Genomic DNA, 57671 nt, shown 5'->3' with positions numbered 1-57671 from the left:
GTGTCTGGCATTTTGGTAGCGGCTGCAAGCATGCGGGCTGGACCACTGTCGGTGTTGAACTCAAGGATGCCGAAGACCACGGGCGGCGCGGTATGGTGCTGCTCAAGCGTGATCAATATGAGATTCTCGATGACTGGCACGTCATGGGCATGCGGGGTACGTCCAGCAACAGCGTTGCCGCGCGGGAGGAGGTTTTCGTCCCGCAACACCGTTTCCTCGACATGGCTGACTTGGGTCCGCGCATGGACGCACTGCGTGGCAAGTACGAGGGCGTGGCCTACCGCATGGATATGCGAGGTCTGATGCTCGTCACGCACTTGACGGTGATGGCGGTCGTGCATGGCATGGCGCGCGGCGCGCTTGAGTGCTTCATGGAGCAGACGCAACGGTTACAGCCGTTTAACCTGCCGTATCCCACGGTGGCTGATATGCCATCGGCACAGATGGTGGCGGCCAAGGCCGATGCACTGATCAGCGCGGCGCAGGCGATGATTCATCGCTATGCCGAGGTGGTGGACCGCGCGGGCATCGAGGGCACGGCGATACCGGCGGAGACCGAGGCGCAAATGACGATGCACACGGTCTATGGCGCCAAGATGTGTGATGACGCGGTCGGGATGATCCAGTTGTGCCTTGGCTCGTCCACCGCGCGCGATAGTAATCCTATCCAACGCTTCGTACGCGACATCCGCGTTGCGAATCTGCACGGCGCGACGCGGGTGGATCCGCTCAGCGAGATTCACGGTCGGCATCTGCTCGGTCGTCCGCCGTTCGGCATGTTCGCTGGTGGGTTGCCTGACGTGGCCGGCCCCAAGGACGCGAAAGGACCGCCACCGGCGCGGTGATCGCCAGGACAAGACACGGCGCGGGTACGCCGGGCATCACCCAGTACCCCTATAAAACTTTAAGAAATTCGGAGACAAGCATGGACATCATCCACGATGGTGCCGCGGCACAGGATCGTCCCACCACGGCCGACATGCTGCAACACGATACGCGTTACCGATGGCGCCTGCTTTGCGCGCTCTGGATCATCATCGTCTGCGCCGTCGCATTACCCAGCGTGGGCGCGAGCGTCGTCAACACGCATATGGCCGAAGCACTGCATTTCGATCGTACCGTCATCGGCGTCGGCTTCGGCCTGTTCGTGTTGACGATGGGGGTACCCGGTCCCATCGTTGCGGCGGCCATTCGCCGCTTTGGTGTCAAGCGCGTTCTCCTGGCAGGCTGCAGCCTGCTGGCCGTCGGCAGCTTCGTCATGGCGACGAGCGTGACGCGTAGCTGGCAATTTCCGCTTGCTTTCGGTCTGGTCGTGGGGGCTGGCTGCGCCTGTGCCGGCGTATTGCCCGCACAGGCCTCCGTGGCGCGATGGTTCCCCGACAAACGCGCGTTGGCGGCGTCGATCGTGCTGTCCGCTATCGACATCGGTGGCATGGTTGCGCCACCCGCGCTCGACAAACTCATTGCCCTGAACGGGGGCGATTGGCGTGCGGGATGGTTTGCGATGACCGCTACGGCACTTATCGCGCTGATCATCACCACCTTGGTGATCCGGCCCGATGGCGCGCGGGAAGCCGACCCCCTGGCTACCGGCGTGCATGACATGCCGGTGCCTCTGCGTGATGACGAGGCGGAATGGACGTTCCGTGGTGCGCTGCGGACCCGGGCGTACTGGATGATCATGATCTTCACTTGCGTGGCCGGCTTCGACTGGATGTTGATGATGGCCCACGGCGTGATCCACCTGCACGACAGCGGATATTCATCGTCAGCATCCGCCTTCGCGGTGGCGCTCATGGTGGCCGCCTCACTGACCGGCAACGTGCTTGCCGGCGTGCTCGGGGATCGCATCTCGGCCCGGTATATCGGCGCGGCGGCGATGTTTTTGCTGACGATCGGACTGGGTGCGGCGATGCATCCGCATGGGGATGCGGGTCTATGGTATTTCGCCGTGCCGGTGGGGCTTGGCTATGGTGCGTCCCAAGTCTGTCTGATGGCCCTGCTCGCGAAGTATTTCGGGGCGCGTGCGTTCCCGCAGGTGTTTGGCCTGATGCTCGCCGTCGGTACGGCTTCGGCGGCGTTGTTGGTGGGGGCGGGAGGGGCGGTGTTCGATAAGACAGGCAGTTATTCGCCCGTGTTTGTTCTGTGCATCGCGCTGTCGGTGCTTGCCACCATCGCGGTAGGCCTGGCCGCGCAACCCGAACCGAAACGCCAGGTCTGATAACGCCGCGCCGGGCATCTTCCAATGCTTTGACTACTCCTAAAACAACGCTACGCGAAGTCCATAATCATAATGAAATTCGTCAATAACGTCCTCGCGACAAAGGTACTGTTGCTCGCCGCCGTTACGGCCAACGCGCAATCGAACGCGCTCACCCAGGGCGGGGATGCCAGTACATCCGATCCGGCTACCAGGGCAACCCAGTTGGTCAAGACGCCGGCTGCGCCGGTTGCTGCCGCCAGCGCGACGGGAGTCGCCAACGGTCATGGCGGCACTACGGCGCAAGGCACGCAGTATGCCCAGAATGTGGTCACGCCGGACACGACGCCGAATATTGGCATGCCGCTTCCCTCGGGAGGGCATGGTGATGCACCGGGGCTACGGCAGGGGCCGCTCGCCGGGTTCGGCGACTGGCTCGGCAAGTACGGTGTCGACCTCGGTTTGCTCCTCACCAACGGCTATTTCAATAACCCGTCGACCGGCGTTTCGCCGGGTAAGTCGGCCAACTATGGCTCGCTTTTCATGTCTGCGACGATCGACCTGGATAAGCTGATCGGTATCCCCGATACCCAGATCAACTTTGTCGAGGCCTGGAACCGACCGGCGCACAATACCAAGACCTACCTGTTTCAAACGGGTTCGGCATTCACTGCCTTCCCGGTACAGTCGGAAAGTAGCGATCTTGTCAAGTTCACGTTGTCGCATGACTTGTTCGACAAGCGCTTGCACATCGAGTATGGGCGCATGAATACGAACGACAACTTCATGGTGCCCACGATGTGCAGCGGCTGCGTTGTCTCGACGCCCGCCATCACGCTCGACGCACCCGGGGTGACAAAGTCGGTCTGGGGTGCACGCGTTGCCTGGCAATTGACGCAGTACACGAAGCTGGGGCTCGGCGTCATTGAGGACAACTCCGACAACTGGACCACGACGAGCGGCTGGAACTGGACCACCAGAACGCGCGCGGGCCTGATCGGCATCGCCAACGTCACGCACGATACGGATTTCAAGGACAGCCGCTTCCCGACGAAATACGAGGTCGGCGTATATCACAAGACCACACCGTACACCGATTCACTGTACAACACGGACGGCACGAGCCAGGCGCTCAATCCAACCGGCACGCCGCTCAAGCATACCAGTGGCACGTGGGGCTTCTATGGGCAGGGGCGGAAAGTGTTCTGGCGCGACAGCGACTCGAAGGGGCCGGTGCCGCGCAACCTCGCGGCTTACGGCGGGGCGTTCATCACCCCCGGCCCGGGTCAGGCCTATCCGATCGAAGCATACAGCGGCATCGAATATGGCGGGTTTCTGAAGAACAATCCGGTGGCGTTGGTCGGTACGACGGTGCGCTACATCCGTCTGAGCAGCGAGCGGGCGCTGTACGAGCAACAAGCACGGTATGCCTTCACTAGCATGCTCAACGGCGCAACCGGCGGGGCGGTCCCCGTGGTCAACAACAGCGTGGCGCGCAATACCTTCACGTTCGACGTGCATGCGCAGTTCGGCATCGTGCCCGGCATGCTGGTCCAGGGCTTCGCGCAATATTTTCTGCATCCCAACACGGCCGTGCTGGCCAGCGTTTCACAAGCGCAGACGCGCAGCGGCTGGATGGTCGGTGCATTTCTCGTAATCGATATCGGTCGCCTCACCGGTCTGTCGAAAATGTGAACGCGGCACGCCATTTCTTAAATCCTAACCTACAGGTACGTCATTTATGAGCGTGAATTCCTCGCCAGAGCCTACGCTGGAGCAAAAGAACCGTCAGGTCGTCTTCGACTTCTTCCGGCATGTGCTCGAGGCCCGCAATCCGGCGGCCGTAAGGCAGTTCGTCACCGACGACTACAAGCAGCACTGCAACCATATCCCAAACGGCCCGGATGGTCTGGAGCAGTACCTGCGCGGCCTGTTCGGGGATGCGCCGCCGCTGCCGGTTCAGGACGAGATGAGGTTCCCGCCGGCAATATTCGTGGCCGAGGGCGATCTCGTAGTCATTGCCGGCTACGCCCCACAACCGGAACCGGACGCGCCCGGCACGATGTACGACTATTACGTCTTCGATGCTTTCCGGCTACGCGATGGCAAGCTGTGCGAGCACTGGAACAGTATTAACAAGATCGCGCCGCCTCGGCATCCCGAGTCCGCCTGATAGCAGGTTTTCACGTACGCCATGCGAAAGCATGGCGCCGTCGTTTTCTTCCACGCCTTATATCATGACCATCTTGATCGACCCCATTATTTTTTCACGGCCATTTACCGAGGCCCACACGGCCAACAGGTTCACCGACGAGCCAGTGTCAGACGATGCCCTGCACATGCTCTACGAGGCTGCCAAGTTCGGGCCGACATCGATGAACTGCCAGCCGATGCGATTGATCTTTGTCCGCGGCGCGGAGGCCAAGGCCCGTCTGTGTGCCGTACTCGCACCAGGGAACGTGGAGAAGACCATGGCCGCGCCGGTGACCGTCATTGTCGCGATGGACAAGCAGTTCCACGAGCAGATGGCAAGCCAATTCCCCGCCATGCCGAACGCCGCGGGCATGTTTGCGGCCAACCCCGCGCTGGCGGAGGAGACCGCGCTACGCAACGCCACGCTACAAGGTGCCTATCTGATGATCGCCGCACGCCTCGCTGGCTTCTCCGTCGGGCCAATGAGCGGATTCGACCGCGCCGGCGTGGACGCGGCTTTTTTCGCCGGCACCGAGTGGCGCGCCAACTTCCTGTTCAATCTGGGCGTTGCCGATCCCGCCGGTTTCCGCCCGCGTGGACCGCGCCTGTCCTTCGATGAGGTCGCGCGTATCGTATAACGCACGGCGAGACGCATGTCGCCAACGCCATGGTCGGCAAGGTGCATCGCGCAGCGGCCTGCCAGCGCCGGCTTGCGTGGCGGTTGGCTTTATTGGGCCGGCAGGGCGGTGGACTGGAAGTGCAGCAGGCGCCAATCGCCATCGGTGAGGCGCCAGAGCGTGTGGATGTAACTGCGCGTGGCGATGTGCTTGGATTCATCAGCGTGCAGCGTGGCATGCATCGTCTGGATCATGGCGATACTGGTGAGGTGACCGTCCTCGGTCACCCGTTCGATTTGACGTTCGATGCGAACGACGCGCAGCGTTTTCGCGAAAAATTCCAGAACGTCAGCCTTGCCTTGAACCAGGCCCGTCGAGTGAACATAGATCAACGTGTCGTCGAACAGATCAGCCAGCGCGGACAACTGGCCTTGCGCGAGAAGTGCGACACGGCGGTCCTCCGCGGCCATGGCTGGACCGGGACGCAGGGCGGCGGTCGTCATCATACTTCCAGCGCTTGCCGTACGGGAGACGCAGCCAAGTGTTGCCACGTCTTCATCAGGTCATCCACGACGCTTGCCGCATCGCCTTGGCCGAATACATAAAAGTCCGGACGCACGAGAACCGTGTTACCGCCCAATTCCGTGAACCAGCGCGCGTATGTGCCGTCGATGTCCTGCGCCGCACAGTGCTCGCCGACTCCGATCACGATGGCCCCGATATCGCTCAGGAACTGACGCTGTGCTTCGCTCAATGCATTCGACGGATCGTGTTCATGGCCGATCAGGGCGAAGCCCGATCCCACGATATCGTCGAAACGGCCGATTTTGCCCTGATAGGCAACGCGCCCTTGCACGCCAAGCAGACCGGTGTGGTCGTCGCCCTCGCGAATGAACGGCGAATCTCCCAAGCGCGGCGCCGGCCAGCGCTGCTCGCTTCGGCCGGTATCGTTGCGCAATTGCTGATCCCGTTCCTCTGCTTGACGGGGATCGAGCACACAAATAATCTTGCCCAGCATCACGGCAAACGCGACAAATACCGTTGCGTGTTCCTTCCGTTCGGCCCCATAGCTGTCCAATAGTCCGTCCGGCGCCTGGTCACGCAGAACGGCGTCAAGCCGCCACGTAAGCGCCGAGACGTCGCGCAGGCCCGCGCAAAGTCCTTGCGCTGCAAAGGGCGGCGTGAGATGCGCTGCATCGCCGGCAATCATCATTCTGCCGCGTCGCCATGTCTGCGCGACGGCAGCGCCGAACGTATAGACGGCGTGTCGTTCAAGAATCGCATTGGAGGGTGTCCAACCCCAGCGTTCCAGAAGCGGCCATACGGCTTGCGCATTGTTGAAGTCTTCCTTGCGTTCACTCTCGAGCATCATGAATTCGAAGCGACGGCGGCCGGGTCCGCCCGGCACCGCCGTGGTGGGCCGCTGAGGGTCGCATATCTGGATGACATCCGCGTTCCATTGTGACGGGTCGCGCGGTTGCAGGTCGACGACGAGCCAGTCCGCGGCAAAGCCGATGCGCTCTAATGACGAGCCCATTGCCTGTCGGACAAAGCTACCCGCGCCGTCGCATCCCACGACGTAACGCGCCGCGACATAGGTTGGTTCGCCGCCATTGTCGCCCGTCACGTGCGTTTCGAGGACGACGCGGTCAAGATGCTCCACGACGCCGGTGACAGTGACATTGTGATGCACCGTTACCTGCTCGCCATACCCCTCATGGATTTTCTTGTCGAGCAGCCGTTCGAGGTCCGGTTGGCTGAACGCGCAGCGGCTCGGCCAACCGGAGGCGACCACTTCATTGAGCGCCGGGAAGGCCTTCAATACTTCGCCGTCGCCGTTGCGCCATTCGTACCGCTCGCTCAGGCACGTCGCGGCCTCGAATTCCTCCATGACGCGAAGTGACTGCAGCATGCGCATTGCTTCGTGATCCAGACACACGGCGCGCGGCAGTCCATACAAAGTCGACCAACGCTCGACCACGACGACGCGATGTCCGCACTGCGCGAGCTTGAGCGCCAGCGCTTGCCCCACTGGCCCGTAGCCTACGATGGCGACGTCTGCCATATCCACCTGGCTTGGCGAGAGGCCGTCATCGCGATGTTGTGAGATGGATGCCACTGTCTTTCTCCAATAGGTCTTCATAAATGTGGCGAAGACAATGTCAGGTCCTCGCCATCAATGTGTCAAGGCAAGGTGTTCACCACGTGTTCTTCGATGGCGTTCGAACGATGCGGCTCGCGTACCCCGATCGCAACGATCGCTGCACCGAACACGGTGGCGATAAGGGCAATGACCGGAATCACCGTGATACCCATCTGGTGCGCGAGGGCCCCGGCCATGGCCGGGGACAGTGCGCCGCCGACAATCTCTCCGACACCGACCACCACGCCGGTGGCTGACGCTGCCAGCGGTGCGGGAACGGAAGCGCTCGTGAGGGGGCCGACCGTGATCGCAATGGCACCGGCGTTCATGAAAGTAATAATGAACAGGATGGCGAAAAGCTTGAGCGGTTCGGCGCCGATTGATGGCAGAACCCATAGCGCGACCACTTCCACGATCAGTGCAATCAGCAACAGCGGTTTGCGTCCGAATTTGTCGGAGAGCGCGGGAATGATGACCATGCCGACGAGACTGCCCACGCCCTGGCCGCTTAGCACCAGGCCCATCTGGTCCAGGCTTAATTTGATGTGGTCCGTCAGGTAATTGGGCATGAAGGCCGACAACGTAATGAGGCAGGTCAGATAGCACAGCATGGTCGCCGTGTTGATCAATACCGCGCGGTGGGTCAGAACGCTGCGCCATTGTGTGGGCGCCTCGCGCGGCAAGGGCGCCGCTCGCGGCGCGTTGCGCAGCACGCGGGCCATGACGAACGCGAGCAAAAGCCCGGGCACCGCGACCGCCGCGAACACGTAGTGCCAACTCGGCATTACCTTGAGCAAGCCTACGGCGATGACGGGCCCGAGACCCAGGCCGACGAGGGGTTGCGCCATTTGTTGCAGACCGACGTTGAGTCCGATCCGCTCAGGTTTGGACGCATTGACCGTGGCGACGATGCTGGCGGGCAGATAGGCACCTTCCGCCAGTCCCATGACCGAACGAATTACCAGCAGGCTCACGAGGCCGGTCGCAAATCCCGTCGTCGCCACCAGCAGCGAAAAAATGACCATGGCCGGCACCAGCACGCGTGCGGGTCCCAATCGATCCGTGATCCGGCCGCTAACGATCGATGCGAATCCCCAGGTCAGCGCAAGCGCCGCCGAGATCATGCCCAGGTCCTGGTAATCGAGCCCGAGTTCCTTCTGCATTACCGGGAACAGCGGATTGATGATAAAGCGATCGAGTCCGACCATTCCCAGGCCTAGTGCCAGCACGCCAACGGCCTTGAACTCATAAGCCGAATCGGGAGTGGCGGGAAGATGCTGTTGCATTACAGGTCTCCTGTGTTGGGCAGGCTAGCGCTTCCGCACCTGATCCGGCCCTGCAAGATGATTCTTATTGTTCGTCAGCGAATCGCGGGCAAGATTGAGCCCTGCCGCACGTCGCGCAGCATGTCAATGGCTTTACATAGAAGGGTGCGGCTGCACCCTGCGGGATCAGTGCTCCCGCATCATGGATTGTGCTTTTTGCGGCCGCCGCGACGTTGTACGTCACCCGGTGTTTCGCCTTCGTTGAAGACCGCCTTCAGAATGATCCCCGTGGTCGCCCAGAAATGCTCGCCAAGCAGTTGTGTCGCGCGATCGGCGTCCCGGGCCATCGCCGCATCCATCAGCTCACGATGTTCGGTCATGGCGTCCCGGTTTGCTCCGGAGGTGTGTTGCTCAGCCAGATTGCGATAGCGCTCCGACTGATCGTAGAGCAAGCGGCACAGGCGGAGCGTCCACGGCGATACGCATCCCACCAACAGCGCTTCGTGGAACTGCCGATGCACGGATGCCCACGCTTCATGCAGATCCGGCGAACTGGGCGTCGGCGTCCTTTGCAGACGGTGAAACGCGGAGAGCACATTCGATTCCCACTCTACGCCACCACGCACGAGGGCCTGACGCAGGCCGGCACATTCCACTTGGACGCGCGTTTCGGTGAGATCCACAAGATCTTCACGCGAGACCGGCGTCACGCAAAAACCGCGCTGATCCTCGGAGTCCACGAGGCCATCGGTCACAAGGCGTGACAGTGCTTCCCGAATGGCCGTGGCACCAATCTCATAGCGCTCACTGAGCGCCTGGATCCGCAGTCGTTCCGCCGGGCGCAGCAGTCCAGAAAGGATATCTCCGCGCAAACGTTCGACCGCAAGCGACGTCAGGCTCTTGCCGTTCGGAGATGACACGGTGTTTTGCATGAGATGAATGATTCCAAGGTGATGAAGCGTAGGCTGATTCTCGCCTTGATCATGCATGTTGGTCAAGATTATGGAATTTCCTATGTTTTATCGATTTTATTTAGAATAATATGTGAACACGGATTTCATGGATTTGTTCGGGTGTCCGACGTCATGTCGAGGTACACCGGTCGGATGACAAAAGAAGGAGACGCTTTCGTGATTACAGTGCAAGACATTGCCTTCGTGCGGTATCAGGTCACGGACCTCGATCGCATGGAGCGTTTTCTGCTCGATTTTGGTCTGCATCGCGCCGCTCGCACGGAAAGGGCGCTCTATATGCGTGCCGCCGGTCCCGCGCATCACGTGCATATCAGTGAACTTGGGGATAGCAACCAGACGGTTGGCTTCGGACTGTATGCCCGCGATGCGGCGGACCTGGAGCGTCTCGCGTCACATCTCGGCCTGCAGGTGGAAGATAACCCGGAACCCGGTGGTGGCCGTCGCGTGCGGATGCACGATCCGAGTGGGTTCCTGGTGGACGTATTACATGGGGGGGCGCAGCACGCGCCGTTGCCGCTGCGTGAGTCGGTCGCCGTGAACTTCGGGGGGGCGCCCCAACGCCTGGGCAAGCCGGTGCGTCTGAAGCCGCGTCCTAGCGGCGTCATGCGGCTTGGACACATCGCCATTCAAGTCAGCGATTTCGCGGCATCCCATGCTTTCTATCGCGATGTTCTGGGCTTGCGTGCGTCGGACACCTACTGGGCCGGCACTCAACAGAACACGATCGCGGCGTTCATGCACTGCGGACTGGGCGATGAGTGGACAGACCATCACACGGTGGCGGTGATTGCCGCTCAGGACGGGCGCTCCCGGTTCGACCATGCCGCCTTCGAAGTACTGGATATCGACGACGTCATGCTGGGTGGTGAGTACCTGAAGTCGTGCGGCTATCAACATTCCTGGGGCGTGGGCCGGCACGTTCAGGGTAGCCAGATCTTTGATTACTGGCGTGACCCTTTTGGAAACAAGATAGAGCATTGGACGGATGGCGATCTCGTCAACGACAACATGCCCGTGGGGCATGCCCCGATGTCGCCAGACGAGCTACGTCAATGGGCTCCCCCCATGACGCCAGAATTTTTTGAATGAACCCTACATCAAAACGCATTCCGCAGGAGCGCTTAGTATGAAACTTGCCCGCTACACCCTCGCCGGCGTCACGACCATCGGCGTCATCGACGGCGACCGCGTCATTCCACTGACGGCGCTCGACGCTTCCGCACCCGCCTCGATCCGCGAAGTGCTTGCAGCTGGCCCGGCGCTGCTAGCGCGTCTCGAACAGGCGCTTTCCGACGCGTCGGGTGGCGTATCGCTTAAGGACGTGAAGCTTGAAGCGCCGATTCCTGATGCCCAGAAATACCTGGCCATCGGCATGAACTATCACGATCATGCGGAGGAAGCGGCGCGAGCGGGCATACAGGTGCCGACCAACCAATTGTGGTTCAACAAGCAGGTCACCTGCATTACCGGCCCGTTCGATCCGATATACAAGCCGAAAGTGTCCAGCAAGATGGATTACGAGGCCGAGTTGGGCGTCGTCATCGGTAAACGTTGCCGCTATGTGAGCGTCGAGGATGCTGCAAGCGTGGTCGGCGGCTACTTTGTGGCGAACGACGTGACCGCGCGCGACTGGCAGTTCAAAAGCCCCACCTTCACGCTGGGCAAGTCGTTCGACACGCATGGCCCGATCGGACCATGGATCACGACCGCCGATGAGATTGCCGATCCGCACGCCCTGGAAATGAAGCTCTGGGTAAACGGAGATTTGCGCCAGAGCGCGAGCACTGGCGGCATGATCTATAACATTTGGCAGCAGATTCACGAGCTTTCCCAAGTCATGACGCTCCAGCCCGGCGATCTGATCGCGACAGGCACTTGCGCGAACGTGGGCATTGCGCTCGGCAAGTTCCTTGAGCCCGGTGACGTTGTACGGGTCGAAATCGAACGACTAGGCCATATCGAGAACGCGGTCGCAGCCGAAATTGCCTGAACGGCCGATGAGGCATGGCCTATAAAAATCAGGGGACACGAGACATGGTGTACGAAGTCAATTTGTTGGTCGGCGGAAAGGCCGTGCCGGCTGCGGGCGGTAAATCCTTTGAGCGTCGCAATCCACTTTCCGGAGAGACGGTAACGCAGGCGGCCGCGGCCGGTGTCGAGGACGCCACGCTGGCAGTCGAGGCCGCCGGAACGGCGTTTCCCGCGTGGTCCACACTCGGGCCGGGCGCCCGACGCAAACTCCTGACGGCGGCGGCTGACGCGCTGGAAGCGAAACTTCCGCAGTTCGTCGAGTCAATGACTGCCGAGACCGGCGCGAGTGCCGCATGGGCCGGTTTCAACGTGGAGGTCGCGACTGGCTTCCTGCGCGAAGCAGCGGCGCTCACGACCCAGGTAAATGGCGAGGTGATCCCATCAGACTTGCCGGGTTCGCTCGCGTTGTCGGTGCGGAAGCCGGCCGGTGTGGTGCTCGGCATGGCGCCCTGGAACGCGCCAGTGATTCTTGGGGTGCGTGCGATTGCAGCCCCGCTCGCATGTGGCAACACGGTGGTGCTCAAGGGTTCGGAGCTCTGCCCACGCACGCATTGGCTTATCGCCGATGCGTTCCGGGACGCCGGTTTTCCGGCCGGTGTCGTCAATTTTGTCAGCCACGCGCCCGACGCGGCGGCGGCGGTCGTGGAGACGATGATTGGCCATCCCGCCGTGCGCCGGGTGAATTTCACGGGTTCGACGCGCGTGGGGCACGTCATTGCGCTCACGTGCGCCAAGTACTTAAAGCCGGTGGTGCTCGAACTCGGTGGCAAGGCGCCACTTGTCGTGCTCGATGATGCGGATATCGACGCCGCAGTGAACGGCGCGGCATTCGGCGCATTCGCCAACTCGGGACAGATTTGCATGTCGACCGAACGGATCATCGTCGACGAAACGATCGCCGATGCATTCGTGGCACGGCTCGCGGCGAAGGCCGGTGCACTGCCGGTAGGTGATCCGCGTGGCCAGGTGCCGGTGGTGTTGGGTTCGGTGGTGGACGTCAGCACCGTCGAACGCTGCAATGCCTTTATCGACGACGCGCTGGCGAAAGGCGCGACGCTGCTGTGCGGAGGCAAATCCACGAACACGCTGATGCCGGCAACACTGCTCGATCATGTCACCCCCGCAATGCGAATTTACAGCGAGGAATCGTTTGGTCCCGTGAAGCCTATTGTGCGCGTACGGGGCGTCGAAGAGGCAATCGCCTGCGCCAATGACAACGAGTATGGCTTGTCGGCGGCGGTATTCGGCCGCGACGCGGCCCGCGCCTTCGAAGTGGCGAGGCGCATCGAGTCAGGCATCTGCCATATCAACGGACCGACGGTGCACGATGAAGCGCAGATGCCGTTCGGCGGTGTGAAGGCAAGCGGCATGGGGCGTTTTGGCGGTCAAGCAGGTGTGCATGAATTCACTGATCTGCGTTGGATCACGTTGCAGACCACGCCGCGCCACTACCCGTTCTGACCCATCAATCAAACATAAGGAGTTATACGATGACCATAGAATTCAAGCCAGGCGTACGCTATCGCATGCCTGCCGTGTTCGGTCCGGCGCCAGGGCCCCGTCAAAAGGCGGACGGCACGCCATGGACGCTCGAGGAATCGGGAACGATGAATGCACGATGGATGACGGTAAGCTACCGTACGAATCGCGCGCAACTGGAACGCATTCTGCCGCCGGGCTTCGCGCTACGCGGTGAGCCTGAAGTACATGTCTCGCTTGCCCAGTTCAGCGATCTGTATTGGCTGGCTGGTAGAGGGTACGGCATTCTGATGGTCGAAGTGCCGGCCGTCTATACCGGTAAGGACGAAACGATTGACGGTTCGTTCTGCCCTGTCTTATGGGAAGGTCGTCCAGATGCGATCATGACCGGGCGCGAGGAGTTGGGATTTCCAAAATTGTTTGCTGATATGCCCGATTTGCGTGTCGACCTCAAGACCGGTCTGGCGGGCGGGGACGCATCATGGTTCGACTTCAAATTTTTTGAGATGCAGATTGAAGGGCTGACTGAGGCGGGCGGTGAAAAGAAGTTACCTGGACCCGGCGGCGCGGCGCTTTTCTACAAGTACATGCCGCGCACCGGAAGCTACGGAAGTGGTGGCTGCGATGTCGCCTACACAACCACGTCGCAGCCATTGCCGCAAGCAGCCGGTGATGTGTCACCAATCAAGTTTAACGACGCGAACTTTAAACGCTGGAAGGGCGAGAGCGGTGTCGTGAAATGGAACCGGGCAACCTTCGCGCAGTTGCCCACGACGTTTCATATCGTCAATGGAGTTGCGGATCTGGAGATTCTCGACTATCTGAGCGTTGAGATGGTCGAGTTCAGTGGTCCGGGTATTGCCGTGTCGGCCAATGTACTGCGTGCAGTCGAGCCGGCCCGCTGACGCGGGAGTTTGCAAAGCGTGCCAATGCGCCAGGGTTGGGGGTGAAACAAGGCGTATGGCACGGTGCGTACGAAAAATGTCGTTGTAAAGGTAGTCGAAAATACTAATAAAATGGAGACGGAAATGAAGCGATTCGTTGGAATATGTTTAGGTATACTTATGTGTTCGACAGCGTACGCACAAAGCAATGTCACGCTTTACGGTCTGATCGACGGAGGCATTTCATACGTATCGAATCAGGGGGGGCATTCGGTTACGAAATTCGATGACGGGATCTATACGCCAAGCATGTTCGGCCTGACGGGGAACGAGGATCTGGGCGGCGGAACCAGCGCTATCTTCAACCTGCAGAGTCAATTCCAGTTAGGTACGGGAAGCGTGCTTCAGCAAGGGATTTTCGGCCGCAATGCGTATGTTGGGTTGAAAAGCAGTCGCTTCGGACAGTTGACGTTGGGTAACGTATACGACTTCATGTCTGCGTCGTTGCTGGACAAGGGAAACAATCCCAGCGCGCTTACCGGTGGGTTGTACAGCTTCGCCGCCGGACCCTTTCAAAAACTCGGTATCCCGCAAAACTCCACGGGTTGGTTCGACTGGAGCAGGGCGAGCGGTATCCAGATGAACAGTTCCATAAAATACGAGTCACCCGTCTTTGCAGGTTTCTCCTTTGGTGCATTGTATGCGCCGGGGGGTGTTTCGGGATCGTTTGGCGCGAATTCAGGCATGAGTTTCGGTGCGAACTATGTGGCAGGGCCGTTCGGACTCGGCGCTGCTTACACGGAGAAGAAATATGCCGGATCGTCTGGCGGATCGCCTCAGATTCCCATCAGGAATTGGGGAGTCGGCACGCATTATGTACTTGGCCCGGTCTATCTGGTCGCAGACCTTGTAACTGTTCGAAACGCATTGTCCGGTGCAACGGCATGGGCCGCCCAGGCTGGGGCCAGTTGGCATCTTACCCCAGCGTTTTCGCTCGGGGCTAGCTATATGTACATGAAAGGAAACGAGGTGCTTGATGGCAACCACGCGCATCAGGTGAGTACAATTGCGAACTACTCGCTGTCCAAGCGAACGACGGTATACGTCGAGGGCATCTATCAGCGTGCCAACTCTGGCGCACAAGCGGCGATCAATGGCATCATGGATACGTCAGGCTCGTCGAGCAATGCATCTCAAGCCATTGCGCGCGTGGGCGTTCACACCATGTTTTGAAAGCAAACCGCGCCACGGTCGATGTAAGATAGATTGTTGGCGCACCAGCGTTTGCGTTAATCCAGTACGTTAGTGCGCCGGTATTCTTTTGGCGTGAGCCCCATGTGCCGCTTGAAGTGTCGGCTGAAATACGCCGGATCCTGAAAACCCAGCTCGTATGCGATGGACGAAATGCTTGACGGCACGTAGGTAAGCTTACGACAGGCCTCAAGCATCAGCCGCTGCTGTATCAGATCAAAGGCGGACTGGCCGCACAGTTTTACGCACAGCCGATGCAGGCGACTGGATGTCACATGGAGCTTCGCGGCATAAACGCCAACTTGCCATTGTTCCTTGAAGTGTTCTTCCACGAGTGCACGGAAGCGGCTAAACAGTTCGAACTCCCCGTTCCCCGAAAGCGCGGCGGAACGGTGATCGGCCTCCAGCCGAACCAGATGCAGCAACACGCTACGCGCCAGCCATTCAAGCATCAGAGTATGGCCGGTGCGCGGCCATGCCGATTCCTCGATCAAGAGGCGCAAAAGAGATTCCAGTCGCAGGCACAGGTCCGGGACGCGCGTCAGGTCGATTGCCATCGGCCGCAGGAAAAGCGGCGAGAAAAGACTGCTATGGTCGTTTCCGTCGCCCAGTGAAAATATCACCGGTGGGTCGACCGTCAGCACGAAGCCAACCGCATCTTTCGAAAAGTCAAAGCCGTGCACCACCGACGGGTGAATGGTGATGACGACGGGCCCGTCGCGCTCCCAGACATCCTCTTCCATTTGTGCCGTAACACGGCCTGACATTAAAAAAAGTACCTGAAACAGGTTGGCATGGGTATGCGGCAGGATGTGCCAGTCGTGTATCCGGCTGCGGGTCTCGATCAATTCGATATGCACGGACTCGGCGCCATCTGGCCGGGCAATCTCGCCATAAAGGGAGAATTGCGGTATCTCGCCGATGCTGGTTTTGTTTCTACCCACGATCATGTCTCCTCCGTTCCGGAGAATCTGTTATTTTTAGGATGTGAAAATAGTACAAGTATTTTTCGGAATCATCCATTTCTAATTCGAAACCGCACGTCTACCATGGGTCCAAGTAAGGGGATATCCCGTAAATAAGGAGACGTGGCAATGCAAACCCAAGTAGCGATCATTGGCGCCGGTCCCGCCGGCCTTCTTCTTTCGCATCTGCTGCACTTGAACGGCATCGAATCCGTCGTACTGGAAAACCGCAGTCGCGAGGAGATCGAGGCCACCATCCGCGCGGGTGTGCTGGAGCAAGGTACGATGGATATCCTCACCGAAACCGGGGTGGGCGAGCGCATGAAGGCGGAAGGCGCCCTGCATCGCGGTGTCGAACTCTCTTTTGGTGGACGTCGCCATCGTATCGCGCTATCCGAACTGACTGGCAAGGCCATTACGGTTTACGCGCAGCATGAGGTAATCAAGGATCTTGTCGCAGCGCGCCTGGCGGCGCAGGCCCGAATCTTATTCAACGTCAGCGACGTGGCGCCGGTGGGAATCGAAACGGACAGGCCGTCAGTCTGCTTTACCGATCAAGGGGAAAAGTACCAGCTGCATGCCGATTTCGTCGTTGGCTGCGATGGCTTTCATGGTGTTTCGCGTCCCGCGATCCCCAGTGCCGTGCGCGAAGACTACCAGCGCGTTTATCCGTTTGGTTGGTTCGGTATTCTTGTGGAGTCGGCCCCGTCTTCCGAAGAACTGATTTATGCGCAGCATGAAAGAGGATTCTCGTTGGTCAGCACGCGCTCCCCTACGGTGCAGCGCTTGTATTTCCAGTGTGACCCGAAAGACAATACCGACAATTGGTCGGATGATCGCATCTGGAACGAGCTTCATACGCGATTGGAGAACGCCGATGGGTGGCAGGTGAAAGAGGGGAAGATCTTTCAAAAGGGCATTATCGGCATGCGTAGTTTCGTTTCGTCATCCATGCAGTATGGTCGTTTGTTCTTGGCAGGAGACGCGGCGCATATCGTCCCGCCGACGGGCGCCAAGGGTATGAACCTCGCGGTGGGGGACGTCAAGCTGCTTTCACAAGCCATTGAGGCGTTTTACAAGGAATCTCGTAGCGATCTTCTGGATTCTTATACCGCCACCGCCTTGAAACGTATCTGGCGTGCCGAATATTTCTCGTGGTGGATGACAAGTATGCTCCACACTTTCTCGGACGCCTCGCCGTTCCAGCAGCAGATACAACGTGCGGAGCTTGAAAACGTCGTGAACTCCCGGGCTTTGTCGACGGCACTCGCTGAGAACTACGTAGGCGCATTTTGACCGCCATGCGAACGCGCCGTTAGTAAAGCGAAGGTCAACGCCGGTTACATAAATTCTGCCAACGCGCCTGCGGCGGCGAACACATCAACCGTCTCTTTTGCGTGTTGGGGAATCTCCGCGCGGACTTCAGCGAGGTTTTCGGAAAGCAAGGCGCGAATAATCATCGGCGAGACGACGGCTTCATGAATACGGACAGCAAGTAACTGTGCATGTTGCTTTGCCGCCTGACGCGTGCCTTCCGTCTTCGTGCGCTGGCCGTACTCGGCAAGGGTCGTCGCTACCGCATCGATCGTGCGAGCTCGCCCGGCATCATGAGTGAGTTTGGCAAGTGCCGGAAATCGGGGCGCTTCAGCTACCACCATCCTGATCAGACCGATGACTTCATCGCTGATCAGTCGTGCCGCGAACAGCTGGGTCATCGCCACCAGTTGCTCCGGGAGCGTTCCCGAACGCTTTTTCTCGTAAGCAAGTTGCAAGCTTTGTTCGCAATTGCGGCGTACGACTTCCGCGAACAACGCGTCCTTGCCGTCATATCGGCTATAAAGCGTTGCCTTGCTTGCGCCGGCTGCCTCGGCAATACGATCCAGTGACGCCCCACCGAATCCACGCTCTATAAACGTTGCTGTTGCGGCATTCAGTATCCGCTCATCCACGTCTCCCGCCATGGCGTTGGGCGGTCGACCTGGCTTGCGAGAAAAAAGCGATTTGGGTAAACCGGTGGTTTCCGGTTTATTGACGATCTTGGGGATACGGCTCACGAAAGCGCCTCACTAGATAATGCGTTCCTGGCACATTATCCCAAATCTCAAAAATAGAACGAAACGGAGTCGTTTTATTGTAGTATACCCTGCCTAGCCTTTTGGAGATTGTGATGGCCGGTAGCGATAGCGCAGACGACAGCGCCTCTCGGTCAGGTCGGGAGAACCCGCCTGCTCCGTCAGATAACGAGCAGGGGCCGCGTGACATGCAGAAGTCATCTGCGCCGATGGGCCCGAAGCATAAGCGCCGGAACGCGCTCCTTGGCGGGGTGTTGCTGATCATTCTCGTGGCGGGATGCCTGGCCTATTGGCTTCACAGTCGTCACTATGAAAGCACCGACGATGCGTTTATCGATAGCAACCAGAGTCAGATTGCTTCGCAGGTGAGCGGGCGCGTGACTGCATTGCTGGTGGCCGACAACCAGCATGTGGACAAAGATCAGCCACTGCTTCGGATAGACAGCCGCGACTTCGAAGTGCGCTTGAAGCAATCTGAGGCACAGGACGCGAATGCCCAAGCGCAGGTCGCGCAAGCGCGTGCCGATTTGGTGTACCAGACGGCCACGCTTTCGCAGCAGGTTGCACAGGTGCGTGTTGCGGAAGCGGATTTGACGCAGGCCAAGCAAGACCTTGCCCGCTATACTGGCACGGATCCCGCTGCAATCACGCGCCAGCAATTAGAGCAAAGCCAGGCAAGTACGAAGAGCGCGCTCGCGCGTCTCGATAGTGCCAAGGATGCCGTGCGGGCTGGCGAGGCGCAGGTCGCGTCTCAGAAAACGAAGATTGATGCAGCGCTCGCGCAGGTCCGTCAATATGACGCCGATGTCGAGAACGCGATGCTGCAGTTGAGCTACACGACAATACGAGCGCCGCAGGCCGGCAAGGTGACAAGGCGTACGGTCAATCTTGGCAACTATGTCACGCCGGGCCAGGCATTGGTCGCTGTCGTTCCCGACGACATGTGGGTGACGGCCAACTTCAAGGAAACCCAGCTGACGCATATGCGCGTGGGGCAGGCCGTTGAGGTACACATTGATGCCTACCCGGAAAGCGTGCTTCATGCACACGTCGATAGCATACAGCGTGGAACGGGTTCGGTATTCAGTACCCTTCCGGCGGAGAATGCCACCGGAAACTACGTAAAAGTCGTGCAACGCGTGCCAGTGAAAATTGTCTTCGACAACGATGATTGGCGTCATCTGCAACTGGCACCGGGACTATCAGTCACGCCGCGCGTGACGGTGAGATAGTCATGGCGACCGATAATACCGCCTTGCCGCGGTCGGCCGCGGGTGACTACAACCCTTGGTTGATCGCCGTCATCGTGTCGATTGCGACCTTCATGGAGGTACTGGACACCACGATCGCCAATGTGGCCCTCAGACATATCGCCGGTGGATTAGGGGCAAGCCAGGATCAAAGTACGTACATCACCACCAGTTACCTGGTGAGTAATGCGATTATCTTGCCAATCAGCGGCTGGCTATCGAACGTGATTGGACGTAAGCGCTTCTATATGATGTGCGTGGTGCTTTTCACGGTCAGCTCTGTTGCGTGTGGATTTGCAACGTCGTTGACGATGATGGTCGTCTTCCGGGTGTTGCAAGGTCTGGGCGGGGGCGGCCTGGCCCCGGTTGAGCAAAGTATTTTCGCGGACACGTTTACGGTCGAGAAGCGTGCGCTGGCGTTCGCGCTCTACGGATTTACCGTTGTCACGGCGCCGGCGATCGGTCCGATGCTCGGGGGATGGATCACCGAGAATTTCTCGTGGCACTGGGTTTTCCTGATCAATTTGCCGGTCGGTTTGTTGTCGTTGGTGTTGACCTGGCTATTCGTCAGCGACAGCAAATTGGTGAAGCAGGAACGACAGGCGTTGCTCGATAAAGGTGTGAAGGTCGATTACCTGGGCTTTTTTCTTATCGCGATTGGCTTCGGTTGCCTGCAGATCGTATTGGATAAGTTCGAGCGTGAAGACGGCTTCTCATCGAACTTCATCTGCACGCTGTCTGCTATTGCAGGCATCGCACTGATCGCCCTCGTTATTCGCGAGTTGACGACCGACCAGCCAATCGTGAACCTTCGCTTATTCAAATCGCGTGCCTTTGCCATCAGTTGTACCGTAATGTTCGCATTCGGTTTCATCATCAACAGTACGACACAGATCCTGCCGCAATTCACGCAGGAATTACTAGGCTATGACGCGACCAACGCCGGTCTGACGCTCGGCCTCGGTGGGCTCATGACGGTCTTCATCATGCCGATTGCCGGTGTCGTCACCGGCCGTGTTTTTCAGCCGAAATGGCTCGTGATGGTATCCCTGGCAGGTACAGGTATCGCGCTGCTCCACACGGCAGGGCTCAATTTGAATATCGGTTTCGAATATGTGTCGTTGTCGCGTCTCTATCAGGTCATCTGGTTGCCTTTCCTCTTTATTCCTTTGTCGACGGTTCAGTTTGTAGGCGTACCGGAAAGCGAAAATAACAATGCGTCGGCGCTGATCAACATGACGCGCAATCTAGGTGGCAGTTTCGGCGTATCGTTGGTGACAACCGAATTGGCGTGGCGGGAGCAATTCCATCATGCGCGGCTCGCTGAACATATCACGCCTTATAACGGTTTTACCGGTTCGCTTCGTTCGATCGCATCAACGGTGGAACAGCAGGCATCTGTCATGAGTTATCTCGATGTCTTCATCGTGCTGGGGGTCATTTCATTGGTGCTGGCGCCCATCTGTTTTTTCTTGCCCAAGCTGCCGAAGGGAGCGCCAATCAATGCGCATTGATTATCGATTGCCATCCCTGTTGATTTCGTCGATTGCTTTGGTCTCCGGATGTACGATGGGCCCGGATTTTCAACGGCCGGCGCTACAGACGCCAGCACAATGGACGGAAACGCCGACACCTTCGGATACAGGGCATGCGGTTGCCGTGCAGGAGCCTGTTGCGCCTGCGTGGTGGAACAGTTTCGGTGATCCGTTACTGACCACGTTGGTCGCGCGTGCCATGAACAGCAACCTCGATATCCAGGCTGCGGCGGCACGCGTGGCGGAGTCTCGCGCGCAATTCAAGCAGGCGCGCGCGAGCGCGTTGCCAACATTGAACGGAAACGCCTCCTATACGCGGGAGTTGCAGAGTGCCGACGGGGTGGTCGGACTGCTTGAGAGTAGCGGCTCATCGGCCGCAACCTCTACGAATGGGCTAGGCGGCCGTGAAAGTGGGGTGCCGACACAAGACGTTACGTCGAGTGGGCTGCCACCGTTCAATCTCTATCAATATGGATTTGACGCGTCATGGGAGCTTGATCTGTGGGGCCGAGTGCGGCGTACCGCGGAGAACGCCAGCGCGACAGCGGAAGCGCAGGAAGAAGCAAGGCACGACGTGATGGTGTCCACGGCTGCGGAAGTCGCACGCGACTATCTTACCCTTCGAAGCACGCAACAGAAACTTGCGCTTGCAAAGCAGAATCTTGCTTACGCGCGGCGCACGGTCCAGCTGACGCGTGAACGGGCGAAACATGGCTTGACGACCGATCTGGATGTCGCAAATGCGGAAAGCCAGGCGGAAACGACAGCTGCGAACCTTCCCCAGTTCGAACAGCAGGAGGCGCAACTGATCAACGCTATCGGGCTATTGCTCGGTGAATATCCTCAAACGCTTGCCGTACAGCTACGCGAACCGGCGGCAATACCGGTCGCGCCACCGCGTGTACCCATTGGCCTACCGTCCGACTTATTACGTCGCAGGCCCGACATACGCGAGTCGGAGGCAAAATTACACGCGGCAACGGCCAGCATCGGTGCCGCGAAGGCCGACTTTTTCCCGAAGATCACGTTGTCGGGTAGCGTTGCCATTCAGGCTACGCAGTTCTCCAATATGGGGAGTTGGGGGGCGCGGAGCTATAGCGCCGGTCCCAGCATATCACTGCCGATTTTCGAGGGAGGCAAGCTACGTGCGACCCTTGCCTTGCGCAATGCGCAGCAGAAGGAGGCGGCAATCACCTATCGGAAAACAGTGCTATCCGCTTTCCAGGAAGTAGATGACGCGTTAACGCAGTTCGGTACGGAGCAGCAGCGCCGCGATAGCCTTGCGGCAAGCGTCGATGCTTCAAAGCGCGCGTTGGATCTCGCGAATCAACGGTATTCGAGAGGGCTGACCACTTACCTCGATGTACTGAGCGCGCAGAAAAACGTCCTTACCTACGAGCAACAGTGGGTCGACAGTACCGCGACGGTTTCCACTGATTTGGTGGCGCTTTATAAAGCATTGGGAGGCGGCTGGGATGTGATGTCTGATTCAGGTGAAGCACGCCTCGCGAACCATGTCCTGGCGGTGACTTCCTCGCGGAATGCAGCGCAGTAACGGCGGGTGATCGGCCCCGAATCAGTGGTAAGACGGTGGCAAACGCGCCTATCGTCGCGCTGCCTGCCGCGGCATCAAACGCCGAGCGCATCCGCTTGGCACCTGCGACGCCCGCCGCCTCCGCCGTTGCGAGACCGTCAAGGACGGCCCTCACGCGCGAATGGAGACTGTTCCAACTCCAGTGTATTGCGCAGAAAATCCAGGAAAAGCTGTACCGGCTTTGGAAGTGTACGTCCCACCAAGGTTTGCAACTCGAGATTACGTGCGTCCAGCGCCTTGTCCCGAATCAATTTGGCCACCAGGTCTCCGCGGCGGCAAGCATTTCTCACCGATACTTCGCCTGACACGGTGATGCCATTTCCCGCACGAACGAAGCTATGCAGGCAAACAATGAAATTGCTGGTGATCGCGGGTTCGACTAGCAGTTGTCGCAGGCTGCAAGCAATGTCGAATAGCTGCCGTACCGTGGTGCTCTGGTCCGGAAGCGCCAGCGGATATTGAATCATCTCGGCCAAATCGATGTAATCCCGGTCCGCAAGCGGATGATCGGGCCGCATCACGGCAAGAACGGGTGCCGGTTGACGATGTTCGACCTTGATTTCTTTTTGGGGTGTCCGACTGAATACGAAGCCGATATCGGCATCTCCTTCAATAATGCGTCGGGACACGTGGACCGGTTCGGTGACGGTGACATCAAATGTTATTCCCGGATAGTGCTTTTGATACTCGGTAATGACGCCCGGCAGGAACTCGATTGCGAAGCCCTCCGAAGACGTGAGGCGAATACTGCCGCCTTTCGCACCTTGTAAATCCGCAATCTGCTGAATAACATGATCCGCATCGAGCGCTGCCTTGAACGCATGCGCGGCCAGTACGTTACCGGCAGCACTTGGCACCATGCCGCGTGGTCGCCGATCGAAGAGACTGGTCTCCAGTACGTTTTCGAGATGCGCGATCTGCCGACTGATTGCGGAGCCGGCAACACCAAGCCGAATCGATGCCTCCGTGATGGAGCCGCAGCGTACGACTTCAACGAAATAGCGCAGCGCGGTTTCCTGTAAGTGATGGACTTTCATTAAACGAGCAAGTCAAAAAAGCGATCAAAACCGATTTCCAGGGTGTCGACACCAAATGGTCGATCGGCGTGGGACAGCGACGTGCATCCGTGCTGTCGTCGACGGTATGCCGTTTCGGCAACGCAAACTTATTTATTTGATATTAGTCGCAAAATAATTCGCTGATAAGCTCGATTTCATGGGATCGGGCACCGGCCCTACGATGGCCGACACGCTGCCCCTGTTGATAAAGGAATACGAGAGATGCAAGCTGCTGCCGTTCCGCTTCGCCTGTTATCCATGCTCCAATCGGTACGACGTCCGTTTTCGTCGATCATGCGCGCCACGTTCACCATTTCGATGCATGACCGGATGTGGCATGGTGTGCTTGTCGCCGCGCTTGCCATTCCGTTGACTGCACCATTGACGGCGCACGCAAGCAAAGCCGATAACACATTGATTTATGCATCAGACAGCGAAGCGGAAAACGTGTCTCCATACCATAACAATGTCCGCGAAGGTGTAATACTTGCGCATATGGCGTGGGACACCTTGATTTATCGAGATCCGAATACCGGTAAATATCTGCCTGATCTGGCCACGGCCTGGAACTGGGAGTCACCCACATCGCTGGTGCTGGATCTTCGCAAGGATGTGGCGTTCCAAAACGGTGATCCATTTACCGCGGATGACGTAGTCTTCACATTCAACTACATCAACTCACCGGATTCGAGAGCCGTCTCGCGGCAGAACACGGATTGGATTAAGACTGCCGAGAAAATCAACGACTACAAAGTACGTCTGGTGTTGAAGGCGCCATTCCCGGCGGCACTTGAATATCTGGCTGGACCGACGCCGATATACCCGGCGGCCTATTTCAAGAAAGTTGGGCTCGAAGGTTATAGCAAGGCGCCGATTGGCACGGGGCCATACACGATTACGCAAGTCACGCCCGGCAAGGGTGTGACGATGGTGATCAACAAGCATTATTTCAAGGGAAGTCCGATCGGCACGCCGCACATCGGCACCGTCAAGTTTCTGGTGATCTCTGATCCGGAAACGCGCGCCGCGCAGTTAATGACGGGTGCAGTGGATTGGATATGGCGCGTGCCCCCCGATCAAGCGGACTCTCTGAAACAAATGCCAAATATCGCCGTGATCGGCGGCGAAACGATGCGCGTCGGGTTCATGTCCATGGATGCGCTAGGCACTTCCACACCCCATTCCCCGTTCAAGGATGTTCGCGTGCGTCAGGCTGTCAATTACGCAATCAACCGAGCCGGCATGGCGAAAGATCTGGTGCGTGGCGGGAGCCAACCGCTTTGGGCAGCCTGTTTCAGAACGCAGTTCGGATGTGATGACTCAGCGGTAACCAAGTACCCGTATGATCCTGCAAAAGCGAAGGCGCTGCTGAAAGATGCCGGTTACCCGAATGGTTTCGAAACCGATCTCTATGCCTATCGCGAGCGCGAATACGCGGAGGCATTAGTGGGTGATTTGCGAAAAGTGGGTATTACCGCGCGCCTGCACTACGTGCAATACGCGACCCTGCGCACTACGCAACGCGACGGCAAGACGCCGTTGACCTTCCAGGCCTGGGGATCGTATTCAATCAATGATGCCTCGGCTTTCGTCGGCAATTGGTTCGAAGGCGGGCCGGACGACGTCGCGAAAGATCCCGAGGTGATTCAATGGCTGAAGACCGCCGACACGTCGAATGATCCAGCCGTACGCAAGGCAAATTACGCGAAGGCATTGAAGCGGATCAGTGACCAGGCATATTGGGTTCCGCTGTTCTCGTATTCGACGAACTATGCCTATAACTCCGCGCTGAATTTCAAAGCCTATCCCGATGAGTTGCCACGTTTCTATGAAGCGAGCTGGAAGTAGGTTGGTGTCATTGCCCTGCCGTCTCATTTATCCCTATCCATGCGTGATGAGCGACGGCGTTCACCCTGTATCAGCGACAAAAGCCGAGCGGTTGCGGCCGGATAATCGGGAGAACGTGTGATGTTTGCCTATCTGTTGCGACGTCTGGCGATCGCGTTGGCCGTTTGTTTCACGGTGTCCGTCGTCAGCTTTACCTTGCTGCATTTGTCCGGCGATCTGGCAACGGCGATTGCGGGGCCCGAGGCGAATGCGGCGACCGTTGATGCGCTTCGGCATCAACTCGGACTGGACAAACCGTTGGTGACGCAATATGTGGAATGGTTGTGGCGGGCGTTGCATCTCGATTTTGGCCGCTCCTTCTATTTTCAGGCCAGTGTGATGTCCTTGATTGCGGCCCGCTTGCCGATCACGCTCCAGTTAGGCGGCAGCGCACTGGCGATGGCCACGCTATTGGCTATCCCGTTGGGTATTCTCGCCGCGATGTATCGCGATACGTGGATCGACCGTCTTGCCTTGTTGATCGCGGTCATTGGCCAAGCCATGCCGAGTTTCTGGTTTGGGCTGACGCTGATTCTATTGTTCGCCGTGGGCTTGCACTGGTTTCCTGTCGCGGGCAACGCCTCGTGGAAAAACTTCGTACTTCCTGCCGTGGCGCTTGGTTATTACGCAACCCCTTCGATGATGCGGTTGACCCGTAACGGCATGCTTGACGTGCTGGGTTCCGACTACATTCGTACTGCCAGGGCCAAAGGCCTCAGTGCCTCCCGGGTGATTTTCAAACACGCATTGCGCAACGCCATCATTCCGGTGGTTGCGCTAGCCGCCGTCGAGCTGGGTTTCATGCTGGGCGGCTCCGTAGTGATCGAGTCGGTGTTTTCTTTGCAAGGTCTGGGGCAGCTTGCCTGGGACGCGATTTCACGAAACGATTTCCCGATCGTCCAGGCGGTCGTCCTGATCATTGCTCTGATTTACATCGGGCTGACTTTTTTTGCGGATGTGATCAATGCGCTGCTTGATCCGCGCTTGCGTAGCTAGGAACGCGAATGACCATGACATCATCCCGCTCCGCTGCACAGTCGTCCTCTCCGGCACCCGTGGTGCAGGCTCCCGCGTCCGGCGGTGCCATGCCATTGCAGATGGACCTGCCATTGGTCCAGCCGCGGCGGCACGGGTTATCTCGCCTTCTAGGCAGGCATGGACTGGTACTCGGTGCGGCCCTTCTGTTCATCATCGTGCTGGCTGCGATACTCGCTCCCTGGATTGCGCCGCATGATCCCTATAACCAGGACCTGGGCACGCGATTGATTCCACCCGTCTGGAACGCGCGTGGTAGTTGGGAGCATGTGTTGGGAACCGACAAACTCGGACGGGACTATCTAAGCCGTCTTTTGTTCGGGGCTCGTGTCTCGCTACTGATCGGCTTGCTGACCGCGCTGATTTCAGGCGCGATCGGTACGACGCTTGGCGTACTCGCCGGCTATTTCGGTGGACGCGTCGACGCGGTGGTGAGTTACATCCTGACAACCCGGCTGGCATTGCCGGTCGTGCTTGTGGCGTTGGCGATGTCGTCATTGATCGGTGGTTCTCTGAAAACCGTGGTGCTGCTGCTGGGCTTTCTTTTATGGGATAGGTTTGCCGTGGTCACCCGCTCGGTCACGCAGCAGTTGCGTAACGCGGAATTCATTGCGGCGGCCAAGGCGCTTGGTGCATCCACGCCTTTTATTCTATTGCGCGAGTTGTTGCCGAACATCACAGGTGCCTTGACCGTTGTAATTACCCTGGAAATGGCTCATGCCATCCTGCTTGAGGCGACGTTGTCGTTCCTGGGGTTGGGTGTTCCGCCGCCCATGCCGTCCTGGGGGCTGATGATCGCGGAAGGGAAGTCATACATGTTCTTCCAACCTTGGATCATCATGATTCCGGGCGTGGCGCTGGCGGTGTTGGTGATGGCGATCAATCTCCTTGGCGATGGGCTGCGCGACCTGAACGCGCCCGATGGCCGCAACTGAACCCGCAGCGAACGGACGACCAATGGAAAAAGAGGCGCGGATATGAGTGCACTACTCGAGGTTCAAGATCTGCGTGTTGATCTGCCCACGCCGAATGGTGTGCTGCACGCGGTGCGGGGAATCGATTTTCATATCGATCGCGGCGAAATGCTGTGCCTTGTCGGCGAGTCGGGGTGTGGTAAATCCATGACGTCACTGGCAATCATGGATTTACTTCCGAGACGAGCGATGCGCACTGCTGGGCAATTGCGTTTCGATTCGATCACATTGCCCGGCTTGTCAGCGAAATCGATGAATGCGTTGCGCGGCGCGCGCATGTCGATGATCTTCCAGGAGCCGATGACCTCACTGAATCCGTCATTTACCCTGGGCGACCAATTATGCGAAACCTTGTTGCAACATCGCAAGGTGAGTCGGACAGTGGCGCGCGACCGGGCCGTCTACTTGCTGGAGCGCACTGGCATACCGCAGGCCGCAGTACGGATGAGGCAGTACCCCCACCAGTTGTCGGGTGGATTGCGCCAGCGCGTGATGATCGCGATGGCGTTGATGTGCGAACCTGATCTGATCATTGCCGACGAGCCAACGACCGCGCTCGACGTCACTGTTCAAGCACAGATTCTCAAGCTGATTCGCGAACTGCAGAAGGAGTTCGGCACCGCGGTCCTGTTCATCACGCATGATTTGGGTGTCGTTGCGCGGATCGCCGACCGCGTTGCCGTGATGTATGCCGGGCAGATCATCGAAACCGCACCCGTGAACGAACTGTTTGCAACGCCTTCCCATCCTTACACACAGGGACTGCTGAACTGTATTCCCGTGCGAGGTAAAACAGCGCCTGGCAGCCATCTTGCGGCGATTTCCGGTACGGTGCCTTCATTGGTAGGAGAAATCACCGGTTGTCCGTTCCGTAACCGCTGTCCGAACGCACATGCAGCGTGCGAGAAAACGCCTCCTGAGTTATCAGTGGGTCCGAATCATCAGGTTCGGTGCGTGCTTGCAAAATCGAGTGGGGTACTACCGGCCGCGATACCATGCTCCAATATGGTAGGGGAGGCCGTCTGATGGTCAGAGCGTCTACCTCGGATTCCTTTGCACAACGGACGAGCGCTTTTTCGAAAGGCGACGGTTCTGTCATGTCGTCGGACAAGCTGGCGTCTCCGATCGCGCTCGAGTTATGCGCGATCAGTCGGGTTTTTCAACTGAATGGTGGTCTCTTCCGCTCACCAATGCCTTTCAAAGCGATAGACAACGTGTCATTACGCGTAATGCGTGGCGAGACGCTGGCCTTGGTGGGTGAATCAGGCTGTGGTAAAAGCACGCTGGCAAAAATCCTGCTAGGACTGCTGCCGCCCACTACGGGAGATGTACTGATCGACGGTAAGCAAATCGATCCGGGCAATCGACTCGCCAACGCACGACGTATCCAACCGGTTTTTCAAGATCCCTATTCGTCATTAAATCCGCGCAAGACTGTCGCCCAACTGGTGGGTTTGCCATTGATGCTGCATGGGGTTGGCGACAGGATGCAGCGCGATGCCGAGGTGCGCCGGATGCTCGAGTTAGTCGGCATGCCGGAACGCACGCACGGCCAATACCCAAATCAGTTGTCAGGCGGGCAGCGGCAACGTGTCGCCATTGCGCGCGCGCTGATCTTGCGCCCCGGTATACTGATCTGCGACGAGCCGACATCGGCGCTCGATGTGTCGGTGCAGGCGCAGATACTGAACCTGCTGCTTGACTTGAAGGCGGAGTTTGGCCTGACCTATCTCTTCATCAGCCACGACCTCGGCGTGGTGGAACATCTGGCGGATCGTGTCGCCGTGATGCACCAGGGAAAGATTGTCGAATTGCAAAGTCGGGAGCTGATTTTTTCCGCACCCGAGCAAGCCTATACGCGACGCCTGCTCGCGTCCGCGCTGACACCTGAACCCGGGTTGGGACTGCCCGACCTGATGTCTGAAGTACTTTCCTGAGCCACCATTACCCTGATCATGAGCCTGCACAATAGCCGAGCGAATGCTATCGAGCGCGTCAGCGCCTACTTTGACGACGGTCGCTTTTACGCGAGTTTGCAAAGACGCGTCGCTGTCAAGACGGAAAGCCAGGACAGCGAGAGCCTATCGATTCTGCTAGGTTATCTGAGAGAGCAACTCGCACCAGCGCTGGAAGCACTTGGTTTTACCTGGACGGTGCTAGAGAATCCGATAGCGGGAAAGAGTCCTTTCCTGATTGCGGAGCGGATAGAGCCGGGCGCGACCTACACCGTCCTGACCTATGGTCACGGGGATGTAGTGCGTGGCTATGATGCGCAATGGCGTACCGGGTTGAGCCCATGGAAGATCGTGGTGGAAGGCGATAAATGGTACGGCCGGGGAACTGCGGACAACAAAGGCCAGCACACAATCAACCTCGTTGCACTGGCGGAGGTCATTGCCGAACGTGGTGGCGTACTGGGCTATAACGTCAAGGCGATATTCGAGATGGGAGAGGAGATCGGCTCTCCGGGCCTGGGCGAAATCTGCGCGGCGAACAAGCAAGTGCTTGCGGCCGACCTGTTTCTTGCATCGGACGGTCCACGTCTCAACGCGACTCGTCCGACATTGTTTCTTGGATCGCGTGGTAATTTTAATTTTGAGATGCGACTGGAATTACGTGATGGGGCGCATCACTCAGGCAACTGGGGCGGCTTGCTGCGCAGTCCTGGCATTCGTCTGGCGAACGCATTGGCCAGCATGGTGAGTCCGACAGGAAAGATTCTTGTCGAGAAACTCCGTCCGTCCGGACTGCCGCAAAGCGTACGTGACGCGCTGAAGGACATTCATGTGGGGGGCGGTCCCACGGATCCGGAAATCGATCCGCAATGGGGTGAACCCGGACTGACGCCGGAGGAGAAGGTATTCGGTTGGAATTCCTTCGATATCATGGCGTTCAAGACCGGTAATCCGGAAGCGCCAGCGAACGCGATCTCCGGGTATGCGTACGCCCATTGCCAGGTGCGCTATGTGGTGGGAAGTGATGGCAGCCAGTTTCTCCAGTATATTCGCGATCATCTGGATTCACTTGGATATTCGGATATCGAATTGAAGATCACTTCGACGATGATGCCGGCAACCCGGCTCGATCCGACCGATCCTTGGGTGAACTGGGGGCTGACGTCGATTGCGAAGACCACCGGTAAGAAGCCTGCGTTGCTGCCGAACCTTGGAGGCTCGTTGCCGAACGAAGTTTTCTCCGACATTCTTGGGCTGCCAACTCTTTGGGTGCCGCATTCCTATCCCGCCTGTTCTCAGCATGCACCGGACGAACATATCCTCGCTAGTACGACACGGGAATCGTTGCAGGTGATGACTGGACTGTTCTGGGATCTGGCCGAACAGGGCGCATCGGTCGTTGCGTCACGCAGCGCGGGACTTTCCGCTGGCTGATAGGCAGAATAAGACCTTAGGGTCGTTGGTGTCCCCAATGTTCGAGCGTGAATCGGCCGACAGTCCCCGATCGGGCATGTCAAAGCACGAAAATCACCTAGCTTGAAACACCGTTCCGAAACGTCATGTCTATGAAGACGTATCCACCGGGCGCAACATGAAATTGGCTATTGTCTCGACCACACAGTCAGCTAACGGAAGTTCCGGATTGCTGTAGGTTGCGATGTTTTCGCTTCTATCGTCTGTGCCAACAGCTTTCAGAACATGATTGGCGTTGACGAGGTATGCAAGTTCCGCTTTTGGATTCGCCTGCTTTAGTCGTTCGGCGTCTTCGCGGCCTACCTGTATATCTCGGAGTCCCTGAACAATGAGCACTGGCTTCGTGATGTTGGTCAATAGTTCAGCCGGGTCGAGCGCAAACTCGCTGATTAGAAAGCGTTGAATCGCTGGCCTGAACAATGGCATCAAAACCGGATCTATCTTGCTCGCATCCACGAATTCTCCAGCGGCAAGCCAATCAAGCACCGACAATGCATTTTTCATAACTGGTGCATTTTCCGGATTTGCCATTAGTTGCGCACGCAGTACATCTCGCAAAGGACGGCCGGGTGTAGCGACCAGAACAATTCCATGGATATCTAGGGTGCTCTGAGCCGCTACCAGACTAACTAATCCACCCTCGCTATGACCTAGCAGCCATACCGATCTGGTTGGGTAATTTTCACCTATCGCCCTGACCCATGCGTGCAAGTCATTCGAATAGTCGTGAATTATCACATCGTCTGCATTGTCCAGTGCGGAGGCGCTACCGTACATACCGCGTTTATCGATGCGCACGGTCGCAATTCCGCATTGCGCTAGTCCGTGTGCAAGTAAATGGTATGTTGACGCGTGAAGACCGTACGGGGCGTTTCCGTTCCGGTCCGTGGGCCCGGAACCGGGAACGATAAGCACGATCGGAGCATCTTTTGCCGCTGGCAGTAGTAACGTGCCGCGAAGCGATCCTGTCGAACCTGACGCAGCTATTTCTGTTTCATTGTTTTGCGTTGCGTCGGCAAGACAATTTTTCTGCTTTTTTGCATCCGGATGATGAAAGGTCATTCGGTTCTCGTGAGGTCATCGTAAGCGTCGGGGGGATAACGTCAGACTGATGCCCGCCGCGTTCAATCACTATAGTAAATTCACGGGAGCTTGGGAGGGAACGAATCTTGGGAAGCAGGGTCGCAAAATCTCACTTGCAAAGTGAGGAGGTGTCATTTCTTTAAAAATCGCGCCGTGAAAGAGACGACGCGTTAATCCAGCGCACGAAAGTGATGGATCAAGTCATCGTCGATCGTTTTATTCAGATCTGTGCAGGAATGGTGATGCTGCTAGGGCAAGACAGGGTCGAGCCTGTATCGGTGATCGGCACTACTTGGCCGTTTGAGCCAATCGAGGTTGTCACGGTGCTGTGGCTACCCACTTGCAGCTCGCCATTGGTCACTGAGAACGCATTACCGCCTGTGATCTTACTATTGGTGATGCGAATCCCGTTATTGTCCGTAGTAGGTACGCCCATCAGGCTATTCGAAAGGCCGACGATGGCACCTTGCGTCTTGCTGGCGGTGGCGATCACGTTGTCGATGCTGACATTAGCAATAATCGGCAAGTTGCCGCCAGTGCCCGATGCATAGGTGTAGGTGAACAAAAACGGCTGCTGCACGTTCCGCATGCAAGTGTTCCGGTAAGTAACCCCGGTGGTCGCGCCGCTGTCTTTAGCGGTCTGGTCGGTTTTAATGCGATAGCCGTAATCCGTGCCACTGAATTGCACTGTGTCGACCGTGACCTGGGATACGCCAGGATTTGCAATGGTATTTCCAGCTGCTTCCTGGCCACCAATAGATATGCCGTGTCCGCCTCCGACTACGCAATTGCTGATGTTGACGTTGGAGGTGGCGGCAGCGCCGGCGTTGGATTTAATGGCGATATCGTCATCTCCTGTGTCGAGCAGGCAGTTCTTGATGGTCGCCGTCTGGGTGCCAATGATGTCTATCGCGTCCGTGTTCGGCGCCAGGTTATCGCCGCTGGCATTGCGGTTTGGGTTTGCGTAAATCCATACGCCATCGATGGTGACGTTCTTGGAACCCGATTCTATAACCAATTGCTCCTTCGGAGAATTGCGGATGATCAGCGCATTGCCAGTCGCATTGGACGCGCTCGGGAACGTGACAATCGATTGCGCCTTGCCGGTATCGGTAAAGTTCGATCCCACCTGCAGGTTCGAGCCCGTTATTGCGATGAGCTTCGGGCGTGCGGTATTATCCTGGCCGACTGCGGCCGACCAGTATGTCTGGCCGTCTCCGTCTATCGCGCCGGTACCGGTGATGGTCACATTACTGACATTGTTCCCAACCAGCATGGCGCCACTCGATGGCTGCGATGGAGAGCCTTTCAGCGTGAAACCCGATTCGATTTTCAGGACGATGTTGCTGGCAAGGTTCACGGTTGTGATAACCGCCGTCGACACGCCATTGTTGGTTGTAAGGTCGATCAGGCCCGGGCTGCCACTAGTGCCGACGCACTTATTGATGGCGTTCTGAAGGTTTGTCGTATTGGTGCTTGATGAGCTGCTCCACTGCGGTGTACAGGTTGCAGCCTGCGCCGGTACTTGCACGACGATCGCGGTGAATGCGGATAGCGTCAGTGCTATCCGCATACTGCTTTTTCTTTCCATGATTTTTTCCTTGTTTTCGAATGGACGAGGGGACACCGGGTTCGGCAGGCGATTGACATCACGCAACCCGTGTATCAATGCCCGCCGTCGGGAACCTCAACTGGGGTCAGGTCCGGACCCCAGGTACTACCTGGTGCAGCCGTAGCGCCGAAAGCGTTTCAAATCAGCGCGTGGCGGTGATAGTGGTGTTGTTGTAGAGCTGTCCAGCAATTTTGACGTTCTGCAACGTGATCCCGTTGACGTTCCACGCGTAGATCGGTCCCGGCACGGTGGCGCTGGCGGGACCGACCGCGGTCGGCGAGCCGAAGTCGCAGTTCGAGATCGTCACGCCGCTGATGGGGGGGATCGCGGGTGTTGGTGCAGGGCCGTTATAGTCGAAGGCGACCGGGCCTTGCGCGACGATTGCCTGGAAGCATGAACCGGTACTGCCGCTAAGCGTGACGTTGCTCGCGGTGACGTTGGTGATATTGACGTTTTGCACTTGCGCTGGGCGCGTGCGAATCGCGTCGCCGGCCGGTTGATAATCGCAATCGAAGGTAATCAGGCCACCCTGCGATGCGGAGGGGTTGCTCGCGGATGCGGTCGCAACACCGAGCGGTACGGTGCTGTTGATCGGACTGCCTGCCAGTAGCTTGCTGCCATAGCCACCACCTGTCAGGCTTACGCCATTGGGTAGCGTGACACCGTCGACGTAGAAATTGCGAACGAAACCACCGCGGTTCATATTGGTCTTGATGCGGATCGCGATGTTCAACGAGTTGGTTGCCCAGAACTGATTTAGCATCGTCAGGTTGCGCGCGTAAATGTTTTCCACGCCACCGCCCATTTCGCTGCCGAGCGTAATACCGCCGTGCCCGCTGTTCATGGTGCAGTTCTGAACCACATGATTTTGAGCGGGTCCGTATTCCGTGTCGAGATTCTTGCCGGATTTGATGGCGATGCAGTCGTCGCCAGTGTTGAAGGTCATGCTGTCGCACAATACGTTATTGCAAGCGTCGGGATCGAAGCCGTCGTTATTCGGCCCGATGCTGTCCACCATCACGCCGCGGATCACCACGTTCGTGCAATCTGTAGGGTGATGCTGCCAGAACGGCGTGTTTTGGGTGTGGTAGTTTTCCATCAGCACGTTGGTGCAACCAATGAACTCGACCATGCAAGGGCGTAGGTAGTGGCCTAGCCCAAAGATGCGCTGCGCGACGGGCACGCCGGCTTCGGATAGCGCTGGGAGATAGTTCTGATCCTGTTGCCAAGGTGTTGCGGAATTAGTTAGTAATGCATATAGTGATGAAGAAATGCCAGGAACCTTTGTCTGCAGGTCAACGTTGTTAGGGTTCGCGTAGGATTGCGAGGGCGTCGATGAACTCGTGCAACCATAGGTCCCCGTGCTTCCCTTGTATGTCCACCAGCAGGTTGCCGTGTTGCCCGATCCGGTGAATGGCGTCATTGCCTGGCCGTTCAGGATGGAGGTCACGTCCTCGCCTGTCAGCGCGATGTTGGTGGCATTGCGCGCGTAGACAGGTGCACCGAAGTTAAGGCAGTCGTTGGCCTGCCAGCGGCTATAAAAAAGATTGCCATTTGTGCCGCAATTGACGGGTCCATCCTTGGCGTAGTCGGCGGGGTTAGGACTGAAGAAGATCGTGCAGTTTGCACTGAGATGAAAGTTGACATTACTTTGCAATACGATCGGCCCAGCGCAATACCAATTTCCAGCCGGCACCACCACGCGTCCTCCGCCAGCAGCCGTGCAGGCATTGATCGCGGCAAGGAAGGCCGGACGCGAGTCGAACGCGCCGCTGGCCTGAGTGACGCCCGAGCCCGGGCTGACGGGGGACTTTGTCGCGTCGGTGTACGGGCTCGTCTGGGCAATCACGGCACAAGGCTGCGCGCCGTAGTTCACGACCGAGAAATCGATGGCTGGAAAGGCGGACTGGGTAATGCCGCTTAGCGACGAAATGATATTTGTCGCGGCACCCGTTGGTCCCCAGATAGGATCGCCTGATGTGCCGGTACCGCTGCAGCCACCAAGTAAGTGGCTTCCCATTACTGCACCGCTATAGCAAAGAAAATGTCGTCTAGTAATCCTAAATGGTATGTGTGTTTTGTGATCGTTAGACGTCGCGTCGAGATTGGGGGTGGTCACTGCTGTCTCCGTCTTGGTTTTGTAATTTTGTCGATGTATACGCGTTAGCAGCACAACACTTCAGTCATACGACGACAGGTGAATCATACGCGCGTTGCGATAAATGGAACGTACGTGTCTACCCTAGTCATGCAGCACGAAATTTCGTCATTATTGCAATGTGTAAGGTGTATTTCTAAGAAAATTAGCGATCCAAAATGGGACGATCGCAAAATAATAGTTGCATATGATGGTCCATGAGACATTTAGATATGATGTATGACATCTTTAATAGTGGCGATCTGACAGACCAACATGCCGCTCTCTATTTTTGGGTAGTTATGCAAAGTAAAGAGGGTAAGCCAACCAAGTAAAGATGCTGGGCTTTCGGTTCAATTTCTTTGACTATGCCAATGCGTGGAGATAAGCGGTCGCGAAGAGGGGGGGCAGAAATTACTTACGGAGAAGGCGATCACTTCAAATCGCCTGACAAGACGTGGCCGCCAAACAGGAGGAGGGCAGCCTGAACATGTGGAAAGTAACTGCGAAGCGCGCCTCGGCATGGAAGACAACGCGATGTAATCGCCAGTTATTTTCTATCGATTATCCGCGCCATCTTCAAATTATGCACCGATCGGCGAACGGTGTGCCGAGGTTGTCGGCGTTATGCAGTCATGGGCGCCTGGGCAGGTACACGCGAGAGCGACTTTTTGGGCGACGCCCGACGAGCGGTTGATGGTTTTTGCACTGACTGCTGCTGAGTCGCGATTTGCGGTTTCACCTGGAAAATAGCTACCGCGTCGCGCAGGCTCTGCGCTTGATCTGCCATGGCCTGCGCTGCGGCCGAGGCTTGCTCTACCAGCGCTGCATTTTGCTGCGTCACTTCATCCATTTGGTTGACGGCAACGTTCACCTGTTCGATCCCGGTGCTCTGTTCTGTTGACGCAGACGCTACTTCTCCGATGATGTCGGTCACACGCTGCACCGAGCGAACCACTTCGTTCATCGTGCCGCCTGCATCGTGAACGAGGCGTGATCCAGCACTAACATGCTCTACCGAAGCACTGATGAGATCCTTGATTTCTTTCGCGGCGGTCGCGCTACGTTGCGCGAGCGTGCGTACTTCACCCGCGACGACGGCGAAACCACGTCCTTGTTCACCGGCACGCGCCGCCTCTACCGCAGCGTTAAGAGCGAGAATATTCGTTTGAAATGCAATGCTCTCGATGACCGAGATAATTTCGGCTACCCGCGTTGAGCTGTTTGAAATGTCTTCCATGGTTGATACTACCTTTTGGACAGCTTCGCCACCCGCGGCGGCTATTTGTGACGCTGTCGCCGCCAATGTGCTGCCTTGGCGCGCATTATCCGTATTCTGGCGGACAGTGGAAGTGAGTTCTTCCATGCTCGCAGCCGTTTCTTCCAGAGAAGCTGCTTGTTCTTCGGTCCGCTGTGACAGATCGACGTTACCTTGCGCGATCTCGCCCGCAGCGACGGAAATGGATTCCGCCGAGACTTTGATACCGGTGACGATTTCGCTTAGATTCCTCCGCATGGATTCGAGTGATGCCATCAGGCTACCTGTGTCACCCTCGGTTAGATGCATTTCAACCATAAGATTGCCACCTGCAATTTCGCGGGCGACCGTTTGCGCGTCGGCTGGCTCCCCCCCTAACTGTCGCAAGATGCTTCGAGTAATCAAAATAGCGGCCACGACGCCAATTGCCATTGCGAGTGCGATGACCGCCCACGTTACGCTGTTGATCGTCGCATAGGTCGCCGCTGCCTCGGCGGCAGCTTGTTCATTGAGCTCGTCTTCAAAATTGGCAAGTTCATCTAGGCGAGATATCCAGTCCGACGTTTTTTGCCAAGCTTGCTTGATCAACACCTCGGTCGCGCCCGCCTGGTCGTTTGCCTGGGCGAGGTTGATGGCGTTGACCCAAATCGGTTTGGTGGCGCCTTCGTCTATCTTTAGCTGGGCGAAGAGCCTATGTTCTCGCTCCGTAGTGCCTGATTCCTGGGCGAATATTTGTCCGAGCTTGTCATACGTATCCTGATAGGTCTTGTCTTGTGCCGCGATGCGCGCTATTTGTTGCGTGATTTGAGACTGATCGGTGAGTAACGCTACGTTTCGGATTGCGATCGCGCGATCACGCACCGTTGATTTGAGAGCGTTTGCCAGTCTTCCTTCTGTATTGTTGATGCGCGCAATTTCGTCTAGCTTGGTATATAACGTTTTTTCTGAATAGAAGCCTAATGCGGAAAGCAGGGCCAAGAGCGCAAGAACGAGCCCAAAGCCTAAAGCAAGTCGGGACGATACTTTCAATCCTTTCATTTTATTCGCTCCTGACGAGTAGTCGAACGTTTGTTTGTCGTTTAGCGGCAGGGCGTTTTTAAAATTTAGTAAATCGGTAAAAAATGGTTATTGTATTTTTCAATGAACTATTTTCCGATTGACGAAATATGACTATCGATGCGTTGTGCGCTTGGCTATCTGACGCCAATTAGAGATGAGTGTCTATCGTCAGAGAAAGTAATTTATATGAAAGATTATTGTAATTAACTGTTTTTACTCTGAACGCTTCTCGGATTACATGATTGGTCATGCGAGTGTTGATTCAAGGCCTTAAATAGCGCGAGTGATAGGGCTTTACGCGTGCTGCCAGTGAATAGAGATTAATGAGCAATAGGCAAAAAATATCAGATATGCTCATTAAAGATAGCAAGAATCATATGATTTTTCACCAACGCCGAAATTTTGCACCACTGCCAGCGCCAGCTTTAGCCATCTACGATCACCTGTTAATAAGTCGTTTCGGCGTAATCGAATCTCTACAACAAAGCATCATGCACGTGCGCTATTTATCAAGTTGCAGTCGCCGCCGTGATTGCGATAATCCAAAGCGTTCGGCAATTCAATACTATTTCTATAGGGAAAGTGATCGAATATGCCGATCGCCGGATCAACCTATGGCGAAGCCGCGCGTGCTCCTGCGAATAAGACTAGAAGTTCAGGATCCTCTGTGGTTGGGGACTGGCGACAAAAGTGGACGGGCGCGCCGTAATAAACGCGCATTGATCGTTGCTGGCAAAAGCTTCTAGCGCCGGCACCTGGCCGCCACCTCCAGGCCATGCCAGGAGAGCGTAAACGTCTTAAACATCTTAGCAGGACGGCACCCACGACTGTGTACCTGGCAGGTCTGACCCGATGTTCTCCAGTATCGTAATTTCCACGGGTTTGGGCGTATTGTCGCCCTGGCCCTGAATCTTGACGATATCTTGCGGACAGGCGGAAAACGCGACGAAACAATCCATTTCCGCGCGCAATGTAATGTATTCGCCGGCCTTCGTCACGGTAGGCAAGGTAAGCAGGGTAATGCCGTCTGGTTGCACACGAATATTCATGAAAATGTTGAAGGACGCAAGGTTCGGGCGCGGAGGGGTCACGCCGAGTTCGAACATGCCTTCGAACATGTTGTCGCAGCAGTTCCGGTGATAGCCACGTACGCCTAGCAGTTCATACCGCTTGCGATCACAGGCAGCCATGAAGGTGTCGTGAACGCCTGGTGTCGTATCCTCGACCAGAGTCAGCACAGGATGACGTTGATTGGTCACGAAGCTGTCGCCGAGGATCGGGTTCAGCCGTTGATTCCATACGCGTGTGGTCTCCATGCACATGTATTCGTTGAGGTCATACGCATTCCAGGCCCAACAATCCACTACCTGGGTACCATGTGTGTTGACGATGCGTACAGCTTGACCTGTCTTCAGTCGAACCGCCTTGCCGTGACCGGCGGGAACGGTCGACGTCTGTTGATTCGTGTCGTTCATGGACATTTGGATTCCTGGTTGAAGCGAGTGAGAAATTGCTGCAGGCGGGGCGACGAAGGCGCATCGAGTACTTCTGCAGGCGGACCCTGTTCGACGATGCAACCGCCATCCATGAAGATCACGCGATCTGCAGCATCGCGTGCGAAACCTATCTCATGCGTGACGACAATCATCGTGGTGTTCTTTGCGGCGAGACCGCGCATTACCGCGAGTACTTCGCCGACGAGTTCCGGGTCGAGCGCGCTGGTAGGCTCGTCGAAGAGGATCACTTCCGGTGCCATCGCAAGGGTGCGAGCGATCGCCACGCGTTGCTGCTGTCCGCCCGACAGGTTGGCGGGCATCGCGGTATGCTTGCCAGTCAAACCCACTTGCCGCAGGGCCTCCACAGCACGTTCACCTGCGGCAAGGCTGTTCATCCGCTTGACCGATAGCAGGCCTTCCTTTACGTTCTCAAGCACAGTCATGTGCGGCCAGAGATTGAAGCTTTGAAACACCATGCCGATACGGCTGCGCTGCGCGCGTATCTCGTGGTCGGGGCGCGGCGTGGTCGACCCGTTCGCGTTTTCACGCAAACCGATTCGCTCATCGCCGATCCAGATGCCGCCCTCGTCGGGCGGAGACAGCCAATTCATACAGCGCAGCAGTGTCGATTTCCCGGAGCCGGATGGGCCGAGGACGCAGACGGTTTCGCCACGGCGTACGGTCAAATCGATACCATCCAGAATGCGGTTCGGACCAAACGATTTGACGATGCCGGTTGCCTTCAATGCTACGGGCACGGTGGTGCCGGATAGGTTCATGCTGTTCACCGGGACAAGGCGACTCGTTGGGTGCTGTCGAGGCGGCGTTCCCAATGGCGGGTCAAGAGGTGGATGACAGACGTCGCGGCCCAGTAGACCAGCGCGACGACGAAGTAGACTTCCAGTGGCGCATAGGTGTCGGACACGACGGCCTTCGCTGCGAACATGAACTCATGCACCGAGATCACGGACAGCAGTGCGGAATCCTTGAGCAGACCGATTAACAGCCCGGTCAACGTGGGAAGTAAGAGCGGCAGCGCTTGGGGCGCAATGATGCGTCGCGTGATTTTTGCCGGCGACATGCCGATTGCAATCCCTGCCTCAATGCTGCCCGCAGGCACGGCGTCGATAGCCGCATGCATGACTTCCGCGACGTATGGGCCATAATAGATCGCGAGCGTGGCGGTGCCAACCAGCGGAGCAGGCAACAGCACGCCAAAGTCCGGCAAGACGAAGAACGTCACATACAGTAATACGAGCAAGGGCAAACCCAGCGTCAACGCCGTATAGCCGCGAATCAATGTTACAAGCCATGGTGCGCCGCACCGCTGACCCATGGTCAGCAACCCACCGAGCAGGCTGGACATTACCGCCCCGGTCGCGCAGAGCCAGAGTGTGCCCCCAAATCCTTGTGCGAGGTCGCTCCAATGTCCGGAGAGAACGTCGAGGTCGAACCTCATCGTGTCGCTCCCGTAGCAATAGGCGTGGCGTGCGCCATGCGCGGCTTCTGCTGAATGCGTCGCGCGGCGTAGATCACCGGAAGCGCGACCGCTAGATAGCCAACGCTGACGATCAACATCACTTGCGTCGACGTATAGGTGCGGGCGATCACCATTTGTCCCGCATACGTGAGTTCGGTCACCGCTACGACCGACGCCAGCGGCGTGGTTTTCAGGAGGATCGTGAATTCGTTGATCAGCGCCGGCAGGCTCGCCCTCAGCACCTGCGGCAGCGCAATGCGTAATGCGATACGCCAGGGCGCCATGCCGAGTGCGATCGCCGCTTCATAATGACCGGTCGTGACGATCCGGAGATTTCCTCGGAGGATTTCGGCGGTGTAAGCGCCACTGTTCAGTCCGAGAGTTAGCGCCGCTGCCAACATCGGTCGACCGCCCAGACCAATAAGGGGCAGCGTGAAGAACAGGATGAAAAGTTGCACGAGCGCCGGGGTCCCCCGCATAAAGCTGATGTAGAGGCGGGCGGCCCAGCGCAACGGTGCGATACGCGTCAGTTGCATCGCCAGGGCGAGATGGCCGAACAGAACGCTGCCCGTCGCGCCGAATAGCGTCAGTTCCACGGTCAGCAACCAGCCGTCGATCAGCGTAGGCAGGCTGTGGATCACTTGCGGGTCGAGGCCCATTGCGGCGCCCTCCTGAGATCAGAGTTCGTCGAGTTCTTCCGCAGCCGAAAGTGCGATCGCGCCAGGGGTGTCGTTACCTGAAATGCCGGTGCAACAGGCAGATACGATAAAAATCATATCCGTGACGACACGGCATGCAATGAAATCTCCCGAGCGCGTGGGGTTCGGCAGCGGTTCGATGCGGCCGTCACGATGCAGCGCGACATGCATGAAGAGGTTGATCGGGTCAGGTATCTTCGGCGGCTTGAGGCCGAGTGCGTCGATCACCGCCTTGACGGACTCGACGCAACCTGTCTGTCCGGCATGGCCTTGTTCGGCGAGATATGCGGTCGTGGATGCGGGGAGCAATAAGTCGTGCTTGCCGCTGGAATCCTTGCCCAGCACCATCATGGCGCGGCGACGATTGCTGACGAGACGCATGCCGGCCTGCAACACGTACGAATTACTGAACACTCGCGTGTGATGAACTGACAGGTAGACGTCGTCGTTGGTCTGACTGAATCCGAACATGGACGCGACCGCACCGGGTGCTTTCGCTTCAATGCGCAGGATCTGACCGGCTTTTACGTTGATAGCGCCGCTTTCCCCGGCCGGTACGAGGACGGTTTGCGGCGGCAGTGCAGGGCGGGAGGCCGGATCTTTTAGAAGCAGCATAATGTGTCGGTTCAGGCGACGGCGCGGGTCGCAGGCAAGATGGAAATGGCGATGTCGGTGACCTTGAGGCCGTTGCCCGGAATAATGTCTTGCGGGCATGACGACACTGCGCACACCAGGTCTTCGAGTACGTCGAAGGTGATGTGGTCCCCCGGCTTGCTGGTGGGATCGGTGACCTGCATGCGGCAGTCGGCGGTGACTGGCCCGTTCTGAAACAGATTGAACGGTTCGGGGACATCGAATGGTGCTAATCCATATAGCGCAAGTCCGGCGTGCATGTTGTCGAGACAGTTGCGATGTCCTGCGACGTTGAAATCAACCGTAAAGCGGGTGTCGTCGCACGCGGGGACGTTGGCGTCGTGAACACCGACCGTGTCCTCGATGACCCGCAATAGAGGGCGTCCCAGCGACGAATACAATGCGTCACCGATATTGAAAAACAGGGTGCGAAGCTGCCGACGCGTGTGGGTTGGCGAAAGCTTCTCGCGATGGTCGCCGGCGACGATGGCGACGAAATCGGCGGCCTGCTGGCCTTCGACATCGGTGATGGTCAATCGTTGGCCCGCCTTCACTTCGAAAGTACGGCCATGCCCCGCCTTAACGGTGATATTCAGAACTGGATCGGTCATTGCTGTTGAGTTGCTCGCTTTTACTGCTGAGGAACGAAGTTGGACGTGGGTGTATCGAAGCTTACGCCCAGATGTGTTTTTTGCAGACGGGTGAGTTCGCCTGATTTTTTCATGGCGATGATTTCGTCACTGATGGCCTTGTTCAGGCGCGCATCGTCCGGCCGCGTCGCCCAGGCGATCCATTGCGACGGACCGAGTTCCCCTGTGGATTTAAGTTTGCCAGGATTATGTTTGATGACGTCCGCGAGCACGGTCATGTCGTCGAACACAAAGTCCACGCGACGTGTCATCAATGCGGCGATCGTCTGATCCACACTGTCCACGCTGACTAACGTGATGGGGGCGAGCCCTTTCGCTTTCAGCGTTTCGTTGAATTGCTTGATGATCTGCTCGGGCGCGCTGGCGCTCTTGACTGCCGCGGTGAGGCCGGCAAGCGATTCGACGGTGGCTTGTGCTGGAATCTTATTGAAATCGGCACGTACGAGTGCGCCGTTGACGGTCTTGCTGGTGGGGACAATGTAAGCGAGCCGCTTGGCGCGTTCCGCGGTCACGTTCAATGCCGAACCCTCGATATCGAACGAATGCGCGAGCAGGCCAGGAATAATCCCACTGAATGCCATGCGCTGATATTCGATCTTCACGCCGAGATGCTTCGCTACCGCTGCCAGTATGGCCGGATCAAAGCCGACGATGTTGTTGTTCGCATCGGTGTATTCGTATGGCGCAAAAGTCGGATCGATCCCTACGGTCATCGTGCCGCGACGCTTGATGTCGTCGAGTGTATCGGCGCTCGCCGAGATCGTGTGAATCAACGCGGCGAATGGCAACAACGCGGCGAGGGCCATGCTGGAGAGGCGGCGCTTCGACATCGGTGGAACTCCCTTGAACAGGTGAACGATGCCGGATGTAATGCATTAACCGTACCAGTGGAATATCTGAAATAGATGTTTCTGATATTTACGCTAAAAAACATGTGTTTCTTAGATAGATTTCAAGAAACGTTGATTTCACGCATCGCCATGCTGCGTCTATAATGAAGCCGATGCGATGGTCCTGGTCCGCACTTGTTTCGTGCAGGGCAACCTGAATGCACATTTTCGGTGCCAAAATCGCACCATCACGGAAATCAAGGTAGTCAAGAACGGAAATGTCGAAAGCACAGATAAAAAAAGAGAAGCGATCCCCGCCATCGATCGAAAGCCGGATTGCGGAGTGCTATGACGAACTTTCCGAGATCGATCAGCGTCTCGCGGATGTCATTTTGAGCGCGCCTGGACAACTGGCGATGCAAACCGCCACGGAATTGGCGACGACCGCGCAGGTATCGAAAGCGACCGCAACCCGTTTCTTTCAAAAGTTGGGTTATGCCTCTTATGAAGATGCCAGGGCTATTGCGCGAGCGGCACAGGTCGGTGGCTCGCCGCTCTATTTGCAGGACAGGGGACGCAAGACGGCCGGTTCAAGACTCGACGATGTGATCCAGGCCCATTTGCAGCATGAAGTTGAAAACGTGGCGAGCACTTATCGTTCGCTCGATACGCAAGTGCTCAACGAGGTAGTCGATGCAATCGCGCAGGCGCGACGCGTGGCTATCATAGGCTATCGACATAGCCACACGATCGCCACGATGATCCGTCGCGAACTGATTCAGGTGCGCTCGGATGTGATGGTATTGCCCGCGCCTGGGGATACCGTCGGTGAGTACCTCGCGGATCTGAACGAGAAGGATGTCGCTGTTGTCATTGGTTTGCGTCGCCGTGTTTCGGCGGTGGGCCTGACCGCCGCCGCTCTGGCCGAAGCCGGTGTGCCGATTCTCTATATGTCGGACGTGATCGCGGGGAGACCGGCGCGGCTGGCGCGCTGGGTGATACGATGCCATACAGATGGTTTGATGCTGTTCGACAGCATGTCGGGGATGACATGCGTGGTCAACCTGATTTGCTCGCTGGTCGCGGAACGCTTGCTTGATCGAGGCGGCAGTCACTTGCAGCGCGTCGAAGTGCTGCACGAAAACTTGCGTGAACTGGAGTAAACCAGCGATCAGCAATGCACGCATCACGGACTGGACGCCATCGATAGCAATGGATTTGCTTTGAAATTGACCATTGCTACGGTCACAAATTCAAGACGCACGAGCCCCAATGTCGACCTATTTTGTCCAGGTTGTTCATCTCCTTATTTTTAAGCGGCGTCGCTCAATAGCGAAGCGCTTCCGTTCACCCACCCCCCAAGCTGAATCACTGTTTGCGTCCTTCCTTCATATCCTCAGAGATCAAATAGCGCCCGACGACACGTCTGGCGTGACCGCTTGCTGTTGACAAAGCGCGATACCGCGTTGCTCACACAAGGTAGTGCTTATTTAGTCTCGCGTTACGAGCGGCCGTGTCGATATCCGGATTTTCATCAATCTTTTTCCCTGCTGTTTCTTCGCTGGCGGGCAGTTCGTGGCATGGCGCGAGATCGCTCGATGCAAAATAAACAGTGTCTGGATAGACGTCATCCGGTGGGAATGTGGGATTTTTGATATTTGACCGATTTAATTTTGTCTGTTCTACACTGAATCGGTCAAATCACACATTTGCATGGGAGCAAATAGATGACAGCTGATTTCGGAACGCGCCGTAAAGCATTGAAGCTGGGGGCGGCAGCAGCGGTGGGTGCACTGGCAGGATCGTATCTCACAAAAAGCGCGTTCGCGGCCGAGCCGATCAAGCTTGGTAGTCTGCTGGACGGAACCGGCCCGCTCGGTCTTGAAGGGCGCCGGATGATCCAGGCCACGGAATACGCGGTCAATCAGATCAACGCTGCGGGCGGTTTGCTCGGGCGGCAAATTCAACTGATTGCGTACGATACGCAAAGCAGCATCCAACTTTATACGCAATACGCGCAAAAACTGGTCTTTCAAGAGAAAGTGGATGTGATCCAGGGCGGTATCACATCCGCATCCCGGGAAGCGATCCGCCCGATCTTCGATCGCAGCAAGACACTGTACTTTTACAATACGCAATATGAAGGCGGCGTCTGTGATCGCAATGTATTCTGCACTGGCAGCACACCAGCGCAAACGGTCGATCACATTGTCGACTATGCATTGAAACATTGGGGAAAGAAGGTCTATATCGTCGCGGCGGATTACAACTACGGCCATATCACTGCAAGCTGGATGACGAAGTTCATCAAGGACGGCGGAGGCGCCGTATCCGGCACGGATTTTTTCCCGTTGGACGTGACCGATTTCTCTTCGGCGATCAGCCGGATTCAAGCGGCCAAACCGGACATGGTGCTTTCCGCGTTGGTCGGCGCCAATCATCTCGGCTTTTACCGGCAATGGGCCGCTGCCGGAATGAAGGCAAAAATCCCAGTTGGCGCAACGGTGTTCGGACTCGGGGACGAGCTCACCACGATGGACCCAAGCATCACCGACGGCATCATTACCTGTTACGGCTTTTACAATAATTTAGGCACGCCTGCCGCCAATGCCTTTGTGAAGGGCATGCAGGCGAAGTACGGTGCGGATCTGACCGATCTGGGCGAACTTGATTCCGCGACATACGAGGGCATCATGCTGTGGGCAGACGGCGTGAAGAAGGCGGGCAGCGTCGCGCACGATAAGGTCGTGGACGCGTTGGAGTCAGGCATATCGATCGAGGGGCCAAGCGGAACGGTAAAGCTGGACCCTGCCACACACGCCACGATCCGCAATACCTACCTCGCACGACCGAAAGCACGGGCGTGGGACATTTTGCAAACCTTCCCGAATCAGGCGCCGTCCGACACCGGGGGACAGTGTGATTTGATAAAGAATCCACGGACCAACAAGCAATTCACACCGTCAATCTGATCGGGGGCGTGTCCATGGACCTCACAGGCTTGCTCGCTTTCAACGTGCTGACCGGCATTGCGACGCTGGCCATCATTACGATTGGCCTGGGCGTGATCTACGGGATGATGAAGATCATCAATCTCGCACATGGTGAACTGATGATGTTGGGGGCTTATACCGCAGTCGTGGCGAGCGCGCATGGCGTCAATATCTGGGTTGCCATGCTGGTGCTGCCGCCCATTGTCGTCGGCGCGATAGGGTTGATTCTCGAGCGTACCGTTATCCGGTTCCTGTATGGGCGGATGATGGACACCATGCTGGCTACATGGGGCATCAGTCTTGGCTTGATTGGTTTGATCACGTCGATCTTCGGGAATGTCGTGAAGTCGGTTGCCATGCCAGTCGGCAGCTTTTCGATAGGGCAATATCACACCAGTGCGTTCAACGTCGTGATTATCGTCGTTTGTCTCCTCGTAATGGTGGGTATGCTGTTTTTGCTTCGCAAGACCCGATTCGGTTTGATATTGAGAGCAACGATGCAAAATCCGTCGATGGCAGCATCCTTGGGGATTCGGCCTGCCGCTGTGTATATGGCGACCTTTGGCATGGGTGCCGCACTGGCGGGGCTGGCAGGCGGTATCCTCGCTCCCATCTCAGGGGTGTCTCCGGGCATGGGCGCGGCGTATATTGCAAAGGCCTTCATTACGGTATTAGGCGGTGGTCCTGCGATTATTGCCGGTACCGGCCTGGCTGCTGGCCTTTTCGGCTTTATCAATGAAATTGTCTCCTTCCTGTCGACACCCGTGATTGGTGATATCGCGTTATTGGCGTCTGCGATCGTGCTGATTCGCATCTTGCCGCAAGGTATCACTGGCCGTTTCTTGAGGCGGAGTTCATGAAAGCGCTACGATCCGGGGGCGGTGCGACTGCGATTGTCGTGATCTGCCTTGCGATTCTATTTCTCCTGCCCAAGGCAATAAGCGAGTTTGGCGTGATGCAGGCGACCCTGTTCGCCGCCATGGCGGTATTCGGCCTCAGTCAAGGCTTTGTGTGGGGGTTTGCTGGCATTCTGTCATTCGGGCAGGCGGCGTTTCTCGGCATCGGAGCGTACACCTATGCAGTGGTGGCTATGAACATCGGCGACACGACTAGCGCCATCCTGCTTGCCTTGATCGTTCCAATGTTGTTTGCGGCATTGCTCGGATACTTCATGTTCTACGGGCGGATCAGCGATGCCTATATCGGTGTGATTACGTTGACGGTATCGGTGATCTTGTTTGAATTGATGAACTCGACATCCGGCAGTGCCTATCACATCGGCAGCGTTGCATTAGGCGGCTTCAACGGTATTCCCGCAATCCCGCCGATTACGCCGCCTGGAAAGCCGGATGAACCGCTTGATCAAGATGGGATCTGGTATGTCGCGATGAGTGCGGTGATCATTGTCTATGTGTTCCTGAAAGGCGTGCTCGCGTCCCGGTTTGGTCGTGTGGTCATCGCGATTCGCGAGAACGAGACACGCGCAATGCTCATCGGTTATGACCCGCGGCTATACAAACTCGTGGCGTTTGTCATCGGTGCTGCCATCGCGGGAGCGGCAGGCGCGTTATTCGCGACGTGGGGCGGTTTCATCAGCCCCACCGTTTTTGCATTGACAATGTCCGCGCAGGTCATCATTGCCGTGTTGATTGGCGGATTGGGGACGCTGATAGGCCCTATTCTAGGCGCGGTTGCCATTCAATATCTGATCAACCTGGCCGGTACCCAGCATGTGATAGATCCGAGTCTGGGCCTGGGCATCGTATTGGTTGCATTCGTCTTGTTGGTGCCGCAGGGCGTGGTACCCGTTTTTCAAGAGATGATCGGACGTTGGCGTGGGAGACATGCCAGCAGCCAATCCGGTATCGGATCCGTGAAAAAGATCAGCGAGGAGTCGCGCCTGTGAGTCATCAGATCGATCATGCCGGGACGCTACGGCCGCTTCTCGAAGCAAAAGGCGTGACCATGCGATTTGGCGGTGTTACTGCGGTACGTAACGTGGACTTCACGCTGCGGGAAGTCGAATTGCGTTGCTTGATCGGTCCGAATGGCGCGGGGAAAAGCACGTTTTTTAAAATACTGACCGGGCAGTTACGTGCTTCCGAGGGGGCGATTCATTTTAGATCGTCGGACATCTCCGCCAGCAGCTCGCATCAGATTGCACGATTGGGTGTCGGCATCAAGACGCAGGTGCCAAACGTATTTAATGGTTTATCCGTTCAGGAAAACATCTTTATCGGTGCCGGCCGACGTAAGTCGCTCGCGCATGCAAAGCGGATCGTCGATGAGACGCTGACACGATTGCGATTGGAAAAGATCGCGGGAAGAACCGTCGGTCAACTCGCGCATGGACAGAGGCAATGGGTTGAAATCGCCACCGTACTCGCGCAAGAACCCGAACTGATTTTGCTCGATGAACCCGCGGCGGGGATGAACCATGAGGAGGTGTTACGCACCGCCGAACTGATTCAGGAGATCAATAAGACGCAAGCCATTGTCGTTGTGGAACACGACATGCAATTTATCCGCATGATCGCGCGCACGGTTACCGTGTTTGCACAAGGACAGGTCCTGGTTGAAGGGCCCGTGGATACCGTGTTGTCGGATCAGCGGGTCAGGGATGTGTACTTGGGGAGGAAAGCGGCATGACACACGCTGCCAGCGGAAGTGCCGCGGCCGGTCTCGACGTGCAGGGGCTCGGGTCTGGCTATGGCCGCATACCCATCCTCAGTCAGGTGAACCTGTCTGTTGGTGTCGGGGAGCGAGTCGGGATTCTCGGACATAACGGCATGGGCAAATCGACGTTGCTCAAGGCCTTGACCGGCCATTTGCCCACCACTGCTGGCGCGGTCTCGTTTGAAGGCAAAACGATTACCCATCTATCGCCTACGGCAAGAGCCAAGGCCGGCGTCGGATACGTTCCCCAAGGCCGAGAGATTTTCCCCACGCTCAGCGTCATGGAGAACCTCCGCGTAGGCTGCTTGTTATCCAGCCGGAACGAGAACGATACGATCGACGATATTTTGACGTTGTTCCCGAGACTGAAGGCTTACCTGGATCGCCCTGGCGGCGCGCTTTCTGGCGGCGAGCAACAACTGCTTGCGCTAGCGCGTTGCCTCTGTGCGGAGCCGAGGATTGTTTTGCTGGATGAACCGACGGAAGGCATTCAACCATCCATCATAGAAGAGATGATCGATACACTAAAAGCGGTGGCCGTTCAACGAAGACTAATGGTGCTGTTGGTCGAGCAAAACCTCAACTTTATCTCCGCATTATCGGATCGCATCCTTATTTTGCAGAAAGGCACGATCACGCGCGAAGTGCCGCCTGAAGTCGCGCACGATCCCACGTTGCTTGACGAGTTCGTTGGGATCGACCAACACGCGTGACGTCCTCCAGAATCAGCGCGCCATATAGGAGCCTCGCATGACAAAGACGTTCGATGCGATCGACGTTGTCGAAATGACAGTTGAAAACGTTCAGGAAGCCTTCGCCAACGGCACGTTGACGGCAGAAACGCTATGCGAGGCTTTTTTGGCACGCATAGAGACATACAATCCGCGCTATAACGCAATCATATTCATGAATCCCGACGCGCTGCGTGACGCGCGGGAAATCGATCGCCGTCGTGCGGCTGGCGAACCGCTCGGCCCATTGGCCGGGGTACCCGTCGTGGTCAAAGACACGATGGACATGAAGGGGTTCCCAACCACCGGTGGCTGGTCTTTGCTGTATAGCAAGACCGGCGGGATCGATTTGATGCCGGATACGGATTCGCCCGTCGTGGCGCGCATGCGGGCAGCCGGCTGTGTCATTCTGGGGAAAACCAATGTACCAATCTTAAGTGCTACGGGCACCCATGCGAACAACAGTTGGGCTGGCCCTACACTGAATGCCGCCCATGCCGGATTGATGCCCGGTGGCAGCAGTGCGGGCACGGCCACCGCGGTTGGCACCAGCATGGCGGTATTGGGGCTTGCCGAAGAGACGGGCGGGTCGATTCAGAATCCGGCTTCTGCCCAGGGGCTCGTGGGAATCAAACCGACTTTTGCGTTGGTGCCCAACACCGGCGTCATGCCTCTGGCGGGCAGCACGCGCGACGTCGTAGGCCCCATCGCCCGCTGTGTACGTGATGCGGCGCTGGCGCTGGATGTCATCGCCGGTTATTCTCCGGAAGATCCTAAGACGGTCGCCGCTGCAGGCATGCGCCCGGCTGGCGGATACAGCGCGCATCTGCGTGAGGATGCCTTGCTTGGAAAGCGGGTCGGGCTTTATGGTCCCGGGTGGCGTAACCGGGCGTTGTCGCCGGAAACCATGGCGCTCTACCAACGCGCCCAGCGTGAATTAGCGGCGCGTGGCGCGGTGGTTGTCGATGATCCATTCGCCGGCAGCGGATTTGCCGATCTTGGCGAGCCCGCGAAGGGTACCGATCACTTCGACCCACGCGGCATGGAATGCGTTCCGCACGATATGGAGAAATATCTTGAACGGATGGGAGCCGGGGCCGGTTTAAAATCCTGGGCTGCTTTTTCAGAAGCGACAAGGCACGAGAACGCGTTTGGACCAGGTGGGGTCCTCGAGTACATCACGTATCTGCCCGATTTTCAGAAATCGCTGTCCAATCCCTCCGCACCGCCTGTCACCGAGGCGTTTTATGTGTTACGTGAACGCTATCTCGAAATTTTCACAAGCGTGATGCGTGCGAAGGCGATTGATGTGCTGATTTTTCCGCAGTTGCGTGATGAGGTTCCGTCGATCGACAGCGAGGAAACGTTGCATGAAACAACGGTCTGCGAGATCAACATCGCGGGCTTGCCGGGCGTGACCGTGCCGGCGGGGCATTATAATAATGGATCGCCTTTTAACCTAATATTTGTGGGCCACCGCTGGAGCGAGGCGACGTTGCTGGCAATGGCCTATGACTACGAGTGCGCGACGCGATATCGCCACGCACCGGATTTGCAACGCGAGTAAACGTATTCATGGCGGAACACAGGCACGACGAAATCCTGTCGCAATTACGCAATACCGGTCGCGTGTCCGTGACGCTGACTGCAAAAATGTTGAGGGTGTCCGAAGAAACGGTCCGGCGAGATCTGAAAGAACTGGAGCACATTGGAAAATTGCGACGCATTCACGGTGGCGCCGTGCCGCCCCGATTGGACCAGGATCGCCCGGTAGTCGAGCGAGGAAAGGTCAACAGTCGTGGCAAATCCCGGATTGGTGAGCTGGCTGATGGTCTAATCGAAGACGGCATGTCCATCTTTCTGGATTCAAGTACGACGACCATGGCGTTTGCGCGACGTTTGGTCGGGAGGAACCTGACGATCACGACGAATTGTGTCGATATTGCGCTGCTGCTAGGCCCGAGCGTGTCAAGACTGAATCTCACACCCGGCACACTGCGGAGCAAAGACAATGCGTTGGTGGGGTATGAAACCTTGGCCTACACACGGCGATACTTTTTCGATGCGGTTTTCATGGGAATCGCCGCTTGCGACCTCGAGCATGGGTGGATGGACTATGAAGAGCATGAGTCCGTGTTGCGGGGCGTCCTCCGTGCGCAAGCGCGCACGCCAGTCTTGCTCGTCGACATCGAGAAATTCGGGCGACAAGCCAACTTGAACACGTTCCCGTTAAGGGAAGCATTGACCGTGGTGTGTGATCGTCGTCCTCCCGTTGCATTCACCGAGGTCTTCGATCAACACCCTGTAAAGCTGATTCACCCCTGAATGCCGAGTTGCGCGCGATGAACGGTGGCGAACCCAGGGATCTGCTTATAAGCACCGCCTCCCGCAGGTTCTGACAGCATCTGTCCACGATAATACAGTGGCAACGCATCAATCACCGTGGACAGCGGCACGTTCGATAGGCGGCACACCATTCATCGTCACCTCCCTGCTTATGGACCATCTGGCACGGATGCGTTCAGTTCCGCGAGCCATGCACTCGCCACCGAGTCACTTGGCGCCCGCCAGTCGCCTCGTGGAGATAATGAGCTGCCGGTGGCGACCTTGGGGCCGTTCGGCAGTGCGGATCGCTTGAACTGCGAGCCTTCGAAAAAGCGTCGAACGAATACGCCCAACCAGTGTTTGATCGTCGCCAGGTCATACGAAGGATGTGCCGTCGTAAGGGCGGGCCAATCGCCAGATTGCGCATCTTGCCACGCATGCCAGGCCAGGAAAGCGATTTTCGACGGCGCGAAACCAAACCGCGTCACGTAATACAAGTTGAAATCCTGAAGCGCGTAAGGACCGATCGTATCTTCCGTACGTTGCGTGAGTGCGCCGGATTCGCTCGGTATCAACTCGGGGGAAATTTCGGTTTCCACGATGCGTTTCAGAATGCGCGATGTATCCGCGCCAAATCGGCATCGGTCGGCGAGCCAGCGTACCATGTGTTGAATCAGCGTTTTAGGCACCGAGCCGTTGAGGTTGTAATGGGACATCTGGTCGCCTACGCCGTAGGTACACCATCCAAGCGCCAGTTCCGACAGGTCGCCCGTACCGATGACCAGCGCACGGTTCGCGTTCGCGAGTCTGAAAAGATAAGCGCTGCGCGCGCCCGCCTGGACGTTCTCATACGTTACGTCGTAACGCGGTTCGCCATCCGCCGCGGGATGACCAATGTCCTTGAGCGTACGGTCCGACACCGGCCGTATATCGATTTCCGATGCGTGCACGCCGAGCACGCGCATCAGTGCCCACGCATTGTCGAGTGTGTGCCCGCTCGTCGCATAGCCTGGCATCGTATAGGCCAGAATATTGGCGCGGTCCAGGCCGAGACGATCCATCGTCAACGCGCAGACCAGCAGGGCATACGTGGAGTCGAGCCCGCCGGACACGCCGACGACAACATGCTTCAGCCCCGTCGCCCTTAGCCGCGTCGCAAGGCCATGGCTCTGGATCATCAGCGTTTCCTCGCAATTTGCATCGAGCATGGCGAGGTCCGCTGGAACAAACGGGAAACGGTCACTTCTACGTCGCAGTTTGCCCGTCGGCGCGGTAGGCGGTTGTAGTGAAAAGCAGATGGTCCGGTACGGGTGCACGGCCGTAGCGCGGGCGCAATCGTCAGACGTCTGCATACGCAGGCGCTCCTGGCAGATGCGCTGCAGGTCGATGTCCGAGATCAGCAATTGCGCTTCGTCCGCGAATCGCGGCGTCTCCGCAAGTATGTCGCCGTTCTCGCAGACGATCGCATGACCATCCCAGGCGAGATCGGTCGTCGACTCGCCACGTCCTGCCGCGGAGTAAAGGTAGGCAACCTGGCAACGGGCAGTGTGCGAGCGTACGTGCAATCGTCGGTATTCGGCTTTGCCGACGGTGATGTTACTGGCCGACAGATTGGCGATGACCGTGGCGCCGGCGTGCGCCGCATACGCCGATGGCGGAATGGGGGACCACAGGTCTTCACATATTTCGATGCCGAGTGTGAAGTCGGCATGGTCGCTCGCATGAAAAAGCAGATCGACCCCGAAGGGTACGTCGCTCTCTCCAAGGCGCATCGTTTCCCCGGTCAGGCCGGCACCCGAGGCAAAGTAGCGTTTTTCGTAGAACTCGCCGTAGTTCGGCAGATATGTTTTGGGCACCACGCCAAGGATCTGGCCACGATGACACACCACGGCGGTGTTGTAGATCCGTCCGCGCCATTCGAGTGGCGCGCCCGCGATGACGAGCCCAGCTATCTCCGCCGTCGCGTTTCGTAACCGGACGATCGCGTCGCGGACGCCGTCGAGCAGCGCGCGCTGGAAGAACAGTTCGTCGTTCGAATAGGCGGACAGCCCGAGCTCCGGGAGCACGGTCAAGCGTGCGCCCTCGAGCGCCGCCGCCTGCATGAGCCGGATCGTTTCAGCGACGTTGGCGGCGGGGTCGGCAACGACAACGGGCGGAATAGCAACGGCGGCACGGACAAAACCGTGGCGGTACATCGAGAAAAAGTCGGTCATGGCGTCGTGGTGAGCAGGGTGCGGGTTCGACGCGAATCACACGTGGCGTCGGAAGTCCAGTGAGAACGCGCGTCGGGGATCGAGCGGAGAATCCGGCGCATGGCTAATGGGGCACTGTTAAATCGACATGGGTGACAGTCCGTGCCGACACCTCGGTGACATCGAAAGGAAATCGGCTTGCCGCAGAACCCAGGTGAGGGACCACGTGTCCGTCGCTCCACGACGTGCCGGGACGGCTGCGCTGCGATTGCGGGAGTACGCTATGTACAACCGGCTTGCCCGCCTCGAAGGTCATCGTTGCCAGCCAGGTCGTGCCGAAGTTGACACCGTAACCATGCGGGCCAAGGCCGGATGGCAATGGCACACGGCCGCGCTGTAACTGGGCGAGACGCTCGCGGGGTGTCATCGCGCCGACCTGGCTGACATTCAGGACCCCCGTCAAATTCGGTCCACCGTCCAGTGGCATGCGCCCCCCATCGCTTTGTTCCCGATACTGGAGCGTGCGCAGCGTGACTGCCGGCTCGAACCCGTGACGGGCAAGGCGCTCGACCGCGGTGGCGAGTGCGACGAGGGCCGGTGCCGGGTCTGCTTCGGTCCAGATCGGCAACCCGGTTGGCGTGTCGAACGGTGCCGTCGGATCGAAGCCGCGCGCATAGCCCTGTCCTTCCTCCAGGTAGGCCTGCACGAATTCCCGAAAGAGCGGGCTGCCGGACGCATCGAGCGCATCCTTGCGATCCCAGTCGCGGAGGACCGCCAAGGCGTGAGTCAAATCGATTCGTACGCCGGATCGCGCCGTGATGATCGACGGTGCCCTGGCCCCGAGGGCGAGCAGGTCGTCGAGCAGCATATCGGCCATCTGCACGTGGTTGTCGAGCGTAAGGCGAGCGAGGGCCGCCGGCCGGATGGGCCGCTGCAGCAATGCCGTCTGACGGTAACCGCGCCGCGCCCGTGGCGAAAGTGGCGCATCGAAAGCACCGAAGAGCGGATGATGTTCGGGGAGCGGACGGTCGCAATCCACACGCTGATATGGGTTGTTGAAGTTAGCGATGACGGCACGTGTGCGACGGTGGGGGCGCTCGCTGATCGCTCTCGGACGCCGATGTGCCGCCGTATGGCTCGACAGGTCGCCCGGCAATACCGCGAAGCCGTTCTGCTTCCGCGCTTGCGCGAGCGGATGGGCACGATTGGACAGCGCCGCGCGTGTTTCGTCGCCGACTTCGGGGATGTTGCTTCCATCGATGTAGCATGCCTCGCCATGGGCATCGATTGCCACGATATTGACCCAACTGGTGCCGGCCCAGCGCGTGAAACTTCGCGCGATGTCATCCAGGGTACGCGCCGCGCCGATGGCGAGCCAATGATCCAGCACCTCCGGGTTGCCCGCGTTGGCATTACTCAGGCAAAGCACCGATTCAGCGGTCCATTCCGCGGCGCCGGGCACGTGGAGCGCGAGACCATGTCGACTCGACCAGACATGGCGTATATACGCGTGGGCTTCCCCGCGAACCGGAATCGCGATTTGGCGTTGCTGCATGGCTTCGGGTGCGTCTTGCCATAGGTACGCCGTCGCGTCGCCGGGCACGAGGCGCAAGCGATGGAACAAGAAGCGGTCCGCGGCCGATACGGTATGGGTCCACGCGATTGCCGCGTTGAAACCCAGATTGACGGTGGGACAACCCAGGATCGACACGCCGGCGACGTCGAATGCGCCCGGAATCGTCAGATGGACCTGGTAAAGCCGCAATCCGTCGGCAAACCCGAAGTGCGGATTGGCGAGCAACAGGCTTTCACCGCTTGCTGTGGCATCGCCGCCGACGGCCCAGGCATTACTCCCGATCGGCAGATCAGCATACCCGGGGAGGTTGGGTGTACCGGCGACGGATGATGGGCGCGCCTGGTCGCTGGCCGGCTTCGTACCGTCAGCTGTCCGCGCGTCGGGCGGTTGTGCGAGTGCTATGGCCTGAACGAAGCGCCTACCGCTCGCCTCGTCGGCGAGCGCGAGCAGCACCGCGGCGATGTCGAGCCGGGTAATCGGACGCGGTGGTGCGCCGAGCCACGGGGCAACCGGCACGCCGGCCTCGACGAGCGCCGTTACGCGATGATTGAAACCCGCCACATAACCATCGACGAGGGCATTCGCATGCAGACTCATTTGCGCCAGCGCCGTCTGCGCCTGGCCTCTGTAATCAAGGGCGCGGTAGCCGATGTCGCTGTCCAGGTTCGCGCCATCGCCGGGGCGTTCGTCCGGACCATGGTAGAGGCTACGTTCACCGAGCAGCGTCGTCAGGTGTTCGTACAGCACGGTTGCGTGATCGTCCGCGGCGACGTGGCCCTGACCATAGCCGAGCGACTCGAAGTCGCCCGCGCGAATATGCGGCGTGCCTTCCGCGGTACGAGCGATCGAGACGGTGCGCGCGTCGGTGGCATACGCGGCGACTTCGGCGAGTGATGGATGCGGTAGGAGATTCTGCATGGTGCGCCGGGATCAGGCGGGCCTGAGCGCATCGGCGCTGTACTTCGAAACAAACGTGTCGACATGTTTTTGCGTAAGCGTATAGGCACCGCAATGCAATGGGGCCGCGTCGAAGCGGGCATCGCGCAGGCCGTGATAATGGGCCAGGGAATCCTCCAGCCGCACTTCGCCGCGTGTAGAAGGGTAGTCGCAGGCGGCGGAGAGCAGGCTCGACAACACGCATCCCGTGATGCGGCGATCGGTACCCGGTGCGGTGTCGACGGCCAATTGCTTGGCGAACTCGGTTGGAATGTAGGCAAGATGGTCGAAAGGCTTCGGCGCCGCGAGTGCCCCACCTTCCGAAAAAAGGATATCGCCTTGCGTCTCGAGCCGGGCGATCGCCTGTTCCGGATTGAAGCAATGCGGATCGGAATCGTCGACGATCAACGTGCCGGGTCGGAGCCGGCTGACGTCCACGACATCCGGCGCATTGGTCGCGCCGACGATCAA

At 57.9% G+C, this 57671-nt stretch carries 50 protein-coding genes (2 of these 50 running past the window's edge); 28 read left to right on the top strand and 22 right to left on the bottom strand.

Annotated features, from left to right (window positions below):
• From SJQ66_RS08815 to SJQ66_RS08795, 5 genes are all read left to right on the top strand, one after another.
• A protein-coding gene (locus SJQ66_RS08815; protein ID WP_024905263.1) for an acyl-CoA dehydrogenase family protein crosses the window boundary here: on the top strand, positions 1-845 show its 3' portion. It extends 451 nt beyond the left edge of the window; 845 of the gene's 1296 nt are visible here — the last part of the coding sequence; the start codon falls outside the window, past its left edge; the stop codon is at positions 843-845.
• Positions 846-925: 80 nt separating this feature from the next.
• Positions 926-2221 (top strand): MFS transporter, encoded by a 1296-nt coding sequence (locus SJQ66_RS08810; RefSeq protein ID WP_024905264.1) that lies wholly within the window; start codon positions 926-928, stop codon positions 2219-2221.
• Positions 2222-2293: 72 nt separating this feature from the next.
• Positions 2294-3895, top strand: a complete 1602-nt coding sequence (locus SJQ66_RS08805) for a carbohydrate porin (RefSeq protein WP_024905265.1) — start codon at positions 2294-2296, stop codon at positions 3893-3895.
• A 46-nt stretch (positions 3896-3941) separates the two neighbouring features.
• The gene (locus SJQ66_RS08800; RefSeq protein WP_046152942.1) at positions 3942-4373 is read left to right on the top strand and encodes a nuclear transport factor 2 family protein; all 432 of its coding nucleotides are present in this window, start codon (positions 3942-3944) and stop codon (positions 4371-4373) included.
• A 64-nt stretch (positions 4374-4437) separates the two neighbouring features.
• Positions 4438-5031 carry a malonic semialdehyde reductase gene (locus SJQ66_RS08795; RefSeq protein WP_024905267.1) on the top strand — a complete coding sequence of 198 codons (594 nt, stop codon included), beginning with the start codon at positions 4438-4440 and terminating at the stop codon, positions 5029-5031.
• A gap of 89 nt (positions 5032-5120) precedes the next feature.
• Here SJQ66_RS08795 and SJQ66_RS08790 read toward each other — a convergent pair whose 3' ends face one another.
• From SJQ66_RS08790 to SJQ66_RS08775, 4 genes are all read right to left on the bottom strand, one after another.
• Complete coding sequence (locus tag SJQ66_RS08790) at positions 5121-5516, bottom strand: nuclear transport factor 2 family protein (protein ID WP_081765149.1); 396 nt, start codon at positions 5514-5516, stop codon at positions 5121-5123.
• Positions 5513-7129 carry a bifunctional 3-(3-hydroxy-phenyl)propionate/3-hydroxycinnamic acid hydroxylase MhpA gene (mhpA, locus tag SJQ66_RS08785; protein ID WP_024905268.1) on the bottom strand — a complete coding sequence of 539 codons (1617 nt, stop codon included), beginning with the start codon at positions 7127-7129 and terminating at the stop codon, positions 5513-5515. Before mhpA ends, SJQ66_RS08790 begins: the two co-directional genes overlap by 4 nt.
• A 65-nt stretch (positions 7130-7194) precedes the next feature.
• A complete protein-coding gene (locus SJQ66_RS08780; protein WP_024905269.1) occupies positions 7195-8439 on the bottom strand; it encodes an MFS transporter in 1245 nt (414 codons plus the stop codon).
• A 179-nt stretch (positions 8440-8618) separates the two neighbouring features.
• Positions 8619-9350, bottom strand: a complete 732-nt coding sequence (locus SJQ66_RS08775; RefSeq protein ID WP_024905270.1) for a GntR family transcriptional regulator — start codon at positions 9348-9350, stop codon at positions 8619-8621.
• A 198-nt stretch (positions 9351-9548) separates the two neighbouring features.
• Here SJQ66_RS08775 and SJQ66_RS08770 point away from each other — a divergent pair, with 198 nt between their 5' ends.
• From SJQ66_RS08770 to SJQ66_RS08750, 5 genes are all read left to right on the top strand, one after another.
• Complete coding sequence (locus SJQ66_RS08770) at positions 9549-10481, top strand: VOC family protein (protein WP_024905271.1); 933 nt, start codon at positions 9549-9551, stop codon at positions 10479-10481.
• A gap of 37 nt (positions 10482-10518) precedes the next feature.
• Entirely contained in the window at positions 10519-11382 is an 864-nt protein-coding gene (locus SJQ66_RS08765) for a fumarylacetoacetate hydrolase family protein (protein ID WP_046152943.1), read from the top strand.
• A 44-nt stretch (positions 11383-11426) separates the two neighbouring features.
• A complete protein-coding gene (locus tag SJQ66_RS08760) occupies positions 11427-12884 on the top strand; it encodes an aldehyde dehydrogenase (RefSeq protein ID WP_096349173.1) in 1458 nt (485 codons plus the stop codon).
• A 29-nt stretch (positions 12885-12913) separates the two neighbouring features.
• Positions 12914-13807 carry an acetoacetate decarboxylase family protein gene (locus SJQ66_RS08755; protein ID WP_024905274.1) on the top strand — a complete coding sequence of 298 codons (894 nt, stop codon included), beginning with the start codon at positions 12914-12916 and terminating at the stop codon, positions 13805-13807.
• A 123-nt stretch (positions 13808-13930) separates the two neighbouring features.
• Positions 13931-15019, top strand: coding sequence for a porin (locus SJQ66_RS08750; RefSeq protein ID WP_046152975.1), 1089 nt, complete (start codon positions 13931-13933; stop codon positions 15017-15019).
• A 56-nt stretch (positions 15020-15075) separates the two neighbouring features.
• Here the strand turns inward: SJQ66_RS08750 and SJQ66_RS08745 are convergent, their stop codons facing one another.
• Positions 15076-15987, bottom strand: a complete 912-nt coding sequence (locus tag SJQ66_RS08745; protein WP_024905276.1) for a helix-turn-helix domain-containing protein — start codon at positions 15985-15987, stop codon at positions 15076-15078.
• A gap of 144 nt (positions 15988-16131) precedes the next feature.
• Between SJQ66_RS08745 and SJQ66_RS08740 the strand changes: the two genes are divergently transcribed.
• Positions 16132-17298: a 4-hydroxybenzoate 3-monooxygenase gene (locus SJQ66_RS08740; protein WP_024905277.1), complete on the top strand. Its 1167-nt coding sequence runs from the start codon at positions 16132-16134 to the stop codon at positions 17296-17298.
• A 44-nt stretch (positions 17299-17342) separates the two neighbouring features.
• Here SJQ66_RS08740 and SJQ66_RS08735 read toward each other — a convergent pair whose 3' ends face one another.
• Positions 17343-18056, bottom strand: a complete 714-nt coding sequence (locus SJQ66_RS08735) for a TetR/AcrR family transcriptional regulator (RefSeq protein ID WP_024905278.1) — start codon at positions 18054-18056, stop codon at positions 17343-17345.
• Positions 18057-18262: 206 nt separating this feature from the next.
• On the opposite strand from SJQ66_RS08735, the gene SJQ66_RS08730 reads away from it, so the two are divergent.
• From SJQ66_RS08730 to SJQ66_RS08720, 3 genes are read left to right on the top strand one after another with little or no spacing between them, the layout of a single operon-like run.
• Complete coding sequence (locus tag SJQ66_RS08730; protein WP_046152944.1) at positions 18263-19306, top strand: HlyD family secretion protein; 1044 nt, start codon at positions 18263-18265, stop codon at positions 19304-19306.
• Positions 19307-19308: 2 nt separating this feature from the next.
• Positions 19309-20838, top strand: a complete 1530-nt coding sequence (locus SJQ66_RS08725; RefSeq protein WP_046152945.1) for a DHA2 family efflux MFS transporter permease subunit — start codon at positions 19309-19311, stop codon at positions 20836-20838.
• The gene (locus SJQ66_RS08720; RefSeq protein WP_046152946.1) at positions 20828-22414 is read left to right on the top strand and encodes an efflux transporter outer membrane subunit; all 1587 of its coding nucleotides are present in this window, start codon (positions 20828-20830) and stop codon (positions 22412-22414) included. The genes SJQ66_RS08725 and SJQ66_RS08720 overlap by 11 nt, the downstream gene beginning before the upstream one ends.
• Positions 22415-22551: 137 nt before the next feature.
• On the opposite strand, the gene SJQ66_RS08715 is transcribed toward SJQ66_RS08720, so the two are convergent.
• Complete coding sequence (locus SJQ66_RS08715; protein ID WP_024905282.1) at positions 22552-23490, bottom strand: LysR family transcriptional regulator; 939 nt, start codon at positions 23488-23490, stop codon at positions 22552-22554.
• Positions 23491-23841: 351 nt separating this feature from the next.
• Between SJQ66_RS08715 and SJQ66_RS08710 the strand changes: the two genes are divergently transcribed.
• The 6 genes from SJQ66_RS08710 to SJQ66_RS08685 all read left to right on the top strand — a co-directional run bounded on the left by SJQ66_RS08710 (position 23842) and on the right by SJQ66_RS08685 (position 30796).
• Positions 23842-25359, top strand: coding sequence for an ABC transporter substrate-binding protein (locus SJQ66_RS08710; RefSeq protein ID WP_046152977.1), 1518 nt, complete (start codon positions 23842-23844; stop codon positions 25357-25359).
• A 120-nt stretch (positions 25360-25479) separates the two neighbouring features.
• Entirely contained in the window at positions 25480-26394 is a 915-nt protein-coding gene (locus tag SJQ66_RS08705) for an ABC transporter permease (protein ID WP_024905284.1), read from the top strand.
• 89 nt (positions 26395-26483) lie between these two features.
• Entirely contained in the window at positions 26484-27368 is an 885-nt protein-coding gene (locus tag SJQ66_RS08700) for an ABC transporter permease (protein ID WP_046152978.1), read from the top strand.
• A 42-nt stretch (positions 27369-27410) separates the two neighbouring features.
• Complete coding sequence (locus SJQ66_RS08695; protein WP_320533950.1) at positions 27411-28433, top strand: ABC transporter ATP-binding protein; 1023 nt, start codon at positions 27411-27413, stop codon at positions 28431-28433.
• Between the two features lie 71 nt (positions 28434-28504).
• Complete coding sequence (locus tag SJQ66_RS08690; protein ID WP_024905287.1) at positions 28505-29344, top strand: ATP-binding cassette domain-containing protein; 840 nt, start codon at positions 28505-28507, stop codon at positions 29342-29344.
• A gap of 18 nt (positions 29345-29362) precedes the next feature.
• Positions 29363-30796 (top strand): M20 family metallopeptidase, encoded by a 1434-nt coding sequence (locus tag SJQ66_RS08685; RefSeq protein WP_320533949.1) that lies wholly within the window; start codon positions 29363-29365, stop codon positions 30794-30796.
• Positions 30797-30925: 129 nt separating this feature from the next.
• Here the strand turns inward: SJQ66_RS08685 and SJQ66_RS08680 are convergent, their stop codons facing one another.
• The 11 genes from SJQ66_RS08680 to SJQ66_RS08630 all read right to left on the bottom strand — a co-directional run bounded on the left by SJQ66_RS08680 (position 30926) and on the right by SJQ66_RS08630 (position 43771).
• Positions 30926-31897, bottom strand: a complete 972-nt coding sequence (locus SJQ66_RS08680) for an alpha/beta hydrolase (protein WP_024905289.1) — start codon at positions 31895-31897, stop codon at positions 30926-30928.
• 241 nt (positions 31898-32138) lie between these two features.
• Positions 32139-33509: a glycoside hydrolase family 28 protein gene (locus SJQ66_RS08675; protein ID WP_024905290.1), complete on the bottom strand. Its 1371-nt coding sequence runs from the start codon at positions 33507-33509 to the stop codon at positions 32139-32141.
• A gap of 163 nt (positions 33510-33672) precedes the next feature.
• Positions 33673-35550, bottom strand: coding sequence for a glycoside hydrolase family 28 protein (locus SJQ66_RS08670; RefSeq protein ID WP_253465556.1), 1878 nt, complete (start codon positions 35548-35550; stop codon positions 33673-33675).
• A gap of 742 nt (positions 35551-36292) precedes the next feature.
• Complete coding sequence (locus SJQ66_RS08665) at positions 36293-37963, bottom strand: methyl-accepting chemotaxis protein (protein WP_046152948.1); 1671 nt, start codon at positions 37961-37963, stop codon at positions 36293-36295.
• An 827-nt stretch (positions 37964-38790) separates the two neighbouring features.
• On the bottom strand, positions 38791-39459 hold the full coding sequence (locus SJQ66_RS08660) for a DUF1989 domain-containing protein (RefSeq protein ID WP_236693483.1): 669 nt from the start codon (positions 39457-39459) through the stop codon (positions 38791-38793).
• Positions 39456-40259, bottom strand: coding sequence for an amino acid ABC transporter ATP-binding protein (locus tag SJQ66_RS08655; protein WP_024905444.1), 804 nt, complete (start codon positions 40257-40259; stop codon positions 39456-39458). Before SJQ66_RS08655 ends, SJQ66_RS08660 begins: the two co-directional genes overlap by 4 nt.
• Before the next feature lie 5 nt (positions 40260-40264).
• Complete coding sequence (locus SJQ66_RS08650) at positions 40265-40939, bottom strand: amino acid ABC transporter permease (protein WP_253465560.1); 675 nt, start codon at positions 40937-40939, stop codon at positions 40265-40267.
• Positions 40936-41619, bottom strand: a complete 684-nt coding sequence (locus tag SJQ66_RS08645) for an amino acid ABC transporter permease (RefSeq protein ID WP_024905442.1) — start codon at positions 41617-41619, stop codon at positions 40936-40938. The genes SJQ66_RS08650 and SJQ66_RS08645 overlap by 4 nt, the downstream gene beginning before the upstream one ends.
• A gap of 18 nt (positions 41620-41637) precedes the next feature.
• Positions 41638-42273 (bottom strand): urea carboxylase-associated family protein, encoded by a 636-nt coding sequence (locus SJQ66_RS08640; protein ID WP_024905441.1) that lies wholly within the window; start codon positions 42271-42273, stop codon positions 41638-41640.
• A gap of 11 nt (positions 42274-42284) precedes the next feature.
• On the bottom strand, positions 42285-42902 hold the full coding sequence (locus tag SJQ66_RS08635; protein WP_024905440.1) for a DUF1989 domain-containing protein: 618 nt from the start codon (positions 42900-42902) through the stop codon (positions 42285-42287).
• 20 nt (positions 42903-42922) lie between these two features.
• Entirely contained in the window at positions 42923-43771 is an 849-nt protein-coding gene (locus SJQ66_RS08630; RefSeq protein ID WP_024905439.1) for a transporter substrate-binding domain-containing protein, read from the bottom strand.
• Positions 43772-44049: 278 nt separating this feature from the next.
• On the opposite strand from SJQ66_RS08630, the gene SJQ66_RS08625 reads away from it, so the two are divergent.
• The 8 genes from SJQ66_RS08625 to SJQ66_RS08590 all read left to right on the top strand — a co-directional run bounded on the left by SJQ66_RS08625 (position 44050) and on the right by SJQ66_RS08590 (position 52496).
• On the top strand, positions 44050-44934 hold the full coding sequence (locus SJQ66_RS08625) for a MurR/RpiR family transcriptional regulator (RefSeq protein WP_253465565.1): 885 nt from the start codon (positions 44050-44052) through the stop codon (positions 44932-44934).
• Positions 44935-45498: 564 nt separating this feature from the next.
• Positions 45499-46743 (top strand): urea ABC transporter substrate-binding protein, encoded by a 1245-nt coding sequence (locus SJQ66_RS08620; RefSeq protein WP_024905436.1) that lies wholly within the window; start codon positions 45499-45501, stop codon positions 46741-46743.
• Between the two features lie 14 nt (positions 46744-46757).
• Complete coding sequence (locus SJQ66_RS08615; RefSeq protein ID WP_024905435.1) at positions 46758-47624, top strand: branched-chain amino acid ABC transporter permease; 867 nt, start codon at positions 46758-46760, stop codon at positions 47622-47624.
• On the top strand, positions 47621-48670 hold the full coding sequence (locus SJQ66_RS08610; RefSeq protein ID WP_024905434.1) for an ABC transporter permease subunit: 1050 nt from the start codon (positions 47621-47623) through the stop codon (positions 48668-48670). The genes SJQ66_RS08615 and SJQ66_RS08610 overlap by 4 nt, the downstream gene beginning before the upstream one ends.
• Entirely contained in the window at positions 48667-49413 is a 747-nt protein-coding gene (locus SJQ66_RS08605) for an ATP-binding cassette domain-containing protein (RefSeq protein WP_024905433.1), read from the top strand. The genes SJQ66_RS08610 and SJQ66_RS08605 overlap by 4 nt, the downstream gene beginning before the upstream one ends.
• Positions 49410-50153, top strand: coding sequence for an ABC transporter ATP-binding protein (locus SJQ66_RS08600; protein ID WP_024905432.1), 744 nt, complete (start codon positions 49410-49412; stop codon positions 50151-50153). Before SJQ66_RS08605 ends, SJQ66_RS08600 begins: the two co-directional genes overlap by 4 nt.
• Before the next feature lie 37 nt (positions 50154-50190).
• Complete coding sequence (locus SJQ66_RS08595; protein ID WP_024905431.1) at positions 50191-51738, top strand: amidase; 1548 nt, start codon at positions 50191-50193, stop codon at positions 51736-51738.
• A gap of 8 nt (positions 51739-51746) precedes the next feature.
• Positions 51747-52496: a DeoR/GlpR family DNA-binding transcription regulator gene (locus SJQ66_RS08590; protein ID WP_024905430.1), complete on the top strand. Its 750-nt coding sequence runs from the start codon at positions 51747-51749 to the stop codon at positions 52494-52496.
• Here SJQ66_RS08590 and SJQ66_RS08585 read toward each other — a convergent pair.
• The 4 genes from SJQ66_RS08585 to SJQ66_RS08570 form a co-directional block, all read right to left on the bottom strand.
• Positions 52487-52648, bottom strand: coding sequence for a hypothetical protein (locus SJQ66_RS08585; protein WP_157685183.1), 162 nt, complete (start codon positions 52646-52648; stop codon positions 52487-52489). The two genes, SJQ66_RS08590 and SJQ66_RS08585, sit on opposite strands and share 10 nt — an antisense overlap.
• A gap of 18 nt (positions 52649-52666) precedes the next feature.
• Complete coding sequence (locus SJQ66_RS08580; protein ID WP_320533948.1) at positions 52667-54709, bottom strand: NAD(+) synthase; 2043 nt, start codon at positions 54707-54709, stop codon at positions 52667-52669.
• Positions 54710-54812: 103 nt separating this feature from the next.
• On the bottom strand, positions 54813-57182 hold the full coding sequence (locus SJQ66_RS08575) for a penicillin acylase family protein (protein ID WP_320533947.1): 2370 nt from the start codon (positions 57180-57182) through the stop codon (positions 54813-54815).
• Between the two features lie 12 nt (positions 57183-57194).
• Positions 57195-57671, bottom strand: partial view of a hypothetical protein gene (locus tag SJQ66_RS08570; RefSeq protein WP_024905427.1) — the end only. The gene runs 822 nt beyond the window's last position; only the last 477 of its 1299 coding nucleotides appear in the window; its start codon lies off the right edge, out of view; the stop codon is at positions 57195-57197.

It is taken from the genome of Robbsia andropogonis (assembly GCF_034047095.1).
Taxonomy (GTDB): domain Bacteria; phylum Pseudomonadota; class Gammaproteobacteria; order Burkholderiales; family Burkholderiaceae; genus Robbsia; species Robbsia andropogonis.
Note: the sequence above shows the minus strand (reverse complement) of the source record. Positions and strands in the feature narration are given on the sequence as shown.

Bases quoted from the DNA above. Each gene is read 5' to 3' on its own strand.
- SJQ66_RS08810 (WP_024905264.1), top strand. From the start codon at position 926: ATGGACATCATCCACGATGGTGCCGCGGCACAGGATCGTCCCACCACG.
- SJQ66_RS08805 (WP_024905265.1), top strand. From the start codon at position 2,294: ATGAAATTCGTCAATAACGTCCTCGCGACAAAGGTACTGTTGCTCGCC.
- SJQ66_RS08800 (WP_046152942.1), top strand. From the start codon at position 3,942: ATGAGCGTGAATTCCTCGCCAGAGCCTACGCTGGAGCAAAAGAACCGT.
- SJQ66_RS08795 (WP_024905267.1), top strand. From the start codon at position 4,438: ATGACCATCTTGATCGACCCCATTATTTTTTCACGGCCATTTACCGAG.
- SJQ66_RS08790 (WP_081765149.1), bottom strand. From the start codon at position 5,516: ATGATGACGACCGCCGCCCTGCGTCCCGGTCCAGCCATGGCCGCGGAG.
- SJQ66_RS08780 (WP_024905269.1), bottom strand. From the start codon at position 8,439: ATGCAACAGCATCTTCCCGCCACTCCCGATTCGGCTTATGAGTTCAAG.
- SJQ66_RS08775 (WP_024905270.1), bottom strand. From the start codon at position 9,350: ATGCAAAACACCGTGTCATCTCCGAACGGCAAGAGCCTGACGTCGCTT.
- SJQ66_RS08765 (WP_046152943.1), top strand. From the start codon at position 10,519: ATGAAACTTGCCCGCTACACCCTCGCCGGCGTCACGACCATCGGCGTC.
- SJQ66_RS08760 (WP_096349173.1), top strand. From the start codon at position 11,427: ATGGTGTACGAAGTCAATTTGTTGGTCGGCGGAAAGGCCGTGCCGGCT.
- SJQ66_RS08755 (WP_024905274.1), top strand. From the start codon at position 12,914: ATGACCATAGAATTCAAGCCAGGCGTACGCTATCGCATGCCTGCCGTG.
- SJQ66_RS08750 (WP_046152975.1), top strand. From the start codon at position 13,931: ATGAAGCGATTCGTTGGAATATGTTTAGGTATACTTATGTGTTCGACA.
- SJQ66_RS08745 (WP_024905276.1), bottom strand. From the start codon at position 15,987: ATGATCGTGGGTAGAAACAAAACCAGCATCGGCGAGATACCGCAATTC.
- SJQ66_RS08740 (WP_024905277.1), top strand. From the start codon at position 16,132: ATGCAAACCCAAGTAGCGATCATTGGCGCCGGTCCCGCCGGCCTTCTT.
- SJQ66_RS08730 (WP_046152944.1), top strand. From the start codon at position 18,263: ATGCAGAAGTCATCTGCGCCGATGGGCCCGAAGCATAAGCGCCGGAAC.
- SJQ66_RS08725 (WP_046152945.1), top strand. From the start codon at position 19,309: ATGGCGACCGATAATACCGCCTTGCCGCGGTCGGCCGCGGGTGACTAC.
- SJQ66_RS08720 (WP_046152946.1), top strand. From the start codon at position 20,828: ATGCGCATTGATTATCGATTGCCATCCCTGTTGATTTCGTCGATTGCT.
- SJQ66_RS08715 (WP_024905282.1), bottom strand. From the start codon at position 23,490: ATGAAAGTCCATCACTTACAGGAAACCGCGCTGCGCTATTTCGTTGAA.
- SJQ66_RS08710 (WP_046152977.1), top strand. From the start codon at position 23,842: ATGTGGCATGGTGTGCTTGTCGCCGCGCTTGCCATTCCGTTGACTGCA.
- SJQ66_RS08705 (WP_024905284.1), top strand. From the start codon at position 25,480: ATGTTTGCCTATCTGTTGCGACGTCTGGCGATCGCGTTGGCCGTTTGT.
- SJQ66_RS08700 (WP_046152978.1), top strand. From the start codon at position 26,484: ATGCCATTGCAGATGGACCTGCCATTGGTCCAGCCGCGGCGGCACGGG.
- SJQ66_RS08695 (WP_320533950.1), top strand. From the start codon at position 27,411: ATGAGTGCACTACTCGAGGTTCAAGATCTGCGTGTTGATCTGCCCACG.
- SJQ66_RS08690 (WP_024905287.1), top strand. From the start codon at position 28,505: ATGTCGTCGGACAAGCTGGCGTCTCCGATCGCGCTCGAGTTATGCGCG.
- SJQ66_RS08685 (WP_320533949.1), top strand. From the start codon at position 29,363: ATGAGCCTGCACAATAGCCGAGCGAATGCTATCGAGCGCGTCAGCGCC.
- SJQ66_RS08680 (WP_024905289.1), bottom strand. From the start codon at position 31,897: ATGACCTTTCATCATCCGGATGCAAAAAAGCAGAAAAATTGTCTTGCC.
- SJQ66_RS08675 (WP_024905290.1), bottom strand. From the start codon at position 33,509: ATGGAAAGAAAAAGCAGTATGCGGATAGCACTGACGCTATCCGCATTC.
- SJQ66_RS08670 (WP_253465556.1), bottom strand. From the start codon at position 35,550: ATGGGAAGCCACTTACTTGGTGGCTGCAGCGGTACCGGCACATCAGGC.
- SJQ66_RS08665 (WP_046152948.1), bottom strand. From the start codon at position 37,963: ATGAAAGGATTGAAAGTATCGTCCCGACTTGCTTTAGGCTTTGGGCTC.
- SJQ66_RS08660 (WP_236693483.1), bottom strand. From the start codon at position 39,459: ATGAACGACACGAATCAACAGACGTCGACCGTTCCCGCCGGTCACGGC.
- SJQ66_RS08655 (WP_024905444.1), bottom strand. From the start codon at position 40,259: ATGAACCTATCCGGCACCACCGTGCCCGTAGCATTGAAGGCAACCGGC.
- SJQ66_RS08650 (WP_253465560.1), bottom strand. From the start codon at position 40,939: ATGAGGTTCGACCTCGACGTTCTCTCCGGACATTGGAGCGACCTCGCA.
- SJQ66_RS08645 (WP_024905442.1), bottom strand. From the start codon at position 41,619: ATGGGCCTCGACCCGCAAGTGATCCACAGCCTGCCTACGCTGATCGAC.
- SJQ66_RS08640 (WP_024905441.1), bottom strand. From the start codon at position 42,273: ATGCTGCTTCTAAAAGATCCGGCCTCCCGCCCTGCACTGCCGCCGCAA.
- SJQ66_RS08635 (WP_024905440.1), bottom strand. From the start codon at position 42,902: ATGACCGATCCAGTTCTGAATATCACCGTTAAGGCGGGGCATGGCCGT.
- SJQ66_RS08630 (WP_024905439.1), bottom strand. From the start codon at position 43,771: ATGTCGAAGCGCCGCCTCTCCAGCATGGCCCTCGCCGCGTTGTTGCCA.
- SJQ66_RS08625 (WP_253465565.1), top strand. From the start codon at position 44,050: ATGTCGAAAGCACAGATAAAAAAAGAGAAGCGATCCCCGCCATCGATC.
- SJQ66_RS08620 (WP_024905436.1), top strand. From the start codon at position 45,499: ATGACAGCTGATTTCGGAACGCGCCGTAAAGCATTGAAGCTGGGGGCG.
- SJQ66_RS08615 (WP_024905435.1), top strand. From the start codon at position 46,758: ATGGACCTCACAGGCTTGCTCGCTTTCAACGTGCTGACCGGCATTGCG.
- SJQ66_RS08610 (WP_024905434.1), top strand. From the start codon at position 47,621: ATGAAAGCGCTACGATCCGGGGGCGGTGCGACTGCGATTGTCGTGATC.
- SJQ66_RS08600 (WP_024905432.1), top strand. From the start codon at position 49,410: ATGACACACGCTGCCAGCGGAAGTGCCGCGGCCGGTCTCGACGTGCAG.
- SJQ66_RS08595 (WP_024905431.1), top strand. From the start codon at position 50,191: ATGACAAAGACGTTCGATGCGATCGACGTTGTCGAAATGACAGTTGAA.
- SJQ66_RS08590 (WP_024905430.1), top strand. From the start codon at position 51,747: ATGGCGGAACACAGGCACGACGAAATCCTGTCGCAATTACGCAATACC.
- SJQ66_RS08585 (WP_157685183.1), bottom strand. From the start codon at position 52,648: ATGGTGTGCCGCCTATCGAACGTGCCGCTGTCCACGGTGATTGATGCG.
- SJQ66_RS08580 (WP_320533948.1), bottom strand. From the start codon at position 54,709: ATGACCGACTTTTTCTCGATGTACCGCCACGGTTTTGTCCGTGCCGCC.
- SJQ66_RS08575 (WP_320533947.1), bottom strand. From the start codon at position 57,182: ATGCAGAATCTCCTACCGCATCCATCACTCGCCGAAGTCGCCGCGTAT.